General features: G+C 62.0%; 52 protein-coding genes (1 of these 52 running past the window's edge). 23 read left to right on the forward strand and 29 right to left on the reverse strand.

All coding sequences use genetic code 11. The features are described from left to right. Positions 1 to 693 (reverse strand): TPM domain-containing protein (locus AC07Y2_RS22435; protein ID WP_103386926.1); only part of this gene is annotated, 693 nt, incomplete at its 3' end. 13 nt (positions 694 to 706) lie between these two features. Beyond that, positions 707 to 1,315, reverse strand: a complete 609-nt coding sequence (locus AC07Y2_RS22440) for a LemA family protein (protein WP_103386925.1) — start codon at positions 1,313 to 1,315, stop codon at positions 707 to 709. 260 nt (positions 1,316 to 1,575) lie between these two features. Between AC07Y2_RS22440 and bglX the strand changes: the two genes are divergently transcribed. Then, positions 1,576 to 3,867 carry a beta-glucosidase BglX gene (bglX, locus tag AC07Y2_RS22445; RefSeq protein WP_103386924.1) on the forward strand — a complete coding sequence of 764 codons (2,292 nt, stop codon included), beginning with the start codon at positions 1,576 to 1,578 and terminating at the stop codon, positions 3,865 to 3,867. Positions 3,868 to 4,046: 179 nt separating this feature from the next. Here the strand turns inward: bglX and AC07Y2_RS22450 are convergent, their stop codons facing one another. From AC07Y2_RS22450 to AC07Y2_RS22490, 9 genes are all read right to left on the reverse strand, one after another. Continuing rightward, on the reverse strand, positions 4,047 to 5,204 hold the full coding sequence (locus AC07Y2_RS22450) for a phospholipase D-like domain-containing protein (protein ID WP_103386923.1): 1,158 nt from the start codon (positions 5,202 to 5,204) through the stop codon (positions 4,047 to 4,049). A gap of 1 nt (position 5,205) precedes the next feature. Beyond that, entirely contained in the window at positions 5,206 to 5,796 is a 591-nt protein-coding gene (locus tag AC07Y2_RS22455; RefSeq protein WP_103386922.1) for a YceI family protein, read from the reverse strand. A gap of 81 nt (positions 5,797 to 5,877) precedes the next feature. Next, a complete protein-coding gene (locus tag AC07Y2_RS22460; protein ID WP_085683240.1) occupies positions 5,878 to 6,648 on the reverse strand; it encodes an IclR family transcriptional regulator in 771 nt (256 codons plus the stop codon). A gap of 59 nt (positions 6,649 to 6,707) precedes the next feature. Continuing rightward, entirely contained in the window at positions 6,708 to 8,165 is a 1,458-nt protein-coding gene (locus tag AC07Y2_RS22465; protein WP_103386921.1) for an amidase, read from the reverse strand. Next, on the reverse strand, positions 8,162 to 9,472 hold the full coding sequence (locus AC07Y2_RS22470) for a citrate-proton symporter (RefSeq protein WP_103386920.1): 1,311 nt from the start codon (positions 9,470 to 9,472) through the stop codon (positions 8,162 to 8,164). Before AC07Y2_RS22470 ends, AC07Y2_RS22465 begins: the two co-directional genes overlap by 4 nt. Before the next feature lie 79 nt (positions 9,473 to 9,551). Further along, positions 9,552 to 10,727: a M20 aminoacylase family protein gene (locus tag AC07Y2_RS22475; RefSeq protein WP_103386919.1), complete on the reverse strand. Its 1,176-nt coding sequence runs from the start codon at positions 10,725 to 10,727 to the stop codon at positions 9,552 to 9,554. Between the two features lie 143 nt (positions 10,728 to 10,870). Next, positions 10,871 to 11,173: an amidase gene (locus AC07Y2_RS22480; RefSeq protein WP_103386918.1), complete on the reverse strand. Its 303-nt coding sequence runs from the start codon at positions 11,171 to 11,173 to the stop codon at positions 10,871 to 10,873. Next, entirely contained in the window at positions 11,170 to 12,249 is a 1,080-nt protein-coding gene (locus tag AC07Y2_RS22485) for a serine hydrolase domain-containing protein (protein WP_103386917.1), read from the reverse strand. Before AC07Y2_RS22485 ends, AC07Y2_RS22480 begins: the two co-directional genes overlap by 4 nt. Before the next feature lie 31 nt (positions 12,250 to 12,280). After that, the gene (locus tag AC07Y2_RS22490; protein ID WP_103386916.1) at positions 12,281 to 13,186 is read right to left on the reverse strand and encodes an acyl-CoA dehydrogenase middle domain-containing protein; all 906 of its coding nucleotides are present in this window, start codon (positions 13,184 to 13,186) and stop codon (positions 12,281 to 12,283) included. Between the two features lie 153 nt (positions 13,187 to 13,339). Between AC07Y2_RS22490 and olsB the strand changes: the two genes are divergently transcribed. Together olsB and AC07Y2_RS22500 are read left to right on the forward strand one after the other, a co-directional pair. Further along, a complete protein-coding gene (gene olsB / locus AC07Y2_RS22495) occupies positions 13,340 to 14,095 on the forward strand; it encodes an L-ornithine N(alpha)-acyltransferase (protein ID WP_103386915.1) in 756 nt (251 codons plus the stop codon). After that, positions 14,095 to 14,889: a lysophospholipid acyltransferase family protein gene (locus AC07Y2_RS22500; protein WP_103386914.1), complete on the forward strand. Its 795-nt coding sequence runs from the start codon at positions 14,095 to 14,097 to the stop codon at positions 14,887 to 14,889. The genes olsB and AC07Y2_RS22500 overlap by 1 nt, the downstream gene beginning before the upstream one ends. A 14-nt stretch (positions 14,890 to 14,903) precedes the next feature. On the opposite strand, the gene AC07Y2_RS22505 is transcribed toward AC07Y2_RS22500, so the two are convergent. Then, entirely contained in the window at positions 14,904 to 15,476 is a 573-nt protein-coding gene (locus tag AC07Y2_RS22505; RefSeq protein WP_103386913.1) for an acyl carrier protein phosphodiesterase, read from the reverse strand. A 171-nt stretch (positions 15,477 to 15,647) separates the two neighbouring features. On the opposite strand from AC07Y2_RS22505, the gene AC07Y2_RS22510 reads away from it, so the two are divergent. The 4 genes from AC07Y2_RS22510 to AC07Y2_RS22525 all read left to right on the forward strand — a co-directional run bounded on the left by AC07Y2_RS22510 (position 15,648) and on the right by AC07Y2_RS22525 (position 19,096). Beyond that, positions 15,648 to 15,950 carry an ArsR/SmtB family transcription factor gene (locus tag AC07Y2_RS22510; RefSeq protein WP_007957866.1) on the forward strand — a complete coding sequence of 101 codons (303 nt, stop codon included), beginning with the start codon at positions 15,648 to 15,650 and terminating at the stop codon, positions 15,948 to 15,950. 33 nt (positions 15,951 to 15,983) lie between these two features. Next, positions 15,984 to 17,147: an MFS transporter gene (locus AC07Y2_RS22515; protein ID WP_011332833.1), complete on the forward strand. Its 1,164-nt coding sequence runs from the start codon at positions 15,984 to 15,986 to the stop codon at positions 17,145 to 17,147. Positions 17,148 to 17,179: 32 nt separating this feature from the next. After that, a complete protein-coding gene (locus tag AC07Y2_RS22520) occupies positions 17,180 to 18,229 on the forward strand; it encodes an alkene reductase (protein WP_085666804.1) in 1,050 nt (349 codons plus the stop codon). A gap of 165 nt (positions 18,230 to 18,394) precedes the next feature. After that, positions 18,395 to 19,096, forward strand: coding sequence for a hypothetical protein (locus tag AC07Y2_RS22525; RefSeq protein ID WP_146040493.1), 702 nt, complete (start codon positions 18,395 to 18,397; stop codon positions 19,094 to 19,096). A 435-nt stretch (positions 19,097 to 19,531) separates the two neighbouring features. Here the strand turns inward: AC07Y2_RS22525 and AC07Y2_RS22530 are convergent, their stop codons facing one another. Continuing rightward, complete coding sequence (locus AC07Y2_RS22530; protein ID WP_039771446.1) at positions 19,532 to 20,164, reverse strand: TetR family transcriptional regulator; 633 nt, start codon at positions 20,162 to 20,164, stop codon at positions 19,532 to 19,534. 266 nt (positions 20,165 to 20,430) lie between these two features. Between AC07Y2_RS22530 and emhA the strand changes: the two genes are divergently transcribed. The 7 genes from emhA to AC07Y2_RS22565 all read left to right on the forward strand — a co-directional run bounded on the left by emhA (position 20,431) and on the right by AC07Y2_RS22565 (position 30,360). After that, on the forward strand, positions 20,431 to 21,588 hold the full coding sequence (gene emhA, locus AC07Y2_RS22535) for an efflux RND transporter periplasmic adaptor subunit EmhA (protein WP_039771445.1): 1,158 nt from the start codon (positions 20,431 to 20,433) through the stop codon (positions 21,586 to 21,588). 3 nt (positions 21,589 to 21,591) lie between these two features. Continuing rightward, positions 21,592 to 24,756 (forward strand): efflux RND transporter permease subunit EmhB, encoded by a 3,165-nt coding sequence (emhB, locus tag AC07Y2_RS22540; RefSeq protein ID WP_064593993.1) that lies wholly within the window; start codon positions 21,592 to 21,594, stop codon positions 24,754 to 24,756. Continuing rightward, complete coding sequence (gene emhC / locus AC07Y2_RS22545; protein WP_103386912.1) at positions 24,753 to 26,213, forward strand: efflux RND transporter outer membrane subunit EmhC; 1,461 nt, start codon at positions 24,753 to 24,755, stop codon at positions 26,211 to 26,213. Before emhB ends, emhC begins: the two co-directional genes overlap by 4 nt. Positions 26,214 to 26,502: 289 nt before the next feature. After that, positions 26,503 to 27,762 carry an OprD family porin gene (locus tag AC07Y2_RS22550; RefSeq protein WP_103386911.1) on the forward strand — a complete coding sequence of 420 codons (1,260 nt, stop codon included), beginning with the start codon at positions 26,503 to 26,505 and terminating at the stop codon, positions 27,760 to 27,762. 184 nt (positions 27,763 to 27,946) lie between these two features. Further along, positions 27,947 to 29,137, forward strand: a complete 1,191-nt coding sequence (locus AC07Y2_RS22555; protein WP_103386910.1) for an NAD(P)/FAD-dependent oxidoreductase — start codon at positions 27,947 to 27,949, stop codon at positions 29,135 to 29,137. Positions 29,138 to 29,163: 26 nt separating this feature from the next. Then, complete coding sequence (locus tag AC07Y2_RS22560; protein WP_256587054.1) at positions 29,164 to 29,520, forward strand: helical membrane plugin domain-containing protein; 357 nt, start codon at positions 29,164 to 29,166, stop codon at positions 29,518 to 29,520. Between the two features lie 21 nt (positions 29,521 to 29,541). Then, on the forward strand, positions 29,542 to 30,360 hold the full coding sequence (locus AC07Y2_RS22565) for a methyltransferase domain-containing protein (RefSeq protein WP_103386909.1): 819 nt from the start codon (positions 29,542 to 29,544) through the stop codon (positions 30,358 to 30,360). Positions 30,361 to 30,464: 104 nt separating this feature from the next. Here the strand turns inward: AC07Y2_RS22565 and pcaC are convergent, their stop codons facing one another. The 11 genes from pcaC to pcaR all read right to left on the reverse strand — a co-directional run bounded on the left by pcaC (position 30,465) and on the right by pcaR (position 41,498). Next, positions 30,465 to 30,857 (reverse strand): 4-carboxymuconolactone decarboxylase, encoded by a 393-nt coding sequence (pcaC, locus tag AC07Y2_RS22570; protein ID WP_064593983.1) that lies wholly within the window; start codon positions 30,855 to 30,857, stop codon positions 30,465 to 30,467. A gap of 12 nt (positions 30,858 to 30,869) precedes the next feature. After that, on the reverse strand, positions 30,870 to 31,661 hold the full coding sequence (pcaD, locus tag AC07Y2_RS22575) for a 3-oxoadipate enol-lactonase (RefSeq protein ID WP_039771434.1): 792 nt from the start codon (positions 31,659 to 31,661) through the stop codon (positions 30,870 to 30,872). A 12-nt stretch (positions 31,662 to 31,673) separates the two neighbouring features. Continuing rightward, entirely contained in the window at positions 31,674 to 33,038 is a 1,365-nt protein-coding gene (locus AC07Y2_RS22580; protein ID WP_103386908.1) for a 3-carboxy-cis,cis-muconate cycloisomerase, read from the reverse strand. Between the two features lie 46 nt (positions 33,039 to 33,084). After that, on the reverse strand, positions 33,085 to 34,380 hold the full coding sequence (locus AC07Y2_RS22585) for an MFS family transporter (RefSeq protein WP_103386907.1): 1,296 nt from the start codon (positions 34,378 to 34,380) through the stop codon (positions 33,085 to 33,087). 203 nt (positions 34,381 to 34,583) lie between these two features. Then, positions 34,584 to 35,150 carry a protocatechuate 3,4-dioxygenase subunit alpha gene (gene pcaG / locus AC07Y2_RS22590; protein WP_039771428.1) on the reverse strand — a complete coding sequence of 189 codons (567 nt, stop codon included), beginning with the start codon at positions 35,148 to 35,150 and terminating at the stop codon, positions 34,584 to 34,586. A 1-nt stretch (position 35,151) separates the two neighbouring features. Further along, positions 35,152 to 35,856: a protocatechuate 3,4-dioxygenase subunit beta gene (pcaH, locus tag AC07Y2_RS22595; RefSeq protein ID WP_011332820.1), complete on the reverse strand. Its 705-nt coding sequence runs from the start codon at positions 35,854 to 35,856 to the stop codon at positions 35,152 to 35,154. A 36-nt stretch (positions 35,857 to 35,892) separates the two neighbouring features. Then, positions 35,893 to 37,098 (reverse strand): 3-oxoadipyl-CoA thiolase, encoded by a 1,206-nt coding sequence (pcaF, locus tag AC07Y2_RS22600; RefSeq protein ID WP_178082877.1) that lies wholly within the window; start codon positions 37,096 to 37,098, stop codon positions 35,893 to 35,895. Continuing rightward, positions 37,095 to 37,874 (reverse strand): CoA-transferase subunit beta, encoded by a 780-nt coding sequence (locus AC07Y2_RS22605; protein ID WP_039771422.1) that lies wholly within the window; start codon positions 37,872 to 37,874, stop codon positions 37,095 to 37,097. Before AC07Y2_RS22605 ends, pcaF begins: the two co-directional genes overlap by 4 nt. After that, positions 37,874 to 38,731, reverse strand: coding sequence for a CoA transferase subunit A (locus AC07Y2_RS22610; RefSeq protein ID WP_003222404.1), 858 nt, complete (start codon positions 38,729 to 38,731; stop codon positions 37,874 to 37,876). The genes AC07Y2_RS22605 and AC07Y2_RS22610 overlap by 1 nt, the downstream gene beginning before the upstream one ends. Positions 38,732 to 39,013: 282 nt before the next feature. Beyond that, positions 39,014 to 40,360 carry a 4-hydroxybenzoate transporter PcaK gene (gene pcaK, locus AC07Y2_RS22615; protein ID WP_103386904.1) on the reverse strand — a complete coding sequence of 449 codons (1,347 nt, stop codon included), beginning with the start codon at positions 40,358 to 40,360 and terminating at the stop codon, positions 39,014 to 39,016. 295 nt (positions 40,361 to 40,655) lie between these two features. After that, entirely contained in the window at positions 40,656 to 41,498 is an 843-nt protein-coding gene (pcaR, locus tag AC07Y2_RS22620) for a pca regulon transcriptional regulator PcaR (RefSeq protein ID WP_007917109.1), read from the reverse strand. A gap of 642 nt (positions 41,499 to 42,140) precedes the next feature. On the opposite strand from pcaR, the gene AC07Y2_RS22625 reads away from it, so the two are divergent. Then, positions 42,141 to 42,341, forward strand: coding sequence for a hypothetical protein (locus tag AC07Y2_RS22625; RefSeq protein WP_007957826.1), 201 nt, complete (start codon positions 42,141 to 42,143; stop codon positions 42,339 to 42,341). A gap of 375 nt (positions 42,342 to 42,716) precedes the next feature. Then, positions 42,717 to 44,192, forward strand: coding sequence for an inorganic phosphate transporter (locus AC07Y2_RS22630; RefSeq protein ID WP_039771417.1), 1,476 nt, complete (start codon positions 42,717 to 42,719; stop codon positions 44,190 to 44,192). Positions 44,193 to 44,762: 570 nt separating this feature from the next. Here AC07Y2_RS22630 and ccoM read toward each other — a convergent pair. Together ccoM and AC07Y2_RS22640 are read right to left on the reverse strand one after the other, a co-directional pair. After that, positions 44,763 to 44,879 (reverse strand): cytochrome c oxidase subunit CcoM, encoded by a 117-nt coding sequence (ccoM, locus tag AC07Y2_RS22635; RefSeq protein ID WP_007959205.1) that lies wholly within the window; start codon positions 44,877 to 44,879, stop codon positions 44,763 to 44,765. A gap of 145 nt (positions 44,880 to 45,024) precedes the next feature. After that, positions 45,025 to 45,186, reverse strand: a complete 162-nt coding sequence (locus AC07Y2_RS22640; protein WP_007959203.1) for a hypothetical protein — start codon at positions 45,184 to 45,186, stop codon at positions 45,025 to 45,027. A 185-nt stretch (positions 45,187 to 45,371) separates the two neighbouring features. Between AC07Y2_RS22640 and AC07Y2_RS22645 the strand changes: the two genes are divergently transcribed. The 3 genes from AC07Y2_RS22645 to AC07Y2_RS22655 all read left to right on the forward strand — a co-directional run bounded on the left by AC07Y2_RS22645 (position 45,372) and on the right by AC07Y2_RS22655 (position 48,005). Beyond that, on the forward strand, positions 45,372 to 46,238 hold the full coding sequence (locus AC07Y2_RS22645) for a LysR substrate-binding domain-containing protein (RefSeq protein ID WP_074691429.1): 867 nt from the start codon (positions 45,372 to 45,374) through the stop codon (positions 46,236 to 46,238). An 88-nt stretch (positions 46,239 to 46,326) separates the two neighbouring features. Beyond that, positions 46,327 to 46,797, forward strand: a complete 471-nt coding sequence (locus AC07Y2_RS22650) for a RidA family protein (RefSeq protein WP_103386903.1) — start codon at positions 46,327 to 46,329, stop codon at positions 46,795 to 46,797. Continuing rightward, on the forward strand, positions 46,794 to 48,005 hold the full coding sequence (locus tag AC07Y2_RS22655) for an aminotransferase class V-fold PLP-dependent enzyme (RefSeq protein ID WP_103386902.1): 1,212 nt from the start codon (positions 46,794 to 46,796) through the stop codon (positions 48,003 to 48,005). The genes AC07Y2_RS22650 and AC07Y2_RS22655 overlap by 4 nt, the downstream gene beginning before the upstream one ends. On the opposite strand, the gene AC07Y2_RS22660 is transcribed toward AC07Y2_RS22655, so the two are convergent. Then, a complete protein-coding gene (locus AC07Y2_RS22660) occupies positions 47,975 to 48,316 on the reverse strand; it encodes a hypothetical protein (RefSeq protein ID WP_007959194.1) in 342 nt (113 codons plus the stop codon). The genes AC07Y2_RS22655 and AC07Y2_RS22660 overlap by 31 nt on opposite strands. Positions 48,317 to 48,555: 239 nt before the next feature. Between AC07Y2_RS22660 and rapA the strand changes: the two genes are divergently transcribed. Further along, positions 48,556 to 51,402 (forward strand): RNA polymerase-associated protein RapA, encoded by a 2,847-nt coding sequence (gene rapA / locus AC07Y2_RS22665; RefSeq protein ID WP_039771405.1) that lies wholly within the window; start codon positions 48,556 to 48,558, stop codon positions 51,400 to 51,402. A gap of 201 nt (positions 51,403 to 51,603) precedes the next feature. On the opposite strand, the gene AC07Y2_RS22670 is transcribed toward rapA, so the two are convergent. Next, positions 51,604 to 52,953, reverse strand: a complete 1,350-nt coding sequence (locus AC07Y2_RS22670; RefSeq protein ID WP_039771403.1) for a spinster family MFS transporter — start codon at positions 52,951 to 52,953, stop codon at positions 51,604 to 51,606. 301 nt (positions 52,954 to 53,254) lie between these two features. Between AC07Y2_RS22670 and AC07Y2_RS22675 the strand changes: the two genes are divergently transcribed. Both AC07Y2_RS22675 and AC07Y2_RS22680 read left to right on the forward strand, forming a co-directional pair. Further along, entirely contained in the window at positions 53,255 to 53,608 is a 354-nt protein-coding gene (locus AC07Y2_RS22675; RefSeq protein WP_039771496.1) for a YkgJ family cysteine cluster protein, read from the forward strand. A gap of 163 nt (positions 53,609 to 53,771) precedes the next feature. Further along, positions 53,772 to 56,054, forward strand: a complete 2,283-nt coding sequence (locus AC07Y2_RS22680) for a putative bifunctional diguanylate cyclase/phosphodiesterase (protein WP_103386901.1) — start codon at positions 53,772 to 53,774, stop codon at positions 56,052 to 56,054. On the opposite strand, the gene AC07Y2_RS22685 is transcribed toward AC07Y2_RS22680, so the two are convergent. Continuing rightward, entirely contained in the window at positions 55,945 to 56,841 is an 897-nt protein-coding gene (locus tag AC07Y2_RS22685) for an NAD(P)-dependent oxidoreductase (RefSeq protein WP_166742331.1), read from the reverse strand. The genes AC07Y2_RS22680 and AC07Y2_RS22685 overlap by 110 nt on opposite strands. A gap of 198 nt (positions 56,842 to 57,039) precedes the next feature. Here AC07Y2_RS22685 and AC07Y2_RS22690 point away from each other — a divergent pair, with 198 nt between their 5' ends. Further along, positions 57,040 to 57,239: the 5' portion of a hypothetical protein gene (locus tag AC07Y2_RS22690; RefSeq protein WP_039771398.1), read on the forward strand. 2,002 nt of this gene lie beyond the right edge of the window; only the first 200 of its 2,202 coding nucleotides appear in the window; it begins with the start codon at positions 57,040 to 57,042; the stop codon falls past the right edge of the window.

Genomic DNA, 57,239 nt, shown 5'->3' on the forward strand with positions numbered 1-57,239 from the left:
GCCTCCACCGCCGCCGCCAAAACCACCGCCACCGAAGCCGCCCCCTCCTCCGGAGCCGCCCCGGCCGGCGGGAAGGATACCGAGCATCTGGCAGACAAAAACAGTCAGGATGAACAACATCACCAGAAATACGAACAATGCCGGGTGCCGCGAGACAAAATCATCCGCAGGATCGCCGGCCGATTCATACACCGTGGACGGCTCGTCCAGCGGATTGCCGCCGAGCACCACCAGCATCGCCGCCACACCGTCGCTGATGCCCTTGCTGAAATTGCCGGCCTTGAACGACGGCGTGATCACCTGATGGATGATCACCGAGCTCTGGGCGTCGGTCAGCCGGTCCTCCAGCCCGTAGCCGACTTCGATGCGCAATTTGCGCTCGTCCCGGGCGACGATCAACAGGGCACCGTTGTTCTTGTCCTTCTGGCCGATGCCCCAGTGCCGCCCGAGTTCTACGCCGTAATCCTCGATGGTGGCGCCTTGCAGGTTCGGCAACGTCACCACCACCAGTTGCTCGCCGGTCGCCTGCTCGTGGGCTTGCAACTGCTGGCTCAGTTGCGCGCGCACTGACGGCTCGATCATCTGCGCCTCGTCCACCACCCGCCCGGTCAGCGCCGGAAAGGTCAACTCGGCCCGGGCGCTGACGGCAAACAGCCACAGCATCAGCACCAGGCCCATCTTCAACACACGCATGGGCATCCCCGGCTCAGAACTTCACTTCCGGGGCCTTGTCCGCGCCGGGGCTGGTGGCTTCGAAGGTCTCGCGTATCGGCAAATTGCTGTACATCACGCTGTGCCACAGACGACCGGGAAAGGTGCGGATCTCGGTGTTGTACTTCTGCACTGCCAGAATGAAATCCCGACGCGCCACGGCGATGCGGTTTTCCGTGCCCTCAAGTTGCGATTGCAGGGCGAGGAAGTTCTGGTTGGCTTTCAGGTCCGGATAGCGTTCGGACACCACCATCAACCGGCTCAAGGCACCGGTCAGCTGATCCTGGGCCTGCTGGAACTGCTTGAGTTTTTCCGGATTGTCGAGAGTGCTGGCATCGACCTGGATCGACGTCGCCTTGGCCCGGGCCTCGATCACGGCGGCCAGGGTTGCTTCCTCGTGTTTGGCATAGCCCTTCACGGTTTCCACCAGATTGGGGATCAGGTCGGCGCGCCGCTGGTACTGGTTCTGCACCTGGCCCCAGGCAGCCTTGGCCTGTTCGTCGAGGGTGGGGATGTTGTTGATGCCGCAGGCGGTCAACAACGTGGCCAGCACCAGCAGGGTGGCGACCTGCAAACGCGAGCGGTAGACAGGACTGACATTCATCGGACGGGTGCTCCCTTGCACATTTCATGAATAATGAATCGCGAAACATTCTCAGCCGACGGTTGGGGCATAATCGCCCCCGCCACTGGATCGCGGCGGGCCGATGGGCTAAAAAGAGGCCCTGCGCGATCACGTCGCCGAAACGTTCGACGTACATTCGGCTGTCGTTTTCTGAATCAGCACCCGAACAACAATAGTCGCTCCCTACATTTTGGCTGGCCGGTGTTGTAACGCCGTTTAGGCCCTTGAGAAAACTATTCATGAAGAAGCTGTGTTTGCTGGGCCTGTTCGTCAGCCTGGCCAGTCATCAAGTACTGGCCGCCACGACCCCGGTCCCCCTGGAAAACAAGGATGCGTTCATCAGTAATCTGATGAAACAGATGACCCTCGACGAGAAAATCGGCCAGTTGCGCCTGATCAGCATCGGCCCGGAAATGCCCCGCGAGCTGATCCGCAAAGAGATCGCCGCCGGCAACATCGGCGGCACCTTCAACTCGATCACCCGCCCGGAAAACCGTCCGATGCAGGATGCTGCCATGCGCAGCCGGCTGAAGATTCCGATGTTTTTCGCGTACGACGTGATCCACGGTCACCGTACGATTTTCCCGATTCCGCTGGCCCTGGCGTCGAGCTGGGACATGGACGCCATCGGCCAGTCCGGGCGCGTTGCCGCCAAGGAAGCCGCCGCCGACAGCCTCGACATCACCTTCGCGCCAATGGTCGACATCTCCCGCGACCCGCGCTGGGGCCGCAGCTCCGAAGGTTTCGGTGAAGACACCTACCTGACCTCACGCATCGCCAAAGTCATGGTCAAGGCCTATCAGGGCGAGACCCCGAGCGCGGCCGACAGCATCATGGCCAGCGTCAAGCACTTCGCCCTGTACGGCGCGGTCGAGGGCGGTCGCGACTACAACACCGTCGACATGAGCCCGGTGAAGATGTACCAGGACTATCTGCCACCGTACCGCGCAGCCATCGACGCTGGCGCCGGCGGCGTGATGGTGGCGTTGAACTCGATCAACGGCATCCCGGCCACCGCCAACACCTGGCTGATGAACGACTTGCTGCGCAAGGACTGGGGCTTCAAGGGCCTGGCGGTCAGCGACCACGGCGCGATCTTCGAGCTGATCAAGCACGGCGTGGCCCGCGACGGTCGTGAAGCGGCGAAGCTGGCGATAAAGGCCGGCATCGACATGAGCATGAACGACACCCTGTACGGCAAAGAGCTGCCGGGGCTGCTCAAGTCCGGCGAGATCGAACAGAAAGACATCGACAACGCGGTGCGTGAAGTGCTCGCCGCCAAGTACGACATGGGCCTGTTCAAGGATCCGTACCTGCGCATCGGCAAGGCTGAAGACGATCCGGCCGACACCTACGCCGAAAGTCGCCTGCACCGCGCCGACGCCCGTGAAGTGGCGCGTCGCAGCCTGGTGCTGCTGAAAAACCAGAACGAAACCCTGCCGCTGAAGAAAACCGCCAAAGTTGCGCTGGTCGGCCCGCTGGCCAAGGCCCCGATCGACATGATGGGCAGTTGGGCCGCCGCCGGTCGTCCGGCGCAATCGGTGACCCTGTTCGACGGCATGAGCAATGTGATCGGCGACAAGGCGAACCTGATCTACGCCCGTGGCGCCAACATCACCAGCGACAAGAAGGTGCTCGACTACCTGAACTTCCTCAACTTCGACGCCCCGGAAGTGGTCGATGACCCACGCCCGGCCAACGTGTTGATCGACGAGGCGGTGAAAGCCGCCAAGAATGCTGACGTGGTGGTCGCGGCCGTGGGCGAGTCCCGCGGCATGTCCCACGAATCGTCGAGCCGCACCGACCTGAACATCCCGGAAAACCAGCGCGAGCTGATCCGTGCCCTGAAAGCCACCGGCAAGCCGTTGGTGCTGGTGCTGATGAACGGCCGTCCGCTGACCATCCTCGAGGAGAAGGAACAGGCCGACGCGATTCTGGAAACCTGGTTCAGCGGCACCGAGGGCGGCAACGCCATCGCCGACGTGCTGTTCGGCGACTACAACCCGTCGGGCAAACTGCCGGTGACCTTCCCGCGTTCCGTGGGCCAGATCCCGACCTACTACAACCACCTGAGCATTGGCCGGCCGTTCACGCCGGGCAAACCGGGCAACTACACCTCGCAGTATTTCGATGACACCACCGGGCCCCTGTTCCCGTTCGGTTATGGCCTGAGCTACACCAACTTCAGCCTCAGCGACATGGCGCTGTCCTCGACCACCCTGAACGCCACCGGCAAGCTCGACGCCAGTGTCATGGTCAAGAACACCGGCAAGCGTGACGGCGAAACCGTGGTGCAGCTGTATATCCAGGACGTCACCGGGTCGATGATCCGTCCGGTCAAGGAGCTGAAGAACTTCCAGAAAATCATGCTCAAGGCCGGCGAGCAGAAAGTCGTGCACTTCACCATCACCGAAGATGACCTGAAGTTCTACAACGCCCAGCTCAAGTACGCGGCCGAGCCTGGCAAGTTCAACGTGCAGATCGGCCTGGATTCCCAGGACGTGACGCAGCAGAGCTTTGAACTGCTGTAATTAGCCAAGCGCTGCAAAACCTGTAACCGATCGTTCCCACGCTCCGCGTGGGAATGCCTCAATGGACGCTCTGCGTCCGCTTTGGGACGCGGAGCGTCCCGGGCTGCATTCCCACGCGGACGGTTCGACGCCTCGACGTGGGAACGATCAACGCTCTGCGTGGGAACGATCAATTGCGCTTAGCCGCGTCTGTCGAGCAAGTTGACCACCACCCGATCCACCCAGCCCCAGATCCGCTGCTTCACCCGCCGCCACAGTGGCCGTTTCCGCCATTCCTCCAGGCTCACCTGCTGACTCAGGCCGAAGTCCTTCTCGAAACTCGCCGCCACCGCTGCCGTCAGTGACGGGTCCAGCGCTTCCAGATTCGCCTCAAGATTGAAGCGCAGATTCCAGTGATCGAAATTGCACGAGCCGATGCTGACCCAATCGTCCACCAGCACCATTTTCAGGTGCAGGAAACACGGCTGGTACTCGTAGATTTTCACCCCGGCCTTGAGCAGGCGCGGGTAGTAGCGATGCCCGGCATAACGCACCGACGGGTGATCGGTGCGCGGCCCGGTCAGCAGCAGGCGCACGTCGAGGCCACGGGCGGCGGCCTTGCGCAGGGAACGGCGGATCTTCCAGGTGGGCAGGAAGTACGGCGTGGCCAGCCAGATCCGCTGCTGGCCGCTGTTCAGCGCGCGGAACAGCGATTGCAGAATGTCGCGATGCTGGCGGGCGTCGGCGTAGGCCACGCGGCCCATGCCCTCGCCCGTGTCCGGCACGCGCGGCAGCCGTGGCAGGCCGAAATGCGCGTTGGGCCTCCAGGCCCGGCGATGGCGGTTGGCGATCCATTGGCGGTCGAACAGCAACTGCCAGTCGAGCACCAGCGGGCCGGTGATTTCCACCATGACCTCGTGCCATTCGCTGGTGTCGTGGCCCGGCGTCCAGAACTCGTCGGTGACCCCGGTGCCGCCGACCACCGCCAGACGCTGGTCGACCAGCAACAGCTTGCGATGATCGCGATAGAAATTGCCGACCCAGCGCCGCCAGTTCAGCCGATTGTAAAAACGCAGCTCGACCCCGGCCCCGGTCAGCCGCCGGCGCAGCGTGAGAGTGAAGGCGAGGCTGCCGTAATCATCGAACAGGCAACGCACCCGCACGCCCCGCTCCGCCGCCAGTACCAGCGCCTGCACGATGGTTTCGGCACAGGCACCGGCCTCCACCAGATACAGCTCCAGTTCGACCTGCTCGCGGGCGCGGGCAATCTCGTCGAGCATGCGCGGGAAGAATTGCGGGCCGTCGATCAACAGCTCGAAGCGGTTGCCATTACGCCACGGAAACACCGCGCCGCGCATGTCAGCGCGCCGTGAAGATCAGCACCGCACCCACCGGCACCGACAGACTGATGGCCGACAGGCCGGCCATGTTGCGCAGGCTTTCCAGGCCCGGCAGCAGATCGAAATCCTCGGCGCTGATCACCAGCGGCTCCAGGGTCACCACCTGAAAGCGTCGGTCATCGAGGCGCGTGGCGAGCAGCTCGGCGGGGTATTCATGCTGTTTGCCGTGCAGGTTGACGGTCAGCGGCAGGCGCAATTCAAGCTGCGCGCCGGGGGCCAGATCGTTGATCGGGCGCAGGTCGATCTGGGTGGTGATGGTCGCTTCGGGGAATTGTTCGATCTGGAACAACTCCTTGCGCATACGCTCGTCGCGCAGCGGGATGCCGCTGTTGATCGAGTCCAGCTCGACCTCGACCACGGCGCGCCCGTCGGGATCGACCTTGCCGTGCAGCACCAGAAAGCGCTGCACTTCAGAAATATTGGCGTTTTTCGTGCTGACGAACGACAGCCGCGACGACTCGCCGTCCAGATACCAATTGGCCTGGGCCGGCAGCACAGCGGCGCCCAGCAGCAGGCCGGCGAAGGCGTTGCACAGAGAACGGTTGAACATTGAAAACTCGTGGGGCCGATAAACGTGCACGAACCTTAACTGGCCTTGGCGTTATTGCAAACTGTCAGTCTGTGCAAACACTCAGGCCAATGCCTGCTGCACCTCGCCGATAGTCGACGCGAGGCTGTTGAGGTGCAGGCTCAGCACCCGTTCCACCGGCGCCTGATCCATTGGCCAGTGCAGCGCCATACTGCCGACCAGCCGCCCTTGCGCACGAATCGGCAACGCCACCGCGCGAATCAGGAACGGCAGGCGCACCGGGTATTCCCAGTAACCTTCGGTGCGCTGGCCGAAGCCCTGATGCAAGGCTTGTTCGGTGGCCTGCAACACTCCGTCATCCGCCAACTGTTCGCGTTCGGCCAAGCGCTTTACGTCCTGGCTGTCGAGCTCGCCAAGGCAGGCGCGGCCCATCGCCGAATGAAACAGGCTGGCGTGATGGCCGACGATCTGGCAGTTGGTTGGATAGCGCTTGCGCAACACCTGCGGGATCGCACTTTCCATCACTTCAACCCGTTCGCCGTCGAAGCACGACAGATCCGCCACCAGCCCGGTGCGCTCGCTGAGCTCCAGCAGCATCGGCGCGGCGCTTTCCACCAGGTGGCGTTTGAAACGTTGCTGACGATCACCGAACAGCCGTTTGGCGCACAACCGGTAGCGGCGGTCGCTGAGGCCGCGATAGATCCAGCCCTGCTCCTGCAAGGTCGCGAGCATCCGCGACACCGTGGCCTTGGGCAGGGTTGTCAGGTAGTGCAACTCTTCCAGCCCCAACGCCTGATGCTCGCCAAGCAACTCGACGATGGCCAGCGCCCGTTCGACCGAGCGCACGCTGCCGGTGTCTGCCTTGCTGCCCATGTGTTCGACCTCCATGGATACGGATGAAAGATCACTTCGTGCAGCAAGATGCGGGCCGCTCAGGCCGATTGCAGGCATGCCGGCGGTCGCCGTTCGACCCAGCGGGTCAGTTGTTCATGAGCGTAGGCCAGTTGCAGCACCGCCCGATCCGCCTGGGCCGGGCCGATGATTTGCAGGCCCATCGGCAACCCGGCCGGGTTGAAACCCACCGGCACGCTGATGCTCGGCAACCCCGCCAACGTCGGGCCTATTACCACTTCCATCCAGCGGTGATAGGTGTCCATGGTCTGCCCGCCGACGACTCGCGGCCACGCTTGCTGTGCATCAAAAGGGAACACCTGGGCGGTGGGCAGCAGCAGGAAATCGTAACGCTCGAACAACTCGCTCAACGCGCGATACCACTCGCTGCGCGCGACCGACGCCTGATAGACCTCGGCAGCGGTCAGACGCAGACCGCCCTCGATTTCCCATTGCGCTTCGGGTTTGAGCAATGACCGTTTTTGCGGATCGGCATACGCCGCGCCGAGGCTGCCCTGCACCAGAAAATGCCGGTGGGTGAGCCAGGTCTGCCACAGGCGCTCCATGGAAAAGTCCGGCTGGCAGGCCTCGACCTGACAGCCCAGCGCACTGAAATCCGCCAGCGCCGACTCGCACAGGCTCAACACGCCGTCGTCCATCGGCAGATAGCCGTTGTAATCGCCGAGCCAGCCGAGGCGCAGGCCGTTGCAGTCCTGTTGCAGATCCAGGCTGAAGTCCCGTGGTTCATCGGCCAGCGACAGCGGCACGCGCGGATCGTAGCCGGCCTGGGTCGAGAGCAATCGCGCGACGTCGGTGACCGTGCGCCCCATCGGCCCTTCGGTGGCCAGTTGCTGGACGAACACTTCCGGCATCGGCCCATGGGGCACACGCCCTTGGGACGGGCGGAAGCCGAACACGTTGTTGAACGCCGCCGGGTTACGCAGCGAGCCCATCATGTCACTGCCGTCGGCCACCGGCAGCAGGCGCAGGGCCAGTGCCACCGCTGCCCCGCCGCTGCTGCCGCCGGCGATCAGGCCCGGATCGTAGGCGTTGGTGGTGGTGCCGAACACGCTGTTGTAGGTCTGCGAACCGAGGCCGAACTCCGGGACGTTGCTTTTGCCGATGATGATCGCGCCACAGTCGCGCACCCGCGCCACACTGATCGCATCGTGCTGCGGCACTTGCTCGGCGAACAGCGGCGAGCCGAGAGTCGTGCGCAACCCGGCGGTGGCCGCCAGGTCTTTGATGGCCTGGGGCATGCCGTGCATCCAGCCTCGGGACTCGCCGCGATCCAGTTGCCGATCACACTCATCGGCCTCGCGCAGCAGCACGTCTTGCTGGCGCAGCGAGACCAGCGCGTTGACCGCTGGATTGAAGCGATCAATGTGCGTCAGATACGCCTGCATCACCTCGCGGCACGACACCTTGCGGGCATGGATCACCCGGGACAGCGCATCGGCGTCGAGGGCGACAATCGGATCAATGGCCAACGGACTCACGGCTTCACTCCCAGGTTGAGCGCAACGGATTTCTTCGCGCGTGGTGCCTCCTGCAAACAGTAAGTCCCGAGCAGGGTCAGCAGGCAAGCGAACAAGACATAGAACGACGGCGCCACCGGGGTGTTCAGAACTTTACTCAGCCAGGTGACGATCAGCGGCGCGAAACCACCGAACACCATCACCGCCACGTTGTAGGCCACCGACACGCCGGTGGAGCGCACCTCAATCGGAAACTGCTCGGCCAGTGCGGTCGGGGCCGGGCCGAAGAACCCGCCAATCGCCGTGCACAGCAGCAGTTGCATCACCAGCAAACGTTCGATCGACGGCGCCGCCGCGACCCACACATACAGCGGATAGACCATGACGAAAAACGCCAGAGTGAAAGCCATTAGCACCGGCCGCCGACCGAGGCGATCCGACAGTGCACCGGAGAACGGAATCACCACGGTCATCAGCGCTACCGCGAGCATCTGCACCAGCAACACCTGATCCAGCGGCAGGCCGAGGTTCTTGTGGGCGAAGGTCGGCATGTTCACCAGCACCACGTAGAACGACACCGTTGCCCCGCACGCCAGGCCCATCGACACCAGCAGGCTGCGGCGATGTTCGCGCAACACCTGCCACAGGCCCGGTGCTGCCCCTTTGGCTTTCTTGCGCGCTTCGAGAAACTCCTCCGGTTCTTCCATGTGCTTGCGAATCCACAGGCCCACCGGGCCGATTAACAGGCCGAGCACGAACGGAATCCGCCAGCCCCAGCTGTCCAGCGCTTCGGGGGAAAACAGATGCGTGACCAGCGCCACCATTGCCGCGCCGCTGAACACCGCCAGGCATTGCCCGACCAGTTGCCACGAACCGTACAACCCCTTGCGATGGGCCGGCGCGCTTTCCACCAGAAACGCCGTGGCGCTCGCATATTCACCGCCCGTGGCAAAGCCCTGAAGCATCCGCGCCACCACGATCAGCAACGGCGCACCCATGCCGATGGCGGCGTAGTTGGGCGCGAACGCGATCAGGGCGATGGACACGGTCATCAGGCGGATGATCATCTGCATCGCCGCCTTGCGCCCTTTGCGGTCGGAATAGATGCCGAGCAGGATGCCGCCCACCGGGCGCATGAAAAAGCCGACGCCGAAGGTCGCCAGCGCCATCAGCAGCGAAGCGTAGTCGTCGTCGGACGGGAAAAACTGCCGGGCGATGATGCTCGCCAGAAAGCCATAAACGATGAAGTCGTACCATTCCAGGGCGTTGCCGATGACGGCGGCGACCACTTGCCGGGTGCGCGAAACGCCTGCGTTCGAAGTCTGCATGGGGATTCTCCAGAAGCTGTGGGTTGACCACGCAGGCACGTGCGCACCTGCGTTCCAGCGGCAGCAAAAAGTGAAGAAATCAGGCCGGCTTGAGCCAGCTCTCGGTGAGCGCGCCCCAATACGCCGCGCCGGTCAGCAGAATGTCGTCGTTGAAGTCGTAGGCCGGGTTATGCACCATCGGCCGCGCCACGCCGTTGCCGATGAACAGGTAGGCGCCGGGGCAGCGCTGGAGCATCCAGGCGAAGTCTTCGCTGCCCATCAGCTTGGGTGTGTTGCCATCGACGGCGTCGGTGCCGACCAGTTCGACGCCGACCTGACGGGCGAACTCGGTTTCAGCGATGTGGTTGACCAACACCGGATAGGCCGGGCGGTGTTCGATGGTCGAGGTGCAGCCGAAGCTTTCGGCCTGGGCTTCGATGATCGAGCACACGCGGTTCAGGGTCTGTTCGCGGACCTCGGCGTTCAGCGCACGCAGGCTCAGGCGCAGGATCGCCTGTTGCGGGATCACGTTGGCCGCCTCGCCGGCCTGCAATGCGCCGACCGTCACCACCGCCGCCTGCTGCGCATCGATGTTGCGCGCGACCACGGTTTGCAACGCCATCACCACACTGGCTGCGGCGACCAGCGGATCCACCGCCAGATGCGGCATCGAGCCGTGACCGCCAACGCCTTCGATGGTGGCCGTGAGCAGATCCTGCGAAGCCATCATCGGCCCTTCACGAAAGCCCAGATGCCCTGCCGGCAAACCCGGCATGTTGTGCATGCCGAACAGCGCATCGCACGGGAAGCGTTCGAGCAGGCCATCGGCGAGCATCGCTTCGGCCCCGCCCTGGCCTTCTTCGGCGGGCTGGAAAATCAGCGTCAGGGTGCCGTCGAACTGACGGGTCGCGGCCAGATAACGCGCCGCGCCGAGCAGCATCGCGGTATGCCCGTCGTGGCCGCAGGCGTGCATGCAGCCTTGATGACGGCTGCTGTAGGCGACGCCGGTGTTCTCGATGATCGGCAGCGCATCCATGTCGGCCCGCAGCCCGAGTTTGCGCGTGCTGCTGCCGTTGCGCAGCACGCCGACCACGCCGGTCTTGCCGACGCCGGTGTGGACTTCATAACCCCAGTCTTCGAGCGACCGGGCGACCAGCGCCGAGGTGCGGCTTTCTTCGAAACCGAGTTCAGGGTGGGCGTGAATGTCCTGGCGGGTGGCGTGCAGGTCGCTGGCCACATCGTTGAGCCAGGCCAGAATGTGCTGATGTCGGGGCATGACGGTTCTCCTCGCGCGGGTGTTCCCGGTCTTGTTGTTCGGTGTTGTTTCACGACACGTGAACGGCAGGTCGTGCTCACCGCCAGATAACCGCGAGACACGCGAGAGGACAATCGAATGTGGTTCCACAGGGTGGAACCGGATCAGGGTTGCAGGCGACAGCCCTGGCGTTCGCCTTGCCATTGGGCGCTGTTGCTGCGTCCCAGGCCGCTGGCGGTGACGATCTTTTGTGTGCGGTCATCGGTCAGTTCGCTTGGCAGCCATTGCTTCACGTAGCCCCGGCAATACTCGGCGTCGTTGTTCATCACGTAGCGGCACGAGCAATATTCCTTGGCGGTGTAGGCGCTGATGATGTCCGGGAAGGCCCACAGGTTTTCGCGCTCGTGCCAGCCCCAGCCCAGCAGCACGACCAGCAGCCCCAGCAGGATGCGTCTGAACAGTTTCATGGCCGCACCGCCCCGAGCAGGCGCTTGAGCAATTCGTTGTGGCGATAGCTGCCGTCGCGGTCATCGGCGTAGCGCACGATCACCAGTTTTTCGCTCGGGATCACGTACAGCGTCTGGCCCCAGTGGCCGAGGGCGGCGAAGGTGTCGGGCGGTGCGTCGAGCCATGGCGAAGGCGCGCCATCCGCCGGGCGATTGAGCCACCACTGGCCGCCGGGCACGGCTTCGTCCTGATGGGCCTTGTAGCTGGCGAAGGGTTGGCGGTTGAAGGCGACCCAATCCTTGGGCAACAACTGCCGGTCGTTCCAGCGCCCGTCCCGTTCCATCAACAGGCCGATTCGCGCCAGATCCCGGGCGGTCATATAAGCGTAGGAAGAGGCGACGAAGGTGCCGGTGGCGTCGGTTTCCCACGTGGCATGGCGGATGCCCAAGGGATCGAAAAGCGCTGTCCACGGATAGTCGGGATAACGCTGTGGGCCGACGATGGTCTTCAGGGCTGCGGCCAACAGATTGCTGTCGCCGCTGGAATAACGGAACGCCTGGCCCGCTGGCGCGTAGCTGTCGTGATCGGCGGTGAAGGCGGCCATGTCGCGGTGGCCACGGGTGTAGAGCATCGCCACCACCGAGGATTTCAGCGGGGCGTATTCGTAGTCTTCCTGCCAGTCGATGCCGGAGGACCAGTGCAGCAGATCCTTGATCGTGATGGCCGGGTGTTTTTCCAGCGCCGGGTAAAACGTCGCCGCCGGGTCATCGAGCTTGAACAGGCCTTCGCCGTACGCTACGCCGAACACCGTGGCCATCAGGCTTTTGCTGATCGACCAGGTCAGGTGCGGGGTGTCGGCGGTGGTCGCGGCGGCGTAGCGTTCGTAGATGAGCTGGCCGTCGCGGATCACCAGCAAGGCATCGGTGCGGATGCCTTTGCGGGTGTTGTCATCGCGGGTCGGGAAGGCATAGGCCTCCAGTGCCTCGACGGCTGGGCCGGTGAGTTTCGCGCCGGTCGGCCATTGCTCGCCCGGCCATTGTTCGGCCTGAACCGTGAAGCTGATCAGCAGCAGAAACAGGGACAGGCCTTTGAACATGGTGAGGGCTCTGGGGATGAACCTGAGAAGACTAGCCGGCGTTCATGACAGATGTGTTTTGGTTTGCCGCCAACGCCTTGGCCAGACGCTTGGCCCGCGCGCCTGCCGCCAGTTGCATGACCGATTGATCGCGCTGCCACATCGTCGCCCACTCGGGATTGCCGTCACGCAGTGCCTGATCGACTTCAGGTTTGAGCCCGTCGAATTGCGCAAACAAACCGCCGAGCAACAAATGCCCCGCCGGATTGTTCGGCGGCTGCCGACTGACTTCCGCACATCCGGCCAACAGCGCCAGCAAGCGCAATTGCAGCGGCTGCGGCCAGCCGCTGTCCTGACCGACGCCGTACAACCACGCGGTCATTGCACTCAACACGTAACCGTCTTCAAGGGTGCGGAACGGTTTGACGTAAGCATCCCAACCGTCCCCGGCGAGCAACTCGCACAACGCATCGTCGAGATGCAGACGACCATGGCTGATGTCCGGCATCAACGGCAGCGCCGGGAGTTTTTCCACCCGCACGCCGGGTTCGCCGGGGTACACCACCGCCAGGCTCAGGCGCGGTGATTCGCCCGGTTGCTCACTGCGCGCGGCGATCAGCAGCCAGTCCGCCGCATCGCCGGCGGTGACGAAATCCTTTTGCCCGGTGAGGCGCAGATCCGTGAGCCGGGTCTTCATGTCCGCCGGGCGCAGGCTGCGCTGCTCGGTCGCACACAACGCGCCGAGGCTCGGCGGCGCACTCGGCCAAAGCATGCGCAACGCCGCCTGATAACCCACCAGAAACGCCAGCCCCGGCGTCGCCATCCGCCGCCCTCCCGCCACCGCCAGTTCGAACGGCGTCACGCTGCCCAATTGCTGCAGCAACGTGGCGAAGCCCTCCGCCAGATCGGCAACGGCGGGCAGGCGTTCGCGGCATTCCAGCAGGGTCGACCAGGTCATCAGAGGCTCCTCGTGGGCTGTCATATAAGCATCACCAAACATTCATGGCGATGACACCGGGGCTACATAGCCTGACTTTGCACAACACGGCTGCATAAAGAAAGTCGATCGGCTGCAACCCATGACGGTTTCAAGGCCCGTACGGAGATTCACATGACTCAGATCGCCCGCATCAGCGACACCGGCAATGAACGCCGCCTGCAAGCCGAACGCCTGATCGGCGCCGAGGCCTTGCAGCAAGCCCAGGCCTTGCGCTTCAACGTGTTCAGCGGCGAGTTCAACGCCAAGCTGAACGGCGCGGAGCTGGGTCTGGACATGGATGACTATGATGTTCACTGCAGCCACATCGGCGTGCGTGACCTGAACACCGGCCGCCTGGTGGCGACCACCCGTTTGCTCGATCACACCGCCGCCAGCAGCCTGGGCAAGTTCTACAGCGAAGAAGAATTCAGCCTGCACGGCCTCGCGCATCTGCAAGGCCCGATCCTGGAAATCGGTCGCACCTGCGTCGACCCGGCCTACCGCAACGGCGGCACCATCGCCGTGCTGTGGGGCGAACTGGCCGAAGTGCTGAATCAGGGCGGCTACAGCTACCTGATGGGCTGCGCGAGCATCCCGATGCAGGACGGCGGCGTGCAGGCCCACGCGATCATGCAGCGCCTGCGCGAGCGTTATCTGTGCACCGAACACCTGCGCGCCGAACCGAAGAATCCGCTGCCAAGCCTCGACATTCCGTCGAACGTGATCGCCGAAATGCCGCCGCTGCTCAAGGCCTACATGCGCCTGGGTGCGAAGATCTGCGGCGAGCCGTGCTGGGACGAAGACTTCCAGGTCGCCGACGTGTTCATCCTGCTCAAGCGCGACGAACTCTGCCCGCGCTACGCCAAGCACTTCAAGGCGGCCGTGTAATGAGCCGGCTGCGGGTGTACGCGCGGATCGCGCGAGTGCTGCTGGTGGTGACACTGGGGTTGAGCATGGCCAGTGTCTTCGGATTATTCGAACGTCTGGGGCTGGCCCATTCGATGGAGCGTCGGCAGCGCTGGTCGCGGTTTTTCATGGCGCGTTTGAGCAATGCCCTGCCCTTTCGCGTGACCGTGCATGGTGAGCTGCCGAAGCAGCCGATGCTGTGGGTCAGCAACCATGTGTCGTGGACCGACATTCCGCTGCTCGGCATGCTCACGCCGCTGTCGTTTCTGTCCAAGGCCGAAGTGCGCACCTGGCCGGTGGCCGGTTGGCTGGCAGCGAAGGCCGGCAGCCTGTTCATCCGTCGCGGTTCGGGCGACAGCCAACTGATCCGCAAGCAGATGACCCGTCACCTGCAAACCGCTCATCCGCTGCTGATGTTCCCGGAAGGCACCACCACCGATGGCCGTTCGCTGCGCACCTTTCATGGTCGCCTGCTGTCGGCGGCGATTGATTCCGAGGTGAAACTGCAACCGGTGGCGATCCGTTACCTGCGCGACGGCAAGATCGATTCGCTGGCGCCGTTCATTGGTGACGATGATCTGCTGTCGCACCTGATGCGCCTGTTCAGCAACGACTGCGGCGATGTCGAGATTCATCTGCTCAAGCCGATTGCCTGTCAGGGCCGGGAACGCGCGGCACTCGCGTTCGAGGCGCAGCAGGCGGTGCAGAAAGCCTTGTTCGGTGATGTGCTCAAACCGGTCGAAGCACAACATGCCCGCGATCTGATAGCGGCCTGATCGGCGACATCTATCTACAGCTGCCGGCCGGCAAAGTCCTGCAGCTGTGGGTAGAACAAACGAAAGTCCTCGCTCAACGGTTCATACAACCGCCGCAACTCCTCCATCGCCCCCGCCAGCTCTTCGGGTCGGGTCAGGCGCCGGGAGATTCCACGCAACACCTGCTCCAGCACTTCGAACTCCTGATACGAGCCCAACCAATCATTGGCCACCATGTGCGGGGCGATCTTCGCCAGGCGGTCGGGCAATTGCCGCTCGTTCGACAGCACGCGGTAAACGTCGGTGGTGAATTGGCCCAGCGGCCGGTCGGCGTACTGCGTCCAGTCCCGGGCCAGGCAATGGTCGAAAAACACGTCGAGAACGATGCCCGCGTAACGGCGGCGAGTCGTGGAAAACCGCGCCAGTGAAGCGTCCACCAATGGATGACGATCAGTGAACACGTCGATCTGTCGATGCAGGGCAATCGCCGCTTCGATCTCCGGCTCGAACTGCCCTTGCAGCCGCCCTTTGACGAAATCGCCATACAGACTGCCGAGCAGTTGACCGGGGCGCTGGCCACCGAGGTGTAAATGTGCGAGATAGTTCATGGGCGCAGCTTAGCACCGCGCCCGCAATTGTTTACACCTCACATATCGTTATAACCCGATATACCGATTTATGCGGTCATCAGATCAAATTCATATTGGTGTATCGCGAAGTACCGATATAAAGTTCGCCTCATCGCGATATAGCGCTACACACATCACGAGCACCCAGCCATGAACATTGACCTCGACGAAATAATAAAAGCCCTGGCACACCCAGTACGGCGAGACATCCTCAACTGGCTGAAAGACCCGAAAGCCCAGTTTCCGGAACAGATCCACAACCACGAGTACGGCATCTGCGCCGGGCAGATCGATCAACGCTGCGGCTTATCGCAATCGACCGTTTCCGCCCACCTGGCCACCCTGCAACGGGCCGGGCTGATCAGCAGCCAGAAGGCCGGCCAGTGGCACTTTTTCAAACGCAACGAGGACGTGATCCAGGCGTTCCTCAGCACCCTCAGCAAAGAGCTCTGACCCTTAACGTCAGCCAGCCAAAAGGATTAAACGATGCCCCTCTCGCTACTCATACTCGCCTTGAGCGCCTTCGCCATCGGCACCACCGAGTTCGTCATCATGGGCCTGCTGCCCAATGTGGCGGCTGACCTCGGCGTGTCGATTCCCGGTGCCGGCTGGCTGGTGACCGGCTACGCCCTGGGCGTGGCGATTGGTGCGCCGTTCATGGCAATGGCCACTGCAAAACTGCCGCGCAAGGCTGCACTGGTTACGCTGATGGGCATCTTCATTATCGGCAACCTGCTCTGCGCCATCGCCACTGATTACAACGTGCTGATGTTCGCCCGAGTGGTCACCGCCCTCTGCCACGGTGCGTTCTTCGGCATCGGTTCGGTGGTCGCGGCCAACCTGGTGGCGCCGAACAAACGCGCCTCGGCCGTGGCCCTGATGTTCACCGGCCTGACCCTGGCCAACGTGCTGGGTGTACCGCTGGGCACCGCCCTCGGTCAGGAAGCCGGCTGGCGCTCGACCTTCTGGGCAGTGACCGTGATCGGGGTGATCGCGCTGATCGGCCTGATCCGCTTCCTGCCGGCCAAGCGTGACGAAGAAAAACTCGACATGCGCGCCGAACTGGCCGCCCTCAAGGGCGCCGGCATCTGGCTGTCGCTGAGCATGACCGCGCTGTTCGCCGCCTCGGTATTCACCCTGTTCACTTACGTCGCTCCATTGCTGGGCGATGTCACCGGCGTCTCGCCCCGTGGCGTGACCTGGACCCTGATGCTCATCGGCCTGGGCCTGACCGTCGGCAACATCATCGGCGGCAAACTGGCCGACAAGGGCCTCGCCGCGACGCTGATCGGCGTGTTCATCGCCATGGCCGTGACCTCCACCGTCCTGACCTGGACCAGCATCGCCCTGATCCCCACCGAAATCACCCTGTTCCTCTGGGCTACCGCGTGTTTCGCCGCCGTGCCGGCCCTGCAAGTAAACGTCGTGACCTACGGCCAGGCGGCACCGAACCTGGTGTCGACCCTGAACATCGGCGCCTTCAACGTCGGCAACGCCCTCGGCGCCTGGGTCGGCGGCAGCGTCATCGCCCACGGCTACGGCCTGACCAGCGTGCCTCTCGCCGCTGCTGCGCTGGCGGTTCTCGCGCTGCTGGTGACCCTGATCACATTCCGCCAGAACGGCAATCCCGAGCTGGCCACCGCTAACTGATTCACTCACTTACCTCACGAGGGTTGTATCTCATGGCAACAATTTTCGATCCGATCAAACTGGGCGACCTCGAGCTGTCCAACCGCATCATCATGGCGCCGCTGACCCGCTGCCGCGCCGACGAAGGCCGCGTACCGAACGCGCTGATGGCCGAGTATTACGTACAACGCGCCTCGGCCGGCCTGATCCTCAGCGAAGCCACCTCGGTGACCCCAATGGGCGTCGGCTATCCGGACACCCCGGGCATCTGGTCCAATGACCAGGTACGCGGCTGGACCAACGTGACCAAGGCCGTTCACGCCGCCGGCGGCAAGATCGTCCTGCAACTGTGGCACGTCGGCCGGATCTCCCACCCGTCGTACCTGAACGGCGAAACGCCGGTTGCACCGAGCGCCATCCAGCCTAAAGGCCACGTCAGCCTGGTTCGCCCGCTGGCCGACTATCCAACCCCGCGCGCACTGGAAAACGCTGAAATCGCCGACATCGTCGACGCCTACCGCGTCGGTGCAGAAAACGCCAAGGCCGCCGGTTTCGACGGCGTGGAAATCCACGGCGCCAACGGCTACCTGCTCGACCAGTTCCTGCAAAGCAGCACCAACCAGCGCACCGACAACTACGGCGGCTCCCTGGAAAACCGTGCCCGCCTGCTACTGGAAGTGACCGACGCGGCGATCGAAGTCTGGGGCGCCGGTCGTGTCGGCGTACACCTGGCACCGCGTGCCGACTCCCATGACATGGGCGACGACAACCTGGCCGAAACCTTCACCTACGTGGCGCGTGAACTGGGCAAGCGTGGCATCGCCTTCATCTGCTCCCGCGAGAAAGAAGGCGCCGACAGCCTCGGCCCACAACTGAAGGAAGCCTTCGGCGGCGCCTACATTGCCAACGAGCGCTTCACCAAGGACAGCGCCAACGCGTGGCTGGCCGAGGGCAAGGCGGACGCCGTGGCATTCGGCATCCCGTTCATTGCCAACCCTGACCTGCCGGCTCGTTTGAAGGCCGATGCTCCGCTGAACGAACCGCGTCCAGAACTGTTCTACGGCAAGGGCCCGGTCGGCTACATCGACTATCCAACGTTGTAATCACTACGCTTTGCAATTCAAAAGCCCCGGACTCGAAAGAGCCGGGGCTTTTTTGTTTATCAGGGGGCGACTACTTGCGAAACAAACCATTACATAGATCGCATGCACATCGATCTTGGCACTGTTATTTTCGCAAGCTCCAACTAAACAAAAAGAGAAACCGTCATGAATGACACAACAAACAGTACCGCTTCAAAAGACGAAAACAATCATGAAGACACTCAAATGAAAATATTCGAAAACACTACTCTAACCTCCATTCTGTCAAGCTCAACTTACTTGACCAGCCCAGTCGCCGCCAGTATATTAGGCACTGTGCTTTCCAACATCACCGACGACGAACACACCAAGACTACTACTCACTTAGAACTTGAAAAGGAATTTCAAACCGTTATCAAAAAAGCTCAACAACAGGAAGAAAAAACCTGGAATACGATTAAACACGAAGGCAATAACAGTATTCTAATCAATATTTACAATGGAACTTCGGAAACATTTTCACTCACTCAATGCAGCTGGGATACCAGTGGACTCGAAGGAGAGGATCTGGTCATCCACCCTTGGCAATACATGCAGTTCATACTACGCAGTACGCCTCCAGCGCTTTCTGGTGGGGCGAAACGGCGAAGATCAACTCCCGTCGGACATGCGTTTACTTACTCCGGTGAAAAGCAAGCCTTTGATTTCACAACCTCAGTAAAGTTAACGGCCCCCTATGAACCGTTCGCCTTTGACACGAAAATAATCCCCAACCGCGAACATAACGTTCGTTCTATTGGTAAAGAACCACTCACCGTCAAATCTCATATAACCCGGCACCAGTCCGCTCGTCCTTATAGCTATGCCATAGCGATCAACTTAGGTTAAGCACGACCGCCCATATAACCAATTATTGGGCTGTTGTGAACCGAGATTACTTAGTTCGCAACCATTCAAGTAAAAAGATTCCTTTGATCGTAAAGCGGTATGCACTCAAGGATGCTCCACGGTCGGCCACATCGACTACCGACAGCATTCGTCAATTACAGAAATACGAAAAAAGCCCTGGGCTCTTAAGAGTCGGGGCTTTTTGTTTATCGTAGGTCTGACGCAGCTCCAATAGGGGGTCACGTCAGGATTGATTGTCTGGCACTTACCCTCTCTCACATTCCAGACACAAAATTCCTACAAAATACTGAGCTAGCAATCTGTCAATCAAGTGAACGTGCGTATATAAAAGCAGCCCATTACCGCACCGTGCGTGAAGCACCGTTCATTTTCAACATCACGGTTGACACCCACGGACCAATAACGAATTTTGTTTCATTTGCGCAGGCTGGGGCTCCAGCGCAGCATGTCCAGCCCGGTATCGACCCAACGCTCCGCCTCGGCGTACAGATCGAAGCTGTCTGGCGCCAGGAGCCATCCATAAAGGAGGCCGTCGATATAGGCGTGAATGCTGATGGCTGCCCGGGCGGTGTCGAGGTCCGCCGGCAACTGTCCACGATTGACCGCATTACTCAATGTCAGCGCGATCCGCACATTGCAATCGAGGCTGGCGGTCCGGCGCTGCTGACGCAGATCGCACATTTCATCGGTGAACTCGCACTTATGAAACAGAATTTCGTTGATACGCCGGGTCTTCGGATCCAGTGCAACTTTATGAAACAAATGAATCAGCAATTGGCGCATGCAGCCCAATGGATCAGGTTCGTCCTCGCTTTCGCTGGCCTTGGCCAGTTCGTCCAGCGGCTCATGCAGGGTATCGAGCATGGCTTGCAACAGATCGGCCTTGTTGCTGAAGTGCCAGTAGATGGCACCTCGCGTCACCCCCGCCAGGGTCGCGATATCCGACAACGTCGTGCGCGCCACGCCCCGCTCATAGAAGGCTTTCTCAGCCGCTTCGAGAATCTGGCTGCGCGTTTCCTGAGCTTCCTCTTTGGTACGACGGACCATGGCAGTAAAACCTCAAACAGGATGTTTCAGGGATGGCTGAATATCCGCTGAATAAAAAAGGGTCGATCTCTCGCGGATCGGCTCCCCGGCCTACAATTTCAGACCTTGCGACGACTTTTGTAACAGGGTGGATACGACGCCAAGGTGTTTACAAACAACCATGAACGTAAGTATATTCATTAGCAAGCTACTTATCCACCCGGTAACCCTTTTTTACCCTTCCACACTTCTTGTGCGCTTTTCGCGCGCCTGACCCGAGGATCTTCATGCAATTCAAGCCAGCTGTTACCGCTCTGGTCACTGCCGTCGCCCTGGCATCGCTGCTCAGCGGATGTAAAAAGGAAGAGGCGGCTCCCGCCGCACCACCTCCTCAGGTCGGCGTCGTCACCCTGCAACCACAAGCCTTTACCCTGACTTCCGAACTGCCGGGCCGCACCAGCGCGTTCCGAATCGCCGAAGTTCGTCCACAGGTAAACGGCATCATTCTCAAGCGTCTGTTCAAGGAAGGCGGCGATGTCAAAGCCGGCCAGCAGCTGTATCAGATCGATCCGTCGGTCTATGAAGCGACCCTGAAAAGCGCCGAAGCCAACCTGCGTTCGACCAAGTCGATCTCCGACCGCTACAAGCAACTGGTCGACGAACAGGCTGTCAGCCGTCAGGAATACGACACCGCCGTGGCCAACCGCCTGCAATCGGAAGCGTCGCTGCAGAGCGCGCAGATCAACGTGCGTTACACCAAGGTCTACGCACCGATCTCCGGTCGTATCGGCCGCTCTTCGGTGACCGAAGGCGCGCTGGTCAGCAGCGGCCAGACCGATGCGATGGCCGTGATCCAGCAACTGGACCCGATCTACGTCGACGTTACCCAGTCCTCGGTCGAGTTGCTGGAATTGCGTCGCGAACTGGAAAGCGGTCGTCTGCAGAAGGCCGGCGACAACGCCGCTGCGGTCAAGCTGACCCTCGAAGACGGCAGCCAGTACAAGCTCGACGGTAAGCTGGAATTCTCCGAAGTGTCGGTCGACCAGACCACCGGTTCCGTGACCCTGCGCGCCGTGTTCCCGAACCCCGACCACACTTTGCTGCCGGGCATGTTCGTCCACGCGCAGTTGCAGGCCGGTGTGAACAGCGCCGCGATCCTCGCACCGCAGCAAGGCGTGACCCGCGACCTCAAGGGCACCCCGACTGCGCTGGTCGTCGGTCCGGACAACAAGGTCGAGCTGCGTCAGCTCAAGGCCAGCCGCACCGTCGGCAGCCAGTGGCTGATCGAAGACGGCCTGAAGGCCGGAGATCGTCTGATCACCGAAGGGCTGCAATTCGTCAAACCGGGTGTTGAGGTCAAACCGACCGAAGCGACCAACGTCGGCAAGAAGAACCCGGCCCCCGCTCAGGCAGCTGACAAAGCCGCCGGCGGCAAAGGGGAGTAATCCATGTCAAAATTTTTCATCGACCGTCCGATTTTCGCCTGGGTAATTGCCCTGGTGATCATGCTGGTCGGGGCACTTTCGATCCTGAAACTGCCAATCAACCAGTACCCGAGCATTGCGCCACCGGCCATTGCAATCTCCGTGACCTACCCGGGTGCTTCGGCACAGACGGTTCAGGACACCGTGGTGCAAGTGATCGAGCAGCAGCTCAACGGTATCGACAACCTGCGTTATGTGTCCTCGGAAAGTAACTCCGACGGCAGCATGACCATCACCGCGACCTTCGAGCAAGGCACCAACTCCGACACCGCGCAGGTCCAGGTCCAGAACAAGCTGAACCTGGCCACCCCGCTGCTGCCGCAAGAAGTGCAGCAACAGGGTATCCGCGTGACCAAGGCAGTGAAGAACTTCCTGCTGGTGATCGGCGTGGTGTCGCGTGACGGCAGCATGACCAAGGACGACCTGTCCAACTACATCGTGTCGAACATGCAGGACCCGATCTCGCGGACCGCCGGTGTCGGTGACTTCCAGGTCTTCGGTGCCCAGTACGCGATGCGTATCTGGCTCGACCCGGCCAAGTTGAACAACTTCAACCTGACCCCGGTCGACGTGAAAACCGCGATTGCGGCGCAGAACGTCCAGGTGTCGTCCGGTCAGCTCGGTGGCTTGCCTGCCGTGCAGGGCCAGCAGCTGAACGCCACGATCATCGGCAAGACCCGTCTGCAGACCGCCGAGCAGTTCAAAGAGATTCTGCTCAAGGTCAACAAGGATGGCTCTCAGGTCCGTCTGAAAGACGTCGCCGACGTCGGCCTGGGTGGCGAGAACTATGCGATCAGCGCCCAGTTCAACGGCAGCCCGGCGTCCGGTCTGGCGGTAAAACTGGCCAACGGCGCCAACGCCCTCGACACCGCCAAGGCACTGCGCAAGACGATTGACGACCTCAAGCCGTTCTTCCCGCAAGGCATGGAAGTGGTGTTCCCGTACGACACCACCCCGGTGGTGACCGAGTCGATCAAGGGTGTGGTTGAAACCCTGGTCGAAGCGATCGTACTGGTGTTCCTGGTGATGTTCCTGTTTCTGCAGAACTTCCGCGCCACCGTCATCACCACGATGACCGTGCCGGTGGTATTGCTCGGCACGTTCGGCATCCTCGCGGCGGCCGGCTTCAGCATCAACACCCTGACCATGTTCGGCATGGTGCTGGCCATCGGTTTGCTGGTGGACGACGCCATCGTTGTGGTGGAAAACGTCGAGCGGGTGATGAGCGAAGAAGGCTTGTCACCGAAGGAAGCGACCAAGAAATCCATGGGCCAGATCCAGGGCGCCCTGGTCGGTATCGCCCTGGTGCTGTCGGCGGTATTGCTACCGATGGCATTCTTTGGCGGCTCCACCGGTGTGATCTACAAGCAGTTCTCGATCACCATCGTGTCGGCCATGGCGCTGTCGGTACTGGTTGCACTGATCTTCACCCCGGCGCTGTGCGCCACCATGCTCAAGGCGATTCCACACGGCGAACACGGCACCCCGAAAAAAGGCTTCTTCGGCTGGTTCAACCGTGGTTTCGACCGCAGCGTCAAAAGCTACGAGCGCGGCGTCGGCAACATCCTGCGCCACAAGGCCCCGTACCTGCTGGCTTACCTGATCATCTTCGTCGGCATGATCTGGCTGTTCCTGCGTATTCCATCGTCCTTCCTGCCGGAAGAAGACCAGGGCGTACTGTTCGCCCAGGTACAGACCCCGGCCGGTTCGAGTGCCCAGCGCACTCAAGTGGTCGTGGATGAAATGCGTGAGTTCCTGCTGCGTCCGACCAAGGATGGCGGTGAAGGCGACGCCGTAGCGTCGGTATTCACCGTGACCGGCTTCAACTTCGCCGGCCGTGGCCAGAGCTCGGGCATGGCGTTCATCATGCTCAAGCCGTGGCACGAGCGGAACGCCGACAACAGCGTGTTCAAACTCGCCGCCCGCGCCCAGCAGCACTTCTTCACCTTCCGCGATGCAATGGTGTTCGCCTTCGCCCCGCCGGCCGTACTGGAGTTGGGTAACGCCACCGGTTTCGACGTGTTCCTGCAGGACCGTGCCGGTATCGGTCACGAGCAACTGATGGCCGCGCGTAACCAGTTCCTGGGCATGGCCGCGCAAAGCAAAGTGCTGTCGCAGGTGCGTCCGAACGGTCTGAACGACGAACCACAGTTCCAGTTGGAAATCGACGACGAGAAAGCCAGTGCTCTGGGCATCACCATCTCCGACATCAATAACACCCTGTCGATTGCGCTGGGCAGTAGCTACGTCAACGACTTCATCGACCGTGGTCGGGTGAAGAAGGTGTACGTACAGGGCCAGCCGGACTCGCGCATGAGCCCGGAAGACCTCAAGAAATGGTATGTGCGTAACGCCAGCGGCACCATGGTTCCGTTCTCCGCATTCGCCAAGGGTGAGTGGATCTACGGCTCGCCGAAACTGTCGCGTTACAACGGTGTGGAAGCGGTCGAGATTCTCGGTGCCCCGGCGCCTGGCTATTCCACCGGTGAAGCCATGGCCGAGGTCGAGGCGATTGCTGCCAAACTGCCGAAGGGGGTCGGTATTTCCTGGACCGGTCTGTCCTATGAAGAACGTCTGGCAGGTTCGCAAGCGCCGGCACTGTTCGCGCTGTCGCTATTGATGGTGTTCCTGTGTCTGGCGGCTCTCTACGAGAGCTGGTCGATTCCGATCGCCGTCGTGCTCGTCGTACCGCTGGGGATCATCGGGGCATTGCTGGCGACCAGTCTGCGCGGTCTGTCCAACGACGTGTACTTCCTGGTGGGTCTGTTGACGACCATTGGTCTGGCGGCGAAAAACGCTATTCTGATCGTCGAATTCGCCAAGGAACTGCACGAACAGGGCAGCAGCCTGCGCGATGCCGCCATCGAGGCTTGCCGCATGCGTCTGCGTCCGATCATCATGACGTCCCTGGCGTTCATCCTCGGCGTGGTGCCTCTGGCGATTTCCACCGGGGCAGGTTCGGGCAGCCAGCACGCAATCGGCACCGTGGTGATTGGCGGTATGATCACTGCCACCGTTCTGGCGATATTCTGGGTTCCACTGTTCTTCGTCACTGTGTCGTCCATGGGTCAGCGCAAAAACGCCGGCAAGGATGACGCCATAGAAACTCCTAAAGAGGCTGGCCAATGAGCAAGTCGCTACTCTCCATCGCAGTCGCCGCCTTCGTGCTGAGCGGTTGCTCGCTGATACCGGATTATCAGCAGCCGCAAGCACCGGTGGCGGGCCAATACCCGCAGGGCCCGGCGTACTCGCCGGCCCAGGCACCGGCGCAGGCCGCTGCCGAACAGGGCTGGAAGCAGTTTTTCCATGACCCTGCCTTGCAGCAGCTGATCCAGGTGGCCCTGGAAAACAACCGCGACCTGCGCGTCGCGGCGCTGAATATCGACGCCTACGCGGCTCAATACCGCATCCAGCGTGCCGATCTGTTCCCGGCCGTGTCGGCCAATGCCAGCGGCAGCCGCCAGCGGGTTCCGGCCCGTGCGTCGCAGACCGGCGAGTCGAGCATCACCAGCTCCTACTCCGCGACCGTCGGCATCAGCGCCTACGAACTCGACCTGTTCGGTCGGGTTCGCAGCTTGAGCGAACAAGCGCTGCAACAATACTTCGCCACCGAAGAAGCGCGCCGCAGCACCCAGATCAGCCTGGTGGCCAGCGTGGCCAACGCCTACCTGACCTGGCAGGCCGACAAGGAACTGCTGAAGCTGACGCAGGACACCCTCGGTGCCTTCGAGGAAAGCTACAAGCTGACCAGTCGCAGCAACGAAGTCGGTGTGGCCTCGGCGCTGGACCTGGCGCAGTCACGCACCTCGGTGGAAAACGCCCGGGCACAACTGGCGCGTTACACCCGCCAGGTCGCCCAGGACGAAAACAGCCTGACCCTGCTGCTCGGCACCGGCATACCGGCCAACCTGCAAGCGGCCAAGCCGCTGTCGGATGACCTGCTGGCCGACGTACCGGCCGGTCTGCCGTCGGATCTGCTGCAACGCCGTCCGGACATCCTGCAGGCCGAGTACAACCTGAAGGCCGCCAACGCCAACATCGGCGCAGCCCGTGCAGCGTTCTTCCCGAGCATCAGCCTGACCGCCAACGCGGGCAGCCTGAGCCCGGACCTGTCCGGCCTGTTCAAGGGTGGTTCGGGCACGTGGCTGTTCCAGCCGCAGATCAACCTGCCGATCTTCAACGCCGGCAGCCTGCGCGCCAGCCTCGACTACGCCAAGATCCAGAAGGACATTGGCGTGGCGAACTACGAGAAGTCCATTCAAACGGCCTTCCAGGAAGTCGCCGACGGCCTGGCCGCGCGCCAGACCTACACCGAGCAGTTGCAGGCCCAGCGGGACTTCGTTCAGGCGAACCAGGATTACTACCGCCTCGCCGAGCGTCGCTATCGTATTGGCGTCGACAGCAACCTGACCTTCCTCGATGCCCAGCGTCAGCTGTTCAGCGCGCAACAATCGCTGATCACCGACCGCCTCGCGCAGCTGACCAGTGCGGTCAACCTGTACAAGGCCCTGGGCGGTGGCTGGAATGCGCAGACCGCGCAGAACGAGCCGCTCAAAGAAGAAGCGCCGAAGATGAAGTTGTTCTGATCATCTGCTGAATACAAGAAGCCCACCGTTTGGTGGGCTTTTTGTTGCCCGCAAATCTTGCGTTCGATAATCGCCCAAATTCCACTTTCGCCGATTGAATCGCCTCGCCCGCGCCCCGCACCATTCGAGCCACAAAACCAATAACAACAGGTTCGACACCATGCTCCCGCGCCCTGCTCCTCCCGGCTGATCGCCGCCGCTTCGCCTCTGAATCCATCGAATGTCTGCGCCTTGAAAAACGGCCGCAGCGCCCCCGTTTGCCCCAAAAAAACAAGAGAGACCCGAGCCCATGACAACCTCCCCTGCGCCCTACGCACTTCCCGGTCTGATCGCCCTCGCCCTGGCCGGCATCGCGCTGCCCGCTGCGGCTGAAGAAGCCGGTTTTATCGACGGGGCCAAGGTCAACCTGAACCTGCGCAACTTCTACATCAACCGCAACTTCACCAACCCGACCAAGGTTCAGGGCAAGGCTGAAGAGTGGACGCAGAACTTCATCCTCGACGCCAAATCCGGTTTCACCCAGGGCACCGTCGGGTTCGGTCTGGATGTGCTGGGGTTGTACTCGGTGAAGCTCGATGGCGGCAAAGGCACCGGCGGCACGCAACTGTTGCCGCTGGATCATGACGGACGCCCGGCGGACAACTTCGGCCGCACCAACGTCGCGTTCAAAGCCAAACTGTCGCAAACCGAAGTGAAGGTCGGCGAGTGGATGCCGGTGCTGCCGATCCTGCGTTCGGACGACGGCCGCTCGCTGCCGCAGACCTTTCGCGGCGGCCAGATCACCTCGAAGGAAATCGACGGCCTGACCCTCTACGGCGGCCAGTTCCGCGCCAACAGCCCGCGCGACGACAGCAGCATGAGCGACATGTCGATGACCGGCAAAGCCGCGTTCACCTCCGATCGCTTCAACTTTCAGGGCGGCGAATACGTGTTCAACGACAAGCGCACCCAGATCGGCCTGTGGAACGCCGAGCTCAAGGACATCTACAGCCAGCAATACGTCAACCTGATCCACAGCCAGCCGCTCGGCGACTGGACGTTGGGCGCCAACCTCGGTTTCTTCTACGGCAAGGACGACGGCAGCGCCCGCGCCGGCGAACTCGACAACAAGACCTGGTCGGGGATGTTCTCCGCAAAATACGGTGGCCACACCTTCTACGTCGGCCTGCAGAAACTCACCGGCGACAGCGCCTGGATGCGCGTCAACGGCACCAGCGGCGGCACCCTGGCCAACGACAGCTACAACGCCAGCTACGACAACGCGCAGGAACGCTCCTGGCAGGTCCGCCACGACTACAACTTCGTTGCCCTGGGCATCCCCGGCCTGACCCTGATGAACCGTTACATCAGCGGCGACAACGTGCACACCGGCACCATCACCGACGGCAAGGAATGGGGCCGCGAATCGGAACTGGGCTACACCGTGCAGAGCGGCGCGCTGAAGAACCTGAACGTCAGATGGCGCAACTCGACCATGCGCCGCGACTTCAGCAACAACGAGTTCGACGAGAACCGCCTGATTGTCAGCTATCCGATCAGTTTGCTGTGACTGTGAAAACGGCGCTCCCGGCGAGCGCCGTCTTTGACCGCTGGTCATTTGAGTCTGGCAAGCCACCAAGACCCGGTTACATTTAAGCGGTACTTTTTATTCTCCAGCCTGCAGTAGGAGTCATTTACCTTCCGTTATCTCCGGATGCCGTACGCGAAGCACACCTTGACCATGGAGGTCAGGTATGAAAAAGCGAATAGTGATCGTCGGTGGCGGTGTAGGCGGAACCATGCTGGCCAATCAACTGGTCGGCAAGCTGTATCCCGAAATCCTGCGCGACGAAGTCTCGATCATCCTCCTGTCGGAATACCCCGATCATTACTACAAACCTGCGTTCATGTACGTGGCGTTCAACCAGTTCTTCAAAGAAGAACTCAAACGCCCGGAACGCTCGTTGTTGCGCCCTGAAATCGACTTTCAGGTTGAAAAGGTCATACGGTTCGACTTCAACAACCAACGCCTCAAAACCCATAGCGGCAAGTTTTTTGCCTACGACTTTCTGGTCATCGCCACCGGTTGTGTGCCCGCTCCGGAACGCATCGAAGGGTTGAAAGAGGCCGGCGACCATTTCTATCAATACGAACCGGCGCGCCAACTGGCGCAACGTCTGAGCACGATTGAAAAAGGTCGGATTTTCATTACCGTGTCTTTTCCGCAGACTCCCAATGTGCCGCACCAATGCGGTATTGCTCCGGTAGAAACGACACTCATGCTGCATGATTTTCTGTGCCGTCGTGGTGTTCGCAAGAACGTGGAGATCATCTACACCTACCCGACTACCGCCCAGCTGTTGCGCAACTGTCTGTTCCTGCAACGCCCGACCGGAGAGATCCTGCCGGGCATTTTCGACAAAGCGGGCATCCAGTATCGGCGCGGTTTCACTCTGAGCCAGGTCGATCCCGACGCAAAAATCGCCTACTCCCATGAAGGCGCGGACGAACAGTTCGACATCCTGATGGCAACCCCGCCGATCCGCGCCGTGGATGCGGTGCTGGAGTCCGGAATTTCCCAGGCACCCAACAACGAAGGCTGGTTGCCGACCAACCACGAAACGCTGCAGGTCTATGGCCATGAGGGGGTCTATGTGATCGGCGACACCGTTGACCTGCCAGTGAGCAAGGCCGGAGGCGCCTGCCATAACCAGGCACCGGTGATCGCCAACAACATCGCCGCCGAAATCCGTCTGGGGCACCCCATCAGTGCCTATGACGGTCGCGTTCAGGCCGTTGCGCAAATGGGCCTGAATGCCGGAATGCCGCTTTGGTACGACTACAGCCGTGACGTACTGCCGACGCCACCGACCAAACTCGGGGGTCTGCTGCGCAACAGCTTCAATCGCGGTCTGTACTGGGCGGTGGCCCGTGGAATGCTTTGACCCTGCACAGGGAGGAGTGATTGCTGATGAAAGAGTCTGAAGCCCTGTCGGCCACACCCGGCTACACCGCCCTGATGGCCAGACTGGAACCGTTGATCGACGGTGGACGGCTGGAAAACATTGTCGACCTGCTGTCCCTGCTGTCGGATCTGGTCGACCTGTTGGACGAAGCCATGGTGGAGAAGCTGTCCTTGCTGGTCGAACAGGCGGCAGCCTGCAGTTGGGAGATGGCCAATGCTCTGCGTCTGGCGAAGGCTGAAGTCGCGGCGCACCACCAGCCACCAAGCGCCGTTGCACTGCTCAAACTGTTGAACGACAGCGATACACGCAAAGGAGTAGCCGTTGTCCTGAAAGCGCTCAACGTCATCGGAAGACAACTTTAACTCGCCAGAGAGGATCACCTCATGAGCGTAAAACTCGAAACGCCGGGCAAGCCCTGCTCTGACTGGGATGCCCGGGCGTACCAGCAGTTTTCCCGTCTCAGGCAACAACCGGTCGTTGAATTGCTCGGCCGCGTAGACCTGGACAATCCTCAACTCATCTACGACCTCGGTTGCGGCACCGGCATTGCCACGCGACTGTTGGCCGAACGCTGGCCGCGTGCGCAGTTGCGGGGCATCGACAGTTCGGCACAGATGCTCGATCAGGCCCGCAGCCTGCCGATCAAGGCGTCGTGGCAGCATTGCAACCTGCTCGACTGGCAACCCGAGCAATCGGCCGACCTGCTGCTGGCCGCAGCCGTGCTGCACTTTATCGACGACCATGAGCAACTGCTGCCCCGTCTGCTCGGCCACATAAACCCCGGCGGCTGCCTGGCCGCGCATATGCCGGACTGGCGCGATGCGCTGTGGTTTCGGCTGATGCTCGACACCCTCGACGACGCCGGACCCTGCGGTCGCCCCATCGGCACTGCACAATTGCGCCAGCGCATGGCCGCGCGGCCGTTGTTGTCGCTGGAGGATTACTACCGGCTGCTGGCCCCGCTGACCCAGTCACTGGATATCTGGGAAACAGAGCAATTGCAGGTGGTCGACGGCAAGTCGCCGGTTTATGACTGGGTGAAGGTGTCGGCGCTGCGGCCGGTGATGCAGGGACTGACGTCAGAGGAACAGGCGCGCTTCATTTATCACTACCTGATGCGGGTGCACGCGCATTATCCGCAGGAGAAAAACGGACATACGTTGTTTGCGTTCAAGCGGATTTTCATTGTCGCCAAGGTTTGAATCGGCGCGGCAAATACCGCCATCGCTAGCAGGCTAGCTCCCACAATGGACCGCATTTCACTGTGGGAGCTAGCCTGCCAGCGATGGCGTCCGCTCAGTCGCCGTTAATCCCGGGATTCGGTACCCAGCTCATCCCACACCGATTCGGCCAGATGGAACGTCGCATTCGCCGCCGGAATCCCGCAGTAGATCGCGCTCTGCATGATCACTTCCTTGATCTCGCCGCGACTTACGCCATTGTTTGCCGCCGCCCGCAGGTGCAACTTGAGTTCACCTTCGCGGTTCATGCCGATCAGCATGGCGATGGTGATCAGGCTGCGGGTGTGGCGTGGCAGGCCCGGGCGGGTCCAGATGTCGCCCCAGGCGTGACGGGTGATCATCTCCTGGAACTCCGAGTTGAACTCGGTCAGCGTGGTCAGGCTGCGATCGACATGAGCGTCGCCAAGCACCGCGCGGCGCACTTGCATGCCGTCGTCGTAACGTTGTTTCTCGTCCACGAAAATCCTCCTTCAGTCAGCCAGCAGGAATGTCAGCACACGGTCGCTGAACGCGTCGCCGGCCTGAACGTTGGAAAGGTGCGCCGCATAAAACTCGGCGTACTCGGCATCGCGCACATGCTCCTGGATGAAGTGCCCGCCGGACGGTGGCGTCACCGCATCTTCGGTACCGGCGATCACCAGCAGCGGCACCGTGATCGACGCCAACTGCTCGCGGAAATCCGCATCGCGCACCGCTGCGCAGTTGGCGGCGTAACCTTCAGGATTGGTCCCGGCCAGCATGTCGGTGATCTGCTTCGCGGCTGCCGGGTTGGCTGCCGAAAAGTCCGGAGTAAACCAGCGGGCAATCGATGCATCACGCAACGCGACCATCGCCGCCGGGCCGTCACGCAGCACGGTTTCGATGCGCGGGTTCCACACCGACGGATCGCCGATTTTTGCCGCGGTGTTGCAAACGATCAGTTTGTTCAACCGCTGGCCGGCGTTGATCCCCAGCCACTGGCCGATCAGGCCGCCCATCGACAGACCGCAGAAATGCGCGCGTTCAATGTGCAGCGCATCCAGCAACGCCAGCACGTCGCGGCCCAGTTGCTCGATGCTGTAAGGGCCCGGCGTCACCAGCGACTGGCCGTGCCCGCGAGTATCGAAACGCAGCACGCGAAAATGTTCGGTGAAGGCCGGCATCTGCACGTCCCACATGTGCAGGTCGGTGCCCAGCGAGTTCGACAGCACCAGCACCGGCGCATCGACCGGGCCTTCCAATGTGTAATGCAGTTCGCCATCGGCGAGTTGAACGAAAGCCACAGCCCTCTCCTTTCAGTCAGACAATGCGTTGTGTTCGGCCACTGCCCGCTCGACCCAGACCTGTGCCTGACCGAGGTAATGGGCGGGATCGAGCAGATGATCCAGTTCGGTTGCGCTCAGTTCGGCGGTCACCTGCGGCTCGTCACCGAGGACCGCTCGCAGATGACGCTGTTCGGCCACCGCTCGTTTGCAGCATTGTTCGAGCAGATGATGCGCAGTGTCGCGGCCGACCCGTTGCGCAAGCACGATGCTCACTGCTTCGGCCAGCACCAGGCCTTGAGTCAGTTCCAGGTTGCGGGCCATGCGCGCGGCATCGACCTCCAGACCGTCGGCCAGCAGCCGCGCCTGTTGCAGTGCGCCCGACACCAGGCAGCAGATTTCCGGCAGGGTTTCCCATTCGGCGTGCCACAGACCAAGGCTGCGCTCGTGTTCCTGGGGCATGGCGCTGAACAGCGTCGAGACCAGCCCCGGCACGCGGGTCGCCGCACCGATCAACACCGCCGCGCCCACCGGATTACGTTTGTGCGGCATGGTCGAGGAACCGCCCTTGCCCGGCGCCGACGGCTCAAACACTTCCGCCGCTTCGGTCTGCATCAACAGGCTGATGTCGCGGCCGAATTTGCCGAGGCTGCCGGCGATCAGACCGAGCACCGCGCCGAACTCGACGATGCGATCGCGCTGGGTGTGCCAGGGTTGTTCCGGCAGGGTCAGATTCAGTTCTTCGGCCAGCGCCCGGGCGATCGGCAACGCCTGTTCGCCGAGCGCCGCGAGGGTGCCGGACGCGCCGCCGAATTGCAGCACCAGCAGTCGCGGTTTGAGCTCGCGCAGACGCTGACGGCTGCGCGTGATCGCACCGAGCCAACCGCCGATCTTCATGCCGAGCGTCACCGGCGTCGCATGTTGCAGCCAGGTACGTCCTGCCAGCGGCGTCGCGGCGTGGCGCCGCGCCTGAATGGCAAGGGAGTCGGCCAGTTGCGCCAGCTCCCCTTCAATCAATTCCAGCGCCTGACGCAATTGCAGCACCAGCCCGGAATCCATCACGTCCTGACTGGTGGCACCCAGATGTACATAGCGCTCGGCTTCGGCATCGGTCGCGGCGATCTGTTTGCCCAAGGCCTTGACCAGCGGAATCGCCGAATTGCCGGCCGTGGCAATCGCCTCGCCCAGTGCGGCGAAATCAAACAGCCCGGCGCGGCAGGCATTTTCAATCGGCGCGACAGCACCCGCCGGAATCAACCCGACCCGCGCTTCGGCCCGGGCCAGTGCCGCTTCGAAGTCGAGCATCGCCTGCACCCGGCCCTGATCGCAGAACACGTCGCGCATATCGCGGGCAGTAAAGTAGGCATCGAACAACTGATTGCCCGGTCGCTGAGTCATAAACAGTCCTTGCCGGCGCGGGCCGTTATGGCCCGCGCGCATCGGTTTAAAGATCGTGGTGCAAATACTTCGCTTCTTTGGGCAGGCGCAGGCTGAACAGGAACGCCACGGCCATCATGATCGTGACATACCAGTAGAACGCGTTTTCCATTCCGCCAGCCTTGAGGCTCAGGGCCACGTATTCTGCCGAACCGCCGAAAATCGCGTTGGCCACCGCATAGGCCAGGCCGACGCCGAGGGCGCGGACTTCCGGCGGGAACATCTCGGCTTTCACCAGACCGCTGATCGAGGTGTAGAAACTGACGATCGCCAGCGCCATGGTAATCAGCACAAAGGCCAGGAACGGGCTGCCGACACTTTTCAGGCTGAGCAGGATCGGCACTGTGAACAACGTGCCGAGGCCGCCGAACCAGAGCATCGAGTTACGCCGGCCGATCTTGTCGGCGAGCATGCCGAACAGCGGCTGCATGCACATGTACAGGAACAGCGCGCCGGTCATGATGTAGCTGGCGGTCTTGGCGTGCATGCCGGCGGTGTTCACCAGGTACTTCTGCATGTACGTGGTGAAGGTGTAGAAAATCAGCGAGCCGCCGGCGGTGTAGCCGAGCACGGTGATGAACGCAGCCTTGTGATCGCGGAACAGTGCACGGATGCTGCCGGCGTCCTTGTTCTCGCGCATTTCCTTGCTGGTGGTTTCTTTCAGCGAGCGACGCAGGAACAGCGAAATCAGCGCGGCGGCCGCACCGACCACGAACGGAATCCGCCAGCCGTAGGCACGCAACTCTTCTTCGGACAGAAACTGTTGCAGGATCACCACCAGCAGCACCGCCAGCAGTTGCCCGCCGATCAGGGTCACGTACTGGAACGAGGCGAAGAACCCGCGCTGGCCCTTGAGCGCGACTTCGCTCATGTAGGTCGCGGTGGTGCCGTACTCACCGCCCACCGACAGGCCTTGCAGCAAGCGCGCGAACAACAGCAGCAGCGGCGCCCAGACGCCGATGTCCTTGTAGGTCGGCAGACAGGCGATCAGCAACGAGCCGAAGCACATCATCAGGATCGAGATCAGCATCGAGTTCTTGCGCCCGTGCTTGTCCGCGACCCGGCCGAAAATCCAGCCGCCGATCGGTCGCATCAGGAACCCGGCGGCGAATACGCCTGCCGTGTTGACCAACTGCACCGTGGGGTTGTCGGAGGGGAAAAACGCCGGGGCGAAATAGATCGCGCAGAAGGCGTAGACGTAGAAGTCGAACCATTCGACGAGGTTGCCGGACGACGCGCCGACAATGGCAAAGATGCGCTTGCTGCGCTCTTCACCGGTGTAATGGGAGGTGAGGGTTGTCATTGTTTTTCACTCGATAGGGACAGTGAGAGTCTAGACACACTTTGCAACAGTCCCGTTCCGCATTGGATCACCAACCAGACCCGATCTCTGATCGTTCCCACGCTCCGCGTGGGAATGCCGCCATGGACGCTCTGCGTCCACTGTGACGCGGAGCGTCACGGTATGCATTCCCACGCAGAGCGTGGGAACGATCAGTATCCGGTTCAGTAATCGAAGAACACCGTCTCGGCATCAGTGCCCTGCAGGATCACATTCCACTGATAGACACCCGCCGCATCCGGCTTCGCCAGCAACGTATCGCGGCGCTCGGCCGGTACGCATTCGAGCAGCGGATCATTGACGTTCGCCGGATCGCCCTCGAAGTAAATCCGCGTCAGCAAGTGCTTCACCAACCCGCGCGCAAACACCAGCACCACCAAATGCGGCGCCTGGGTCGAGCCCTTGAGGCCTTCAACCGTGCCCGGCTTGATGGTGGTGAAACGAAAGCGCCCTTCCGCATCCACCGGCACCCGGCCGAAGCCTTCGAAATTCGGGTCGAGCGGCTTGGCCTGCTCGTCTTCCGGGTGGTCATATTTGCCGGCGGCGTTGGCCTGCCAGACTTCGAGCATGGCGTCGTTGACGACATCGCCGTTGCCGTCCACCACTTGCCCGGTGATCGCCACACGCTGGCCGAGGGTCAGTTCGTTGGCGAGGTTTTCACGGTTCAGCCAGGTCAGGCCGATGTGGTAATACGGCCCGACGGTATGGGACGTGGTCGCAGTCAGGGTCATCTCATTTCTCCATCGGCGTGGCTTCGCGGCCGCGCAGCACGATGTCCCAGCGATAAGCGAGGGCGTAGGACGGAATGGTTTTTTCCAGATCGAAAGCGGCGATCAGGCGTTCCTTGGCCGAGGTGTCCGGCACGCAGTTGTAGATCGGGTCGTAGGCCAGCAGCGGGTCGCCGGGGAAATACATTTGCGTGACCAGGCGCGTCAGGATGCTCGGCCCGAACAGCGAGAAATGCACATGGGCCGGACGCCAGGCATTGTGGTGGTTGCCCCACGGATAGGCGCCGGGCTTGATGGTCTGGAACTGATACCAGCCGTCGGCGTCGGTCACGGTGCGGCCGGTGCCGGTGAAGTTCGGATCCAGCGGTGCGTCGTGCAGGTCACGGGCATGGTTGTAGCGACCGGCGGCGTTGGCCTGCCAGATCTCCACCAGAATCCCCGGCACCGGCAGACCGTCTTCGTCGAGCACACGCCCGTGAATGATGATCCGCTCACCGAGCGGTTCGCCCTGATGCTGGGCGGTCAAATCGTTGTCGGTATCGGCCACACGCTCGGCACCGATGGTCGGCCCGGTGATTTCCGACAGCGAGTGCGGCAGAAACACCAACGGCTTGGACGGCGAGCGCAGATTGGTGGATTGATAGGTCGGGTGCAGGTACGGCGGCTGGGTGCCTTCCTGCGGGCGGCGGTAACCAGGCTTGTCAGTCATTTCGCTTTCCTCTGTTCTTTTTCGTCACGGCTTGCGTCAGACGCGTTCGATGGCCAGGGCCAGACCCTGGCCGACACCGACGCACATGGTCGCCAGACCTTTCTTGCCACCGGTCTTTTCCAGCTGATGCAGCGCAGTCAGCACCAGCCGCGCGCCGCTCATGCCCAACGGGTGGCCCAAGGCAATAGCGCCACCGTTCGGGTTGACCTGCGCCGCGTCGTCCGCCAGCCCCAGTTCGCGCAATACCGCCAGACCCTGGCTGGCGAAGGCTTCGTTGAGTTCGATCACATCGAAATCGCTGACCGCCACGCCGAGGCGTTCGGTGAGTTTGCGCACCGCCGGCACCGGGCCGATGCCCATCACCCGTGGCGCAACACCGGCGCTGGCCATGCCGAGCACTTTGGCGCGAGCGGTCAGGCCGTGTTTTTTCACCGCTTCCGCCGAGGCCAGAATCAGCGCGGCGGCACCATCGTTGACGCCCGAAGCATTGCCGGCGGTGACGGTCTTGTCCGGGCCGTTGACCGGTTTCAGTTTAGTCAGGGCTTCAAGCGTGGTGTCGGCGCGTGGGTGTTCGTCCTGGCTGACCACGGTTTCGCCCTTTTTGTGGGCGATCCGTACTTCGACGATTTCCTCGGCGAAGTAGCCGGCAGCCTGGGCAGCGGCCGTACGTTGCTGACTGCGCAGGGCGAAAGCGTCCTGATCCTCGCGGGAAACTTCGTAGTCGTCGGCGACGTTGTCGGCGGTCTGCGGCATCGCATCAACGCCATACTGGGCCTTCATCAACGGGTTGATGAAACGCCAGCCGATGGTGGTGTCCTCCAGCTTCATGTTGCGCGAGAACGCCGCATCAGCCTTGCCCATCACGAACGGTGCGCGGGACATCGACTCGACGCCACCGGCAATCGCCAGCTCCATTTCACCGCTGGCGATGGCGCGGAACGCGGTGCCGATGGCATCCATGCCCGACGCGCAGAGGCGATTGAGGGTGACGCCCGGCACGGTCTCCGGCAGACCGGCCAGCAGCAGCGCCATGCGCGCGACGTTGCGGTTGTCTTCACCGGCCTGGTTGGCGCAGCCGAGGAATACCTCGTCGATGGCGCTCCAGTCCACCGACGGATTGCGTTCCATCAGGGCCTTGATCGGCACGGCGGCCAGGTCGTCGGCGCGAACCGCCGCCAGACCGCCACCGAAACGGCCGATGGGGGTACGAATCGCATCGCAGATATAAACGTCGCGCATCATGCTTCTCCCGGTGCCTGGCCGTGGGCAGCGGCCGTGCGCGCTTCGAGATCGCGCAGCGCAGTCAGTTCGACTTCTGTCGGTTCAGCGGTGGTTGCCACGCTGTCGGCAAAACGGATCGGCCAACCGGTGGCGGCGACCACTTGCTCGCGAGTCACGCCCGGGTGCAGCGCGGTGACCACGAATTCGTGGGTGCCCTCTTCCGGCTCCATGATGCACAGGTCGGTGATGATCCCGACCGGGCCGGCGCCCGGCAGGCCCAGACGTTTGCGCGAATCGCCGCCCTCGCCATGGCCGACCGAGGTAATGAAATCGAGTTTGTCGACAAACGAACGCGCCGACTGCTTGAGGATGATCAGCACACTTTTGGCAGAGCCGGCGATCTCCGGTGCGCCACCGGCACCCGGCAGACGAACTTTCGGCTGGTGATAATCGCCGACCACGGTGGTGTTGATGTTGCCGAAACGGTCGACTTGCGCTGCGCCGAGGAAACCGACGTCGATGCGCCCGCCCTGCAGCCAGTAGCGAAAAATCTCACCGGTCGGCACGACAGTGTCAGCGGTTTCTGCCAGTTCGCCGTCACCGATCGACAGTGGCAATACGCTGGGTTTGGCGCCAATCGGACCGGATTCGTAGATCAACACCACGTCCGGCGACGAGGTCAGGCGCGCCAGGTTGGCGGCTTTCGACGGCAGGCCGATGCCGACGAAGCACACCGAGCCGTTCTTCAGGCGACGGGCTGCGGCGACAGTCATCATTTCATTGGTGGTGTAAGTCATTACTTGGCCTCCGAAGCAGCGGCCAACTTGGCCTGGAACTCGCTGAAGTCAGCGCAGCCATGGATGTATTCGTTGATCCACGCGGTAAACGTCTCACGGTCGCGGGCGATCGGATCCCACGCCTGATAGAAGCGGTTGTCACGTTCGGTGTAACCGTGGGCGTAGGACGGATGCGCGCCACCGGGTACATGGCAGACCGCGCTCAAGGCCCAGGTCGGCAGCACGCAGGCGTTCATCGGGGCGTTGAGGTTGTCGACGATTTCTTCGACCGTGACGATGCAACGCTTGGCGGCCAGTGCGGCTTCTTTCTGCACACCGAGAATGCCCCACAGCAGCACGTTGCCCTGACGGTCGGCTTTCTGGGCGTGGATCACGGTCACGTCCGGACGCACCGACGGCACCGCCGCCAGCACTTCGCCGGTGAACGGGCAAGTCACGGATTTGATCAGCGGGTTGACCTTCGGCAGGTCGGAACCGGCGTAGGCCCGCAACACCGCGAACGGCAGGCCGGAGGCGCCGGCGACGTAGGCATTGGCCAGGTCGGCGTGGCTGTGTTCTTCGATTTCCAGCGCGTGCGGCCATTGCTTCTCGACCGCGTCGCGCAGACGGTGCAGCGAACCCACGCCAGGGTTGCCGCCCCAAGAGAAGATCAGCTTGCGTGCACAGCCGGCGCCGATCAGTTGGTCGTAGATCAGGTCAGGCGTCATCCGCACCAGGGTCAGATCTTTCTTGCCCTGACGAATGATTTCATGACCCGCCGCCGTAGGGATCAGGTGAGTGAAGCCTTCGAGCGCGACGGTATCGCCGTCGTTGACGAATTGCTTCACCGCGTCGTGCAGCGAAAGGATCTCAGCCATGGAGCGGGCTCCCGTTTTTGTAATGAATCGCCAGTGAATAAAAAGGCGCGAGGTTCTGCGCCGGAGTCACTGAAGATTAAGCCGCTGATTTTCACCAAACAATCCGATAATCGACTGAGTGTTCGTTAATCGAACAGATTGTTATCTGCCTATCATTCCGTCACTGATCGTTCCCACGCTCTGCGTGGGAATGCAGCCCGGGACGCTCCGCGTCCCTTCCGAAACCGAACGCGGAGCATTCTCTGCGGCCAGTTCGACGCGGGAACGATCCTGCAATGAAACTCAGGTCGCGTCCGCGTGACTGACCAGACCCTTGATCACCACCGCTGCCGTGGCCAGGCCCGCCGGAACCACCAGCGCCGTCAGCACCTGTTCGAAATTCCAGCCCAACCCCAACAGGGTCGCGCCCATCCACGCCCCGAGAATCGCGCCGAAGCGGCCGATACCGAGCATCCAAGACACACCGGTCGCCCGGCCCTGCGTCGGATAAAACCGCGCTGCCAGGGACGGCATCGCCGACTGCGCACCGTTGACGCACATGCCCGCCACCAGCACCAGCGTCGCCAGCAGCGTGATGTTGCCCAGACTCTGCCCGACCGCGTAGGCAAACACCCCGGCCAGCAGGTAGAAAATGCCGATCACCTTGTGCGGATTGAACCGGTCCATCGCCCAGCCTACGCCCACCGCACTCAGCACCCCACCGAACTGGAACAGCGCACCGATGAAGGCCGCCTGCTCCATGCTCGCGCCGCTGTCGCGCATCAGGGTCGGCAGCCAACTGGTCAGCAGGTACACGATCACCAGACCCATGAAATAGGTCAGCCACAGCAGCAACGTGCCAACGCTGTAGGTGCCGGAAAAAATCACCGCAAACACGTTGCGCGCTTTCACGGTTTTCTGTTCCGGCACGCTGAAACTCGCGGCCTGAGCGACGATGGCCGTATCAATGGGTGCGAGGGTCTTGCGCACCTTGTCGGTGCCACGATTGCGCACCACCAGATAGCGCGCCGATTCCGGCAGCCAGAGCAGCAACACCACGGTGAGGATCAGCGGCAGGATCCCGCCGATCAGCAACAGACTGTGCCAGCCAAACGCAGGAATCAGCTTGGCCGAGATGAATCCACCGCCGGCCATGCCCAGGTTGAAGCCGCAGAACATGCTGGTCACCAACAGGGACTTCTTGCGCTCCGGGGTGTATTCCGACAATAGCGTGGTAGCGTTCGGCATGCCGGCGCCCAGTCCCAGACCAGTGAGGAAACGCAGCACCAGCAACTGATCGACATTGGTGGCGTAGGCCGACGCCAGGCTGAAAGCGCCGAACAGAAAAACCGCGCCGACCAGTACGACTTTTCGCCCGAAGCGGTCAGCCAGCGGCCCGGAGCCCAGCGCACCGAAGACCATTCCGATCAGCGCGGCACTCATCACCGGGCCGAGGCTGGCGCGGTCGATGCCCCAGTCTTGGGACAGGGCCGGCGCGATAAACCCCATGGCCGCAGTATCGAGGCCATCGAGGAACACAATCAGGAAACACAGGATCACCACTCGCCACTGATAGCGCGAGATCGGTTGGGCGTTGATGAAGGACTGCACGTCGAGGCAGTTACCCACAGCGGACTGAGGCTGGTTCATTATTTTTATTCCACGCAAGAAAACGCAGTCGAACGGCGGCCGGCCAGAGAGCGGCACGGTCACAACTATATAAGGAAGAAATCAGGCGTTGCGCTAATACCGGCAACAGGAACGGGGGCGGCGACAGTCGGGGAACGTGCGCATGGGAGGTTGCCTCTTGTCATTATTATGGGAGTCGACGATCCGGCGGGCTCATTCACATTCGCGCCGGATGACGCTGCCGCGACATTAATGATCCGGGGGTTTTAGCGTCAATTCGATAAACGCAACTCTGTGCGTTTATCGAACAGCTTCATCAGGCAAACAATTGCGCACTGAGGTCGCGGCTGGCGCTCAACAAGCCCGGCAGAAAGCGCTGCTCGAGCTCGGTACGACTGACCCGACCGGCGTGGGTGCTGACATTGAGCGCGGCCACCACCTGGCCGGACGCGTCGTACACTGGCACGGCAATCGAGCGCAGACCTTGCTCCAGCTCCTGATCGACGATGCACCAGCCCTGCTGCCGGACTTCCTGCAGACATTCGAGCAAGGCGTCGGGGGTGTGAATCGTGCGGCTGGTTTTGGCCACCAGTTCGGCGTGGTCGAGATATTCGCGCAGCGAGGTGTCGTCCAGCGCCGCCAGCAGGATTCGCCCCATAGACGTGCAGTACGCCGGCAAGCGCCCGCCCACCGACAGGTCCACCGAAATCAGACGCTGGGTGGTGGCCGAACGGGCAATGTAGAGAATGTCGTCGCCTTCCAGCGTGGCCATGTTGCAGGCCTCGTGCAGTTGCTCGCTCATGCGGTCGAGATACGGCTGGGCCGAGACCGCCAGCGGCGTCGACGACAGATAGGCGTGACCGAGGGTCAGCACTTTCGGCAGAAGCGAATAAGTGCGCCCATCGGTGGTGGCGTAGCCGAGCTTGATCAGTGTGTGCAGGCAACGGCGCACGGCGGCGCGGGGAATTTCCGTGCGGTGGCTGATCTGGGCGATGGTCAGGTGGCGCTTGCGCTCCTGAAACGCCTGCACCACCGCCAGGCCACGGGCCAGGGAGGTCATGAAATCCGGATCGCCGGTCAGGGCCTGGATACGCTTGGCCGGCGAAGCGACGATCGGCGGCGCTACCGAGGTGAAGGAATTGCGCATTTGATCGTTCATGTCGGGTCCTTTTTTCTTGTTCGGATCAACGGCTATACAAGCGGCTCGCTGGTAGAGACACAAGCGACAGACCGCCAACACCGGGCGATTATCGAACCGTCGACCGATAATCGCAATCGCCCTCACCTCCTCGTTTGGGTTGTGCGGAACAGATTTGAACTTGGAACGCCGGTGTGGTTTAAGCGCCTTAGTTGTCCGACTAAATGGCGCCAGAAATCAAACACTGCGCAACGGCGATGCAACTATTGATGAAAGTTGCACGTCACAAAACAATCACACATCCAGAACCGTTTTTAACTTGGCAAAGATAGGCAATCCCGATTCGCCCGCTATAATGCACCTCAGTGGCACCGCGCTCTTATTTGCCGACGGTGCCACCCGCTGGCGCGATGTCCATCGCTGCCGGCCCCGGCCAGCGCCTGACGCTCATTACTCATGCACCGCCAGCGCGCTCGCTGAAACAGGAAACTGATGCTGCGTCAGTTTTAATCTGGTGCCGTAGCCGCCTGCAACATGGAAGTCCTGACCGTCTTCCCGACAACACCGCTGCCTGTCCGGGCAAGCGCTTGTTGATGAACCGGTTAAATGATTCGTTGCAGTGCGTTTCACCAGACATTTATCTCAACTCATACAGGTAGCACTGTGACGAAAGACGAACTGCGCGCGGAACTTGAGCGCCAGGAACAACGTTACAAGGAAGTTTACGGCGGGGAAGTCACCACCTACGCCGCCCAGCCCGAACCAGAACGCAAAGCCTGGCGTAAACGCCCTACCGTTCAGGATCAGGTCTTCCAGCAAGAACTGAAAAAAATGGAAGAGGAACTCAAAGCCGAAGAGCCTTGAAGCCGTCCTTTGCACCTTCCGAAGGTAAGCGTACTCACCGGGCTACAAGCACGGTGGACTGACGATGCCTTGCGCGCCCGCTACCCGCGGGCAGCGGCCAACTCCCCTGTATTGCACAGGTCTGGAGCATGTCAGACGCATTTCTCAGATATTTCATACAACTTTCAGCCCCCTCCCGACAACTGGCGAATTCGCCGGCGTCTCAAATTTTTATCAACCAAATCAACACCTTGCAAAACCCTGCAAAAAGCTTGGGTAATGCCCCCTGACACAAATTAATTCGTTGAAGAATGTTACCGATGAGCAGGTAGGGGATCGATTTCCAGTCTTTTCTGGCATAATCGCGCCCCCTTATGACCGGGTCAGAAAACCTTCATGATCGATTTATTCAGCGGACTGGATGCCTGGGTGCTTGTGAGCCTCCTGCTCGCCCTGACATTTGTCCTCGCCTTCGAGTTCATCAATGGATTTCATGACACCGCTAACGCGGTAGCCACTGTTATCTACACCAAAGCGATGCCGCCTCATCTGGCGGTGTTCTTCTCGGGCGTGTTCAACTTCCTCGGCGTACTGCTGGGCGGCGTTGGCGTGGCGTATGCCATCGTGCACCTGCTGCCGGTAGAACTGCTGATCAACGTGAACACCGGCCATGGTCTGGCAATGGTGTTCTCGCTGCTCGCCGCCGCGATCGCCTGGAACCTGGGCACCTGGTACTTCGGTATCCCGGCCTCCAGTTCGCACACGCTGATCGGTTCGATCCTCGGTGTCGGCCTGGCCAACGCCCTGATCAACGAAATTCCACTGGCTGACGGCGTCAACTGGCAGAAAGCGATCGATATCGGCGCCTCGCTGGTGTTCTCGCCGATGGCCGGCTTCCTGATCGCCGCGCTGGTGCTGATCGGCCTGAAGTGGTGGCGTCCGCTGTCGAAGATGCACAAGACGCCGGAACAGCGCCGCAAGATCGACGACAAGAAGCACCCACCGTTCTGGAACCGCCTGGTCCTGGTGATCTCGGCCATGGCCGTGAGCTTCGTGCACGGTTCCAACGACGGCCAGAAAGGCATCGGCCTGATCATGCTGGTACTGATCGGTATCGTGCCCGCGCAGTTCGTACTCGACCTGAACAGCACCACCTACCAGATCGAACGCACTCGCGACGCGACCCTGCACCTGAGCCAGTTCTACAAGCGCAACGCCGACACCCTGGGTGAATTCCTGGCCCTGGGCAAAAGCGTGGAAGGCGACCTGCCGGAGAAATTCCGTTGCAACCCGCAACAGACCGAACCGACCATCGCCGCCCTGCTCGACACCCTCAAAGGCGTAGCCGACTACCACTCGCTGTCCGCGGAAAGCCGCATCGAAGTGCGTCGTTACCTGCTCTGCCTGGACGACACTGCGAAGAAAGTCAGCAAACTGCCAGGCCTCGCCCCGCGTGAAAAGGCTGACCTGGACAAACTGCGCAAAGACCTGACCACCACCACCGAATACGCCCCGTTCTGGGTAATTCTGGCGGTCGCCCTGGCCTTGGGCCTGGGCACCATGGTCGGCTGGAAACGCGTGGTACTGACCATCGGCGAGAAGATCGGCAAGCAAGGCATGACCTACTCGCAAGGCATGTCGGCCCAGATCACCACCGCCAGCCTGATCGGCATGGCCAACATCTTTAGCCTGCCGGTGTCCACCACCCACGTCCTCTCCTCGGGCGTGGCCGGCACCATGGTCGCCAACAAAAGCGGCCTGCAAGGCGGCACGGTGAAAACCATCCTGCTGGCCTGGGTTCTGACCCTGCCAGCCACCGTGGCCCTGTCGGCCGGCCTGTTCTGGCTGGCGTCGAAAGCGCTGGGCAGCTGATAGACCGCTGAAATGAAAAAGGCGTGATTCGAGAGGATCACGCCTTTTTTGTTGCTTCCAGAAATGGGACGCAGAGCGTCCCGGGCTGCATTCCCACGCGGAGCGTGGGAACGATCAAAGCAAAAGCAAAAGCAGTCGCTTTTCGCCTCTAACCACTCAACACGATGAGCGTTAGCTCGAGTACCGCTCTTGACGTGCCGGCCCCATCGGAAGGCTGAGCGGAGGGATTTATCCGGGGGTGGGAGCGCAGCGACCGTGCGGCGAAGCCGCATGCATCGAGAGGAGGTGCAGCGAAGCAAACCGTAGGCGATGCCCCCGGATGAATCCCGGAACGAAGGAACACCGAGCCAAAGCGAGGTGCCGAACGCCGGGGCCCAGCCTTTTGGTTCCTTTTTGGCGTCTGAAAAAGGGACTCGCCGTAAGGGCGAAACCGCCAGCCGCCCCCCCCGAAGAAACGGATATTCACCCAAAACCCCAAGAGCATGGTCGGCCCAAAGGCCGCCAAGACACAAAAAAAAGGGCAACCGAAGTTGCCCAAAATGCCTTGCGTGCTCATCAAACCCGGAAGAATCAAGGCTTCTTGCGCTTGTTCGCATCCTTCCAGATAAAAAATCCAAACCCTGCAAAAAACAGAACCATCAGCCCCACAGTCAGGACCCCGGCAAACACCACGTTATCGAAAAACATGACTGGCCTCCTGGCCCCTGCTTTGCTGCGATGGAACTAAGTTAACCAATCAGGCAGGCGCAGGAATTGACCGGGATCAATGCCGGTCACAGAGAGGAGGAAAGGAAGGGAAATAACTGACCTGCATCAACGGATGCAGGGGAGATCAACGCTTTTTCGGTTTGTTTTTCGGCTTTTTCTTCGGTTTACCCAACGGCATGGCCTGCTCGAAAGCCTGGCGCACTTCATTCAGGCGCTTCTCGTTGAGGTCATGAACCCGCTTGGCGCGTTCGGTGTTGAGGTCGATCAGCTTGTCGTCTTGGCTCATGGCGTTCGGTGCATCGCTTGGACTGAATCACAACTGCCGCTTCAACGGCAGGACTGCGCCAATAATGCGGCCTGGCGCGAACGCTGACCAGCCACTCACCTGAACCCTCTACAACATTTCATGTACCGCCCACCGGATTTGCTTGCACAATCGGCGCCTCGCCCTGAACCCGAAGGATCTGCGCCGTGCCCCTGCATCAGGACCTGCCACCGCTGATGGCCTTGCGTGCCTTTGAGGCCGTGGCCCGTCATTTGAGTTTCATCAAGGCTGCCGATGAGCTGTCGGTGACCCAAAGCGCGATCAGCCATCAGGTACACAAACTCGAAGAATTCCTCGATCAGCGACTGTTCGTGCGCCGCACCCGGGCGATCGATCTGACGGCCGCCGGCGAACATTACTATCGGCAGATCGAGCCGGCCCTCGCCGCGATTGCCGCCGCCACCCACGACCTGCGCGGCGAGCGCCCCACCACCTTGCGCATCGGCCTGCTCGCCTCCTTCGCCACCTTGTGGCTGGCGCCGCGTCTGGCGGACTTCAACGCGAAATACCCGAACATCCATGTCGAACTGCTGCCCGCCGTGCAACTGGCCGACGTCGATGCCGGCGAGGTGGATCTGGCGATCCGCTACGGCAAGGGCGGCTGGCCGAAAGTCCAGGCGCACCGGTTCATGGGCGAGACCCTGACGCCGGTGTGCAGCCCGGCTTTCAAAGCCAGGGGCGTGAGCAACGGGCCGTTGCTGATGGCCAAGTCGCACCAGCCGTTCGAATGGATCGACTGGCAGCAACACAGCGGCATCGATCTGGCTCATGTGCCCAGCGTCATGCTCCACGATTACAACATCGTCGTCGAAGCGGCGGTTGCCGGCCAGGGCATTGCCATGGGCCGCCAGCGAATGATCGAACGGCGGATCAAGGAAGGCGCGCTGGTACCGGCCTTCGACACCCCGCCGATGCTCGGCGAGATCGGTTATTGGCTGGTCACCCCGCAACGCCCGCCCACGCCGGCGGCGCAGAGTTTCTGCGAATGGCTGGAGGAAACCGCGAACGCATGAGTTTTTTGGATGCGTCGGATTAAATCTATCCGTTTGTCGCCCTTCGCTCGCCCCAACATGCTGAAGCCCTCACTCAGGAGGACTTCCCATGACCGATTCCCTCAGCCAACGCGTGCAACAACTCGGCCTGCGCCTGCCCGAGCCGAGCCAGCCGATCGCCAATTACGTCAACCACGTGGTCAGCCAGAACCAGTTGTTCATCTCCGGGCAGATTCCATTGCTCGACGGCAAACCTGCGTTCATCGGACGACTGGGCGAAGCGGTCTCCGACGAAGAAGGCGCCAATGCTGCCGAACTGGCTGCCTTGGGCCTGCTCGCCCAGTTGAGCCATGCACTGAGCGATGACCTGTCGAAACTGGTGCGCATCCTGCGCCTCGGGGTTTTCGTGGCGGCCACACCAGACTTCAAGGCTCAGGGCGTGGTCGCCAACGGCGCCTCGAATCTGCTGGTCAACGCCCTCGGCGACAAGGGTCGGCACGTGCGTACCGCGGTCGGCGTGGCGAGCCTGCCGGCCGGCGTCGCGGTGGAAATCGACGCAATCTTCGAGCTCAAGCCGTGAACATCGACGACATCCTGCGTCTGCGCGCCGCCACGCCAGGCTGCGCTCAGGTGATCCATTTCAACCACGCCGGCGCCTCGTTGCCAAGCCAGGCCACCCTCGATGCGGTGATCGAACAGCTGCAACGCGAAGCACTCGGCGGGCCGATGGAGTCGGCGGACAACCGGGTCCAGGAACGCGCGCGCAATGCGGCCGCCGTCCTGCTCAACGCCCAGCCCGAAGACATCGCCTTCGCCAGCAGCGGCTCGACAGCCTGGAGTCAGGCGTTCAACGCGCTGGGGCCGTGGCAGCCCGGCGAACGGATTCTGGTGGGTCGCCATGAATGGGCCGGCAACCTGGCGTGCATGGCCGAAGCGGTGAAGGCCGGCGCGCGGCTCGAAGTGATTCCTTGCGATGCCAAAGGTGCGGTCGATCCGCAAGCCCTGGCGCAGATGATCGACGGCCAGGTACGTCTGATCGCCCTGACCTGGCTGCCGGCCAACGGCGGTCTGATCAACCCCGCCGCGCAGATCGGCAATGTCGCGCGGCGCCACGGCATCCCTTATTTCATCGACGCCGGCCAGGCACTGGGACAGTTGCCCTGCGATGTTCAGGCCTTGCAGTGCGACGTGCTCAAGGGTGCCGGACGCAAGTTTCTGCGCGGGCCGCGCGGCACGGCGTTGATGTACATCCGGCCGCAATTCCTGCAACGGCTGCTCCCCGTGCAGCGCGATGTATTGTCGGCGCCGTGGGATGGCAGGCGCTTTACCCTGCGTGACGACGCGCGGCGCTTTGAAACCAGCGAGGTGTCGCTGGCCCTGCTGGCGGGGTTGACCAATGCGCTGGAGGAGCACAACCGCCTCGGCGCGATCGCCATCCGCCAACGGATCGAACAGCTGAGCAGTGAATTGCGCCAACGCCTGAAGACGATTCCCGGTCTGACACTGAGGGATCTCGGCGCGGCCAATCAACAATCCGGGCTGATCGCCTTCACGCTTGAAGGCTGGGACAGCGTGGCGCTGAAGCAGACGTTGGCCGGACGGCGAATCAACATCGGCGCCAATGGCGTGGCCTACACGCCGCTGGACATGCAGGCGCGCGGGCTGACAAATATTGCGCGGGTGGCGGTGAGCTACTTGAACACACAAGAAGAAATCGACGTGTTGCTGGAAAACCTGACAGAGCTGGCCGCCCGGCCTCAGATTTCGATGTCGACCCAAAGCCCCTGACGCGGCTGATCTTCCATCAACGGCGCCACCGGCACAGTGTTGTCGGCATTGAGTTCGGTGCCGGGAACGGCGAGGTGCGCTTCGGGGTCGTCGTCGGCTTCGCGGCGGCGGCGATCGCGTTCCTGCTGGCGGCGCTGCTCTTCGCGCAGCAGATAGCCGTCCTCTTCCGGGTCGCGCTTTTGCAGGTCGATGGTGCTTTCGTTGGAGCTTTCCTGCACCGGCACCACAGGGGGAATGTCCGGTCGCTGGCGGATCGGATCCTGCTGGGAGGTGATCGGCACGGCGCTCAGGGGGAGCATCGGTGGCAGCATATGAAGGGTCTCCTGTCAGCAAGCTATCGGCTGGGGCGAGGTTGCCTTGAACCATCTGTCGCAAACTTGTGACCGGGTTGGCACTCACAGGTGCCCCGGCCCTGCGTAAAACTGACAGATGACCACATTTGCCTTACTTGCAGCGTGCAGCCAAAAGCTCGTTACCGCTCCTTATCCTTTGGCCTCGGGCCCTCATTCCGTTAAGATAGCCCGCTTTTTCAAGGTGGGAGTCAGGCAGCATGGCGCAGCAGTATCAACCGGGGCAACGCTGGATCAGTGACAGCGAAGCAGAGCTTGGTTTAGGCACCGTTCTGGCACAGGACGGCCGCTTGTTGACCGTGCTTTACCCGGCCACTGGCGAGACTCGCCAGTACGCGCTACGGAATGCGCCCCTCACCCGCGTGCGGTTCTCGCCGGGCGATTCGATCACTCACTTCGAAGGCTGGAAGATGACCGTCCAGCAAGTCGACGACGTCGACGGCCTGATGGTCTACCACGGCCTCAACGCACAGAACGAAGCGGTCACCCTGCCGGAAACCCAGCTGTCGAACTTCATTCAGTTCCGCCTGGCCAGCGACCGTCTGTTCGCCGGGCAGATCGATCCGCTGGCGTGGTTCTCCCTGCGTTATCACACTCTGGAACACACCAGCCGCCAGTTGCAGTCTTCGCTCTGGGGCCTGGGCGGCGTGCGTGCGCAACCGATCGCCCACCAGCTGCACATTGCCCGTGAAGTCGCCGACCGCATCGCGCCGCGCGTACTGCTGGCGGACGAAGTGGGTCTGGGCAAGACCATCGAAGCCGGTCTGGTGATCCATCGCCAGTTGCTGTCGGGCCGCGCCAACCGCGTGCTGATCCTCGTACCGGAAAACCTCCAGCACCAATGGCTGGTGGAAATGCGCCGCCGCTTCAACCTGCAGGTCGCGCTGTTCGACGAAGAACGCTTCATCGAAAGCGATGCCACCAACCCGTTCGAAGACACCCAGCTGGCCCTGGTGGCGCTGGAATGGCTGGTCGACGATGAAAAGGCGCAGGACGCCCTGTTCGCTGCCGGTTGGGACCTGATGGTGGTCGACGAAGCCCACCACCTGGTGTGGCACGAAGAGAAAGTCAGCCCGGAATACTCGCTGGTTGAACAGCTGGCCGAGGTCATTCCCGGCGTGCTGCTGCTCACCGCTACCCCGGAACAACTCGGTCAGGACAGCCACTTCGCCCGTCTGCGCCTGCTCGACCCGAACCGTTTCCATGACCTGGCCGCCTTCCGCGCCGAGAGCGAAAACTATCGCCCGGTGGCCGAAGCCGTTCAGGAGCTGCTGGACAAGGGGCGCCTGTCGCCAGCCGCGCACAAGACCATCCACGGTTTCCTCGGCAACGAAGGTGAAGCCCTGCTCACCGCCGTCAACGATGGCGACACCGAAGCCAGCGCCCGCCTCGTGCGTGAACTGCTCGACCGCCACGGCACCGGCCGCGTGCTGTTCCGTAACACCCGCGCCGCCGTGCAGGGTTTCCCGGAGCGCAAACTGCACCCGTACCCGCTGCCATGCCCGGACGAATACCTCGAACTGCCGCTGGGCGAACACGCCGAGCTGTACCCGGAAGTCAGCTTCCAGGCCCAGCCGGACGCCAGCGAAGAAGAACGCTGGTGGAAATTCGACCCGCGCGTCGAGTGGCTGATCGACCAGCTGAAGATGCTCAAGCGCACCAAAGTACTGGTGATCTGCGCCCACGCCGAAACCGCGATGGACCTGGAAGATGCCCTGCGCGTGCGCTCCGGCATCCCGGCCACGGTGTTCCACGAAGGCATGAACATCCTCGAGCGTGACCGTGCCGCCGCCTACTTCGCCGACGAAGAGTTCGGCGCACAGGTGCTGATCTGCTCGGAAATCGGCAGTGAAGGTCGCAACTTCCAGTTCGCCCACCACCTGGTGCTGTTCGATCTGCCGTCGCACCCGGACCTGCTGGAACAGCGGATCGGTCGTCTCGACCGGATCGGCCAGAAGCACATCATCGAACTGCACGTGCCGTACCTGGAAACCAGCCCGCAAGAGCGCCTGTTCCAGTGGTATCACGAAGCACTGAACGCATTCCTCAACACCTGCCCGACCGGCAACGCCTTGCAGCATCAGTTCGGCTCGCGCCTGCTGCCGCTGCTCGAAGAGGCCGACGACGGCGAGTGGCAAGCGCTGATCGACGAGGCGCGCACCGAGCGCGAGCGCCTGGAAGCCGAGCTGCACACCGGTCGCGACCGCCTGCTGGAACTCAACTCCGGCGGCGCCGGCGAAGGTGAAGCGCTGGTCGAGGCCATCCTCGAACAGGACGACCAGTTCGCCCTGCCGATCTACATGGAAACCCTGTTCGACGCGTTCGGCATCGACAGCGAAGACCATTCGGAAAACGCCCTGATCCTCAAGCCGAGCGAGAAGATGCTCGACGCCAGTTTCCCGCTGGGCGACGACGAAGGCGTGACCATCACCTACGACCGCAACCAGGCGCTGTCACGCGAAGACATGCAGTTCATCACCTGGGAACACCCGATGGTGCAGGGCGGCATGGATCTGGTGCTGTCCGGTTCGATGGGCAACACCGCCGTTGCGCTGATCAAGAACAAGGCGCTCAAGCCAGGCACCGTGCTGCTGGAACTGCTCTACGTCAGCGAAGTGGTTGCCCCACGCTCGCTGCAACTGGGCCGTTACCTGCCGCCGGCCGCCCTGCGCTGCCTGCTCGACGCCAACGGCAACGACCTGTCATCGCGCGTGGCGTTCGAGACCTTGAACGATCAACTGGAAAGCGTGCCGCGCGCCAGCGCCAACAAGTTCATCCAGGCCCAGCGCGATCAGCTGACGCCACGGATCAACGCCGGTGAAGACAAGGTCACCCCGCGCCACGCCGAGCGCGTCGCCGAGGCCCGCCGCCGTCTGGCAGCCGACACCGACGAAGAACTGGCACGCCTGACCGCATTGCAAGCGGTCAACCCGACCGTGCGCGACAGCGAACTGGATGCCCTGCGCAAGCAGCGTGAACAAGGTCTGGCGATGCTCGACAAGGCCGCGCTGCGACTGGAAGCGATCCGGGTGCTGGTGGCGGGCTAAACTGCCCTGCTCCATCGCCAAAAACGAAAAGGCCCGCAGCGATGCGGGCCTTTTTTTGTCTGCCCCCCTCACTGATCGTTCCCACGCTCCGCGTGGGAATGCCTCAAGGGACGCTCCGCGTTCCAGTTCTCGAATCGGACGCAGAGCGTCCCGGGCTGCATTCCCACGCAGAGCGTGGGAACGATCAGGCGATGCAGGTCATCAAGCGGTAACGGCCTGACTCTGCGGCTCAACCACCGCCACCATCCCGTCCTTCATCCGCTTCGCATCCCGCACAAAACAGCGCGAGGCGAGGAACAGGAACACCATGGTCAGGAACAGCGCCACCGGAATCAGATACATCGCATCATGCAGACCGACGGCCTTGAAGGCTTCGGTCATCTGCTCGGCGCCCGCCGAGGCCATCGCCGACTTGGCAAAGTGATCCGACAAACCACCGACCACCACCGGGCCCAAGCCGCCACCGAGCAAATACAACCCGGCAAAGAACAGCGCCATCGCCGTGGCCCGCAGACGCGGTTCAACCACGTCCTGAATCGCCGTGTACACACAGGTGTAGAAGTTGTAGGCGAACAGCCAGCCAACGCTGAACACAGCGACAAACACCCCGATCTCGATGCGCCCGGCATGCAGCGCCCACGCCGTGCACAGGGTCGAGATGATCAGGCTGAACGCGGCAAACAGCAGTCGCCCGTTAGCCACCCGCTGGTGAATCTTGTCGGCGATCCAGCCACCGAGGGTCAGGCCGATCAATCCGGTCACACCGACGATCACCCCGGTCGCCACCGCCGCGTCCTGCAACGGCATCAGGAAATAACGCTGGAGCATCGGCACCAGGAACGAGTTGCAGGCGTAGGTCGCGAAGTTGAAGCACAGCCCGGCCATCACCAGCCACAGGAAGGTCGGCACGGCGAGGACGCGGCGGATCGGTTTGTCGACTTTCTCCTGGGACACCTGCACGGTTTCCGCCGCGCCGCGCTTGGGTTCCTTGATGAAGAACATGAACACCGCCAGTACCAGCCCCGGCACGGCGGCGATGAAGAACGGCGCGCGCCAGCTGTCGAACGCCTTGACCATCCAGCCGATGGTGAAGAAGGCCAGCAGCAGCCCCAGCGGCAGGCCGAGCATGAAAATGCCCATGGCCCGGGCCCGGCGATGGGCCGGGAACAGATCGCCGATCAGCGAGTTGGCGGCGGGCGCGTAACTGGCTTCACCAATGCCGATGCCCATGCGCACCAGCAGGAAACTCCAGAAACTGCCGACCAGACCGTTGACCGCCGTCAGCGCGCTCCAGGTCGCCAGGCCCCAGCCCATCAGTTTGCTGCGCGAACCGGTGTCGGCCAGGCGGCCCAGTGGTAATCCGGCAATCGCGTAAACCAGAGTGAACGCGGTGCCGACGATCCCCAGCTGGAAGTCGCTGAGGTGCCACTCCATGCGGATCGGCTCGATGATGATCGCCGGGATGGTCCGGTCGAAGAAATTGAACAGGTTGGCAAGGAACAGCAGGAACAGAATGCGCCAGGCATTCGCCGCTTGGGTCGAGTTCTGCATGGGTCCGTCTCTTTATTGTTATGAGGGCTTCACTGCCAACGCATCGAGCCCGGAACCTGCAATCTAGTCACGCTCGTCGGGGCTGTCTGTGATCATTCGCCAGCCTGATGACGGGCCATGGCCGTGTAACGAAACGTAAGCCCTTGAAATGCTTCGAATCCCCCGAAAACCGGGGGTTTTGCAGAAAAATCCGGCAATGAAAAAATACTTTCTCGCCCCCCTTCCCAACGCCGTGGCGAAGCCTAGAATGGCCGCCGGATCCGTCCGGATCCTGCCGATCAACCCCTTTGATATCCCGCCCATGTCCGAAGTCAGTCCGTGTCTGAATTGCGGTGCCTGCTGTTCCCATTTTCGTGTGTCATTTTTCTGGGGTGAATGCGCATCCTCCGGCGGGACCGTACCCGATGAACTGGTCACCCAGATCACGCCCAGCCGGGTCGCGATGATCGGCACCGACCGCAAGGCGCCGCGCTGCACCGCGCTGGAAGGCGAAGTCGGAACAGCCGTGAGTTGCACGATCTACGACAAGCGTTCCAGCCCCTGCCGGGAGTTCGAAGCGTCGTGGGAAAACGGCGAACAGAATACCGACTGCGACAAGGCGCGTGCCCGTTTCGGCCTGCCGCCGCTGCAACCGCACTGGAACGAAGTCGCCTGAGTCCAGGCCTTTCAACGCTTAGTGCCAAACGCTATGACGCTAATGCCGAAATCATTAGCGCCAATGTGCCACTACCGCTTGCACGGCAAAAACCGCCTCTATACTGCAAACATTCGCCTGCGTTGATGACGCAGTAAGGACGTATTCAGAGACGGGGCATGCTATGGAGTGGCTTGGTTTGCAATTTGTTGCCGAGCAGCCGGAGAGCGGGCAGGTCATCCTCAATTGCACACACAATCCCCTGTTGGTGCTGGTGGCCTATCTGGTTGCCTGCGCCGCGAGTTTTGCCACCCTCGACATGGCCGAACGGGTCGCCCACGCTGAAGAGCCCGGTTCGCAACGCCTGTGGCGCTGGATCGGCGCAACCTGCCTGGCCGGCGGCATCTGGGCGATGCACTTCATCAGCATGCTGGCGTTCCAGGCGCCGATCGACATCCAATACGACCTGCCCGTGACCCTGTTTTCCCTGGTGATCGCGTTACTGGCGTCCTGGCTGGCGATGCACACCCTGAGCACGCCCCAACCGAACCTGCTGCAATACCTCAAGACCGCCATCGTCATCGGCCTCGGCATCGCCGGCATGCATTACGTCGGCATGGCCGCCATCGAATCCGCCGCCACGGCCTACTACGAGCCCACCCTGTTCCTGTCGTCGATCGTGATCGCCATCGGCGCCAGCTTCGCGGCGTTGTGGGTCGCCGGCAACTTGCGCGAAGGCAGTGGCCTGCACATCCAGATGCTCAAATACCTGGCCGCGCTGATTCTCGGCGCCGGCATCCTCAGCATGCATTTCACCGGCATGGCGGCGCTGCAACTGGTGCTGCCCGAGGGGCAATTGCCGACCCTGGCGTCGCAATCCAGTCACTTGCAGTTGGGCCTCACCGTCGCCCTGATCACGTTGCTGATCCTGGGCAGCGCGATCAGCGCCGCGCTGGCCGACAAGAAGCTGCAGAACAAGGAACACGATCTGCGCCGGGTCAACGCTCTGCTCAGCCAGCTCGATCAGGCGCGCATGTCGCTGCAGCACGTGGCCAACTACGACGCCCTGACCAACCTGATCAACCGGCGCGGCTTCAATCAGATCTTCGCTGAAAAACTCAGCCAGAAAACCAGCGAAGGCGGGATGCTGGCGGTGATGTTTCTCGACATCGACCACTTCAAACGCATCAACGACAGCCTCGGCCATGACGCCGGCGACGAACTGCTCAAGGTCATCGCCCAGCACATCAAGGGCTCGGTGCGCAGCCATGAAGACGTGGTGGCGCGATTCGGCGGCGACGAGTTCTGCATCCTCATCGGCCTGCGCGACCGCGAAGAAGCGCGCAATCTGGCCCAGCGCATCATGCTCAAGATGAAAGAACCGATCGAACTGGCCGGACGACGCATGGTGATGACCACCAGCATCGGCATCAGCCTGTTTCCCGAGGACGGCTCGACCTGCGATGAACTGCTCAAGCATGCGGATCTGGCGCTGTACCAATCCAAAGGCGCCGGGCGCAACGGCGTGCACTTTTTCGATTCCAACCTGAAAAACCGCGCCAGCCTTGAACTGCAACTGGAGGAAGAACTGCGCCACGCGCTGCGTCAGGAGAACGGTCTGTTGCTGTATTACCAGCCGATCTTCGAACTCAAGACCGGCAAGGTCACCAAGCTCGAAGCGCTGATCCGCTGGCAGCATCCGGTACACGGCCTGCTCACCCCGGATCGCTTCATTGCCATCGCCGAAAACAACGGCCTGATTGCCGAGCTCGACAACTGGGTCCTGCGCAAAGCCTGTGAAGATCTCGGCGAGCTGTCGCGCCATGGCTGTGAAGAGCTGAAGATCGCCTGGAACTGCTCACCGCTGAATCTGGCCCGGGAAGAACTGGCCAATGAAATCGAGCACGCCTTGCGCAGCGCCGGGGTCGCCCCGGAACGGCTGGAACTGGAGGTCACCGAAAACGCCTTGATGGGCAACATCGCCAACACCCTGGTGCTGCTGCGGCAGATCCGCGCCCTCGGCGTGTCATTGTCGATCGACGACTTCGGCACCGGCTATTCGTCGCTGGCCTATCTCAAGCGCCTGCCGCTCAACACCCTGAAGGTCGACCGCTCGTTCATCCTCGACATTCCCAAGGCCACCGCCGACATGGAAATCGTCCAGGCGATCATCGTCATGGCGCACACCCTGCATTTGCAGGTGGTCACCGAAGGCGTCGAAAGCCTGGAGCAGTACGAATTCCTCGAGCGCTCGGGCTGCGACTTCATTCAGGGCTACCTGCTCAGCCGCCCGGTGCCACTGGCCGAACTGCGCCCGGTGCTGGAGGAAATCAACCAGCGCAAACACGCGCACGTGCTCAATCCGCTGAGTCTGGCGCGCGGTACATTTGCACCAGTGTCGCTGGATCCTTCTGCAAAAAACCTTGTGCCCCATGCAGGCGCATCAGTTGTGCGGCCAATCCGCTGATCGGTGTGGCCGAGCCGGTTTCCCGGGAAAATTTCACCGCGGTATCCAGATCCTTGAGCAGCGTGCGCACGTGCCACTTCACCGGTTCGAAACGGCTTTCGGCCATTTGCGGGGCGAGGATCTGCAACGGTTTCGAATCGGCAAAACCACCGGCCAGCGCTTCGGCAATCAGGCTGGCATCGACCCCGGCCTGCTCGGCCAGCGCCACCACTTCGGCGATCACCAAAGCGTTGCAGGCGACGATCATCTGATTGCAGGCCTTGGTCACCTGACCGGCGCCGACGCCACCCATGTGCGTGACGCGCTGCCCGAGTTCGAGCAATACCGGTCGTACGCGATCAAGATCCGCTGCATCACCGCCCACCATGATCGCCAGGCTGCCGGCCTCGGCCCCGACCACCCCGCCGGACACCGGCGAATCGAGCCAGGCCATGCCTGCCTTGTCGGCCAGTTCGGCGGCCATTTCACGGGTGGCCGTCGGTTCAAGGCTGGAAAAATCCACCAGCAACTGACCGGGTTTCGCCCCCTCAGCCACGCCGGCCGGACCGAACACCACTTCGCGCACCACCGCCGTGTCGGCCAGGCACAGCATCACCACGTCAGCCTGCTCACAGAGCTCAGCGGGCGTCGCCACCTGCCGGGCGCCGGCCTCGACCAGCGGCGCGCACTTGGCCGGGTTGCGGTTCCACACCGTCAGCGGGTAACCGGCGGCCAGCAGACGGCGGCACATCGGCAGGCCCATCAGGCCGATTCCGGCAAAACCCAACGAAGGTCGCGTTGACATCATTTAGCCTCCTTTTGATTAAAGATCGCCGAATAATGGCCGATCCATCATCAATCAGGAAAGGATTCCCCCGCGCGGCACTCAGGTCATACCCCCTGACGCACGGGCCAAACACGCGCAAGAAAAAGACGCGAGATTCCCATTCCGTGAGGTTCGACGACAGCGGTCGTTGAACCAACCAGTCCAGGTAGATGGCGCTCAATGACTTCTAAAAACAATCCGGCCACTGCGGTATCCGATCTGACTCTGAGCCCTGCGGCGAACAGCCCTGCCCCGATGAAGCCATTGCCCCCCTCGCGCCCGCTGGGCACCCAGCAATACCTGTACTTCACCGAAACCAACACCGACCGCATCCTCGACAACCTCGATGGCCTGCGTGACCTGGTGTTCCCGCGCCCGCC

It is taken from the genome of Pseudomonas sp. GW456-12-1-14-TSB6 (genome assembly GCF_059424205.1).

Excerpts from the sequence above, each read along its gene's own strand:
- AC07Y2_RS22440 (WP_103386925.1), bottom strand. The coding sequence starts at position 1,315 with ATGAATGTCAGTCCTGTCTACCGCTCGCGTTTGCAGGTCGCCACCCTG.
- bglX (WP_103386924.1), top strand. The coding sequence starts at position 1,576 with ATGAAGAAGCTGTGTTTGCTGGGCCTGTTCGTCAGCCTGGCCAGTCAT.
- AC07Y2_RS22450 (WP_103386923.1), bottom strand. The coding sequence starts at position 5,204 with ATGCGCGGCGCGGTGTTTCCGTGGCGTAATGGCAACCGCTTCGAGCTG.
- AC07Y2_RS22455 (WP_103386922.1), bottom strand. The coding sequence starts at position 5,796 with ATGTTCAACCGTTCTCTGTGCAACGCCTTCGCCGGCCTGCTGCTGGGC.
- AC07Y2_RS22460 (WP_085683240.1), bottom strand. The coding sequence starts at position 6,648 with ATGGGCAGCAAGGCAGACACCGGCAGCGTGCGCTCGGTCGAACGGGCG.
- AC07Y2_RS22470 (WP_103386920.1), bottom strand. The coding sequence starts at position 9,472 with ATGCAGACTTCGAACGCAGGCGTTTCGCGCACCCGGCAAGTGGTCGCC.
- AC07Y2_RS22475 (WP_103386919.1), bottom strand. The coding sequence starts at position 10,727 with ATGCCCCGACATCAGCACATTCTGGCCTGGCTCAACGATGTGGCCAGC.
- AC07Y2_RS22480 (WP_103386918.1), bottom strand. The coding sequence starts at position 11,173 with ATGAAACTGTTCAGACGCATCCTGCTGGGGCTGCTGGTCGTGCTGCTG.
- AC07Y2_RS22485 (WP_103386917.1), bottom strand. The coding sequence starts at position 12,249 with ATGTTCAAAGGCCTGTCCCTGTTTCTGCTGCTGATCAGCTTCACGGTT.
- AC07Y2_RS22490 (WP_103386916.1), bottom strand. The coding sequence starts at position 13,186 with ATGACCTGGTCGACCCTGCTGGAATGCCGCGAACGCCTGCCCGCCGTT.
- olsB (WP_103386915.1), top strand. The coding sequence starts at position 13,340 with ATGACTCAGATCGCCCGCATCAGCGACACCGGCAATGAACGCCGCCTG.
- AC07Y2_RS22500 (WP_103386914.1), top strand. The coding sequence starts at position 14,095 with ATGAGCCGGCTGCGGGTGTACGCGCGGATCGCGCGAGTGCTGCTGGTG.
- AC07Y2_RS22505 (WP_103386913.1), bottom strand. The coding sequence starts at position 15,476 with ATGAACTATCTCGCACATTTACACCTCGGTGGCCAGCGCCCCGGTCAA.
- AC07Y2_RS22510 (WP_007957866.1), top strand. The coding sequence starts at position 15,648 with ATGAACATTGACCTCGACGAAATAATAAAAGCCCTGGCACACCCAGTA.
- AC07Y2_RS22515 (WP_011332833.1), top strand. The coding sequence starts at position 15,984 with ATGCCCCTCTCGCTACTCATACTCGCCTTGAGCGCCTTCGCCATCGGC.
- AC07Y2_RS22520 (WP_085666804.1), top strand. The coding sequence starts at position 17,180 with ATGGCAACAATTTTCGATCCGATCAAACTGGGCGACCTCGAGCTGTCC.
- AC07Y2_RS22525 (WP_146040493.1), top strand. The coding sequence starts at position 18,395 with ATGAATGACACAACAAACAGTACCGCTTCAAAAGACGAAAACAATCAT.
- AC07Y2_RS22530 (WP_039771446.1), bottom strand. The coding sequence starts at position 20,164 with ATGGTCCGTCGTACCAAAGAGGAAGCTCAGGAAACGCGCAGCCAGATT.
- emhA (WP_039771445.1), top strand. The coding sequence starts at position 20,431 with ATGCAATTCAAGCCAGCTGTTACCGCTCTGGTCACTGCCGTCGCCCTG.
- emhB (WP_064593993.1), top strand. The coding sequence starts at position 21,592 with ATGTCAAAATTTTTCATCGACCGTCCGATTTTCGCCTGGGTAATTGCC.
- emhC (WP_103386912.1), top strand. The coding sequence starts at position 24,753 with ATGAGCAAGTCGCTACTCTCCATCGCAGTCGCCGCCTTCGTGCTGAGC.
- AC07Y2_RS22550 (WP_103386911.1), top strand. The coding sequence starts at position 26,503 with ATGACAACCTCCCCTGCGCCCTACGCACTTCCCGGTCTGATCGCCCTC.
- AC07Y2_RS22555 (WP_103386910.1), top strand. The coding sequence starts at position 27,947 with ATGAAAAAGCGAATAGTGATCGTCGGTGGCGGTGTAGGCGGAACCATG.
- AC07Y2_RS22560 (WP_256587054.1), top strand. The coding sequence starts at position 29,164 with ATGAAAGAGTCTGAAGCCCTGTCGGCCACACCCGGCTACACCGCCCTG.
- AC07Y2_RS22565 (WP_103386909.1), top strand. The coding sequence starts at position 29,542 with ATGAGCGTAAAACTCGAAACGCCGGGCAAGCCCTGCTCTGACTGGGAT.
- AC07Y2_RS22580 (WP_103386908.1), bottom strand. The coding sequence starts at position 33,038 with ATGACTCAGCGACCGGGCAATCAGTTGTTCGATGCCTACTTTACTGCC.
- AC07Y2_RS22585 (WP_103386907.1), bottom strand. The coding sequence starts at position 34,380 with ATGACAACCCTCACCTCCCATTACACCGGTGAAGAGCGCAGCAAGCGC.
- pcaG (WP_039771428.1), bottom strand. The coding sequence starts at position 35,150 with ATGACCCTGACTGCGACCACGTCCCATACCGTCGGGCCGTATTACCAC.
- pcaH (WP_011332820.1), bottom strand. The coding sequence starts at position 35,856 with ATGACTGACAAGCCTGGTTACCGCCGCCCGCAGGAAGGCACCCAGCCG.
- pcaF (WP_178082877.1), bottom strand. The coding sequence starts at position 37,098 with ATGATGCGCGACGTTTATATCTGCGATGCGATTCGTACCCCCATCGGC.
- AC07Y2_RS22605 (WP_039771422.1), bottom strand. The coding sequence starts at position 37,874 with ATGACTTACACCACCAATGAAATGATGACTGTCGCCGCAGCCCGTCGC.
- AC07Y2_RS22610 (WP_003222404.1), bottom strand. The coding sequence starts at position 38,731 with ATGGCTGAGATCCTTTCGCTGCACGACGCGGTGAAGCAATTCGTCAAC.
- pcaK (WP_103386904.1), bottom strand. The coding sequence starts at position 40,360 with ATGAACCAGCCTCAGTCCGCTGTGGGTAACTGCCTCGACGTGCAGTCC.
- pcaR (WP_007917109.1), bottom strand. The coding sequence starts at position 41,498 with ATGAACGATCAAATGCGCAATTCCTTCACCTCGGTAGCGCCGCCGATC.
- AC07Y2_RS22630 (WP_039771417.1), top strand. The coding sequence starts at position 42,717 with ATGATCGATTTATTCAGCGGACTGGATGCCTGGGTGCTTGTGAGCCTC.
- ccoM (WP_007959205.1), bottom strand. The coding sequence starts at position 44,879 with ATGTTTTTCGATAACGTGGTGTTTGCCGGGGTCCTGACTGTGGGGCTG.
- AC07Y2_RS22640 (WP_007959203.1), bottom strand. The coding sequence starts at position 45,186 with ATGAGCCAAGACGACAAGCTGATCGACCTCAACACCGAACGCGCCAAG.
- AC07Y2_RS22650 (WP_103386903.1), top strand. The coding sequence starts at position 46,327 with ATGACCGATTCCCTCAGCCAACGCGTGCAACAACTCGGCCTGCGCCTG.
- AC07Y2_RS22660 (WP_007959194.1), bottom strand. The coding sequence starts at position 48,316 with ATGCTGCCACCGATGCTCCCCCTGAGCGCCGTGCCGATCACCTCCCAG.
- rapA (WP_039771405.1), top strand. The coding sequence starts at position 48,556 with ATGGCGCAGCAGTATCAACCGGGGCAACGCTGGATCAGTGACAGCGAA.
- AC07Y2_RS22670 (WP_039771403.1), bottom strand. The coding sequence starts at position 52,953 with ATGCAGAACTCGACCCAAGCGGCGAATGCCTGGCGCATTCTGTTCCTG.
- AC07Y2_RS22675 (WP_039771496.1), top strand. The coding sequence starts at position 53,255 with ATGTCCGAAGTCAGTCCGTGTCTGAATTGCGGTGCCTGCTGTTCCCAT.
- AC07Y2_RS22680 (WP_103386901.1), top strand. The coding sequence starts at position 53,772 with ATGGAGTGGCTTGGTTTGCAATTTGTTGCCGAGCAGCCGGAGAGCGGG.
- AC07Y2_RS22685 (WP_166742331.1), bottom strand. The coding sequence starts at position 56,841 with ATGATGTCAACGCGACCTTCGTTGGGTTTTGCCGGAATCGGCCTGATG.